The following is a 57,671-nucleotide window of genomic DNA, read 5'->3' on the forward strand; positions in this document are numbered from 1 at the left end:
GAAAAAAAAATGGAGAATTAGCTCAGCTGGTTCAGAGCATCTGCCTTACAAGCAGAGGGTCACTGGTTCGAACCCAGTATTCTCCACGCAAACAGGAGTGTTTCAAAATACTTAACGGAGAATTAGCTCAGCTGGTTCAGAGCATCCCGATACATCGGGAGTGGTCACTGGCAAATGAGATGGTTCATTGAAAGAAAAAAGGAGAATTAGCTCAGCTGGTTCAGAGCATCTGCCTTACAAGCAGAGGGTCACTGGTTCGAACCCAGTATTCTCCACGCAAACAGAAGTGTTTCAAAATACTTAACGGAGAATTAGCTCAGCTGGTTCAGAGCATCTGCCTTACAAGCAGAGGGTCACTGGTTCGAACCCAGTATTCTCCACATCAAAGCATCGATTTATCGATGCTTTTTTTATTTACTCCTATTTTTATGTATTTCCTATATATTTTATCGAAGCTAAATTGATCTAGCTGATTGCTTTCGCAATTGAAATTTACCTCATAGTAGTGTTGTCATTTTAAAGATGTTCAAACACGATGAGTTTTCATATAAACATTTATATATTTGATTGTATTATATAAACTTATTAGAAATGAATTTAAAATCTATTTCGGTAATAGCTTTTGTGTTCTTATCACACGTAACAATTTTTGCACAGGTGAAAAAGTATGATTGGAAAGAAGCAAACGAGGGTGGGTATACGTATCGTTACGTAACCAATGATCCTACAAATTCGCGTTTTTATACATTAAAAAACGGTCTTACAGTTATTTTGAGCCCTTCTAAAAAGGTACCTCGTATTCAGGCCTATATTGCAACGAAAGCAGGGAGTAAAACTGATCCTTCAGATCACACAGGCTTAGCGCATTATTTAGAGCACATGCTTTTTAAAGGGACTGATAAGTTTGGATCAAAAGATTGGGCAAAGGAAAAACCATTACTGGATCAGATCGATGGTTTATATGAACAGTATAACTCCACTAAGGATGAAGCCAAGCGTAAAGAAATTTATAAGCAGATCGATCAGGTTTCTGGCGAGGCAGCAAAATATGCTATTGCCAATGAATACGATAAATTGATGAGTGAGATGGGGGCTGAGGGAACAAATGCCTTCACTTCTTTTGAACAGACTGTCTATACTGAGGATATTCCCAATAACGTAATCGATAAGTTCCTAGCTGTACAAGCAGAACGTTTTCGTAATCCTATATTAAGATTGTTTCATACAGAATTAGAGGCTGTTTATGAAGAGAAGAATAGAGGGTTGGATAATGATGGACGTAAATCAGTAGAGGCCATGTTTGAAGCTATGTTTCCAAATAATAATTATGGAAAACAGACAACTATCGGTACCGTTGAACATTTGAAGAACCCTTCTTTGAAAGCGATTCGTGAATATTTTAATACGTATTATGTCCCTAATAATATGGGGGTAATTATGTCTGGTGACTTTGACCCAAATGAAGTAGTAAAGAAAATCGATCAGGCATTCAGTTATATGAAACCGAAAGAAATTCCAGCATATACTTTTGATGCTGAAAAAGACATCAAACAACCAATTGTTAGAGAGGTTAAAGGGCCAGAATCGGAATTTCTATTTTTAGGTTTCCGTTTCCCCGGTGCATCTACAAAAGATGCTCAAATGTTGAATTTGCTTGGAAACATGCTTACAAATGGTTCAGCAGGATTAATTGATTTAGATTTAGTGAAATCTCAAAAGTTATTGGGAGCAGGGGCTTTTCCATATGTATTGAAAGATTATTCGATGTTGATCATGCAGGCTAATCCAAGTCAAGGTCAATCTTTAGATGATGTGAAATCTTTGATTTTAGGAGAATTGGATAAGTTGCGTAAAGGTGATTTTTCTGATGACCTAATTACTTCCATTGTTAATAATGAAAAGAAATCAGAAATTTCACGAAATGAAAGCTATAGTAATCGTGCTGAGGAGTTAATGGATGCCTTTACTTCTGGGGTTGATTGGTCGACAGAATTGAGTTATTCAGATAACTTAACTAAAATCACGAAGAAAGATATAATGGATTTTGCTACAAAATATCTGAATGATAATAATTATGTAGTGGTCTATAAACGTAAGGGCATTGACGATAGCATTGTAAAAGTAGAGAAACCTCCTATTACGCCTGTAGTTGTAAATCGTGACGATCAATCATTATTTCTAAAGACTATTGCTGCAATGCCTGAAAGCAAAATTGCACCTGTCTGGTTAGATTACACTAAAGATGTACAAAAGGCTACCTTAAAAGGTCTTGATGTGATCGCGGTGCAAAATAAAGATAACGCATTATTTAGTTTAACTTATCGTTACGAGATGGGAAAATGGAATAATAAGTTATTAAGTATTGCCGCAGATTATTTAGAATTCTTAGGTACTAAAGAAAAAACCAGTGAAGATTTCAGCAAAGCATTTTATAAGTTGGCCTCAGATTTTTCAGTGTCTTCAGGTAATGAAGAAACACGTATTAATATTTCAGGTTTAAATGAAAATTTTGAACAAACAGTTGCGCTTATTCAAGATTTATTAAAAAATAGTGTTGGTGATCAAGAAGCATTGGAAGCTTATATCGGTCGTTTGAAAAAATCAAGAACAAATGCTAAAGAAAATAAGAACTTGATCATGGAAGGATTGAGATCATATGCAAAATATGGAGCTAAAAATCCTTTTAATAATGTTTTGACAGATCAAGAGCTGGATGCGATCAAAGCATCGGACTTAGTTACTATTTTACACGAGCTGGCAAATACAAAACATCAAATTTTATATTACGGGCCTAAGACTACTAGTCAATTGGTTGCTACTCTTAAACCTTTAAATTCGAATACCAATTTTGCTACAGTTCAGAAAGCAAATACTTTTGAAGAATTGCCTACCCCTAAAAATCAAGTGTTGTTTACTAATTTTGATATGAAGCAGGCGGAAGTTTTCTGGTTTAGAAATTCTGAAGTGTATAATTCAAAATATAGTCCTACTGTCGCATTATTTAATATGTATTTTGGTGGAGGTATGGGAAGCATCGTATTTCAAACGATTCGAGAATCTAAAGCTTTAGCTTATTCTACTTATGCTAATTTTGCTTCTCCTGTTAAAAAGGAAAATCATTATTCGGTAGGCGCATATGTCGGTACACAGGCCGATAAATTTAATGAAGCTGTTGTCGGTATGAATGAACTATTAAATGATTTACCTGATGCTCCAAAAGCTTTGGATATCGCTAAAGTTAGTTTAGTAAAATCATTGGCTAGTGACCGCATTACGAACGCAAATATTTTATCAAATTATCTAAGTGCACAGCGCTTGGGACTTACGGCAGATATTCGTAAAGATATCTATGAGCAAGCGCCAAAATTAAGTTTTACAGATCTGAAAACTTTTCATAATAAAGAAATGAGTCGTAAACCTTATGTTTATTGTATTGTTGCAAAAGATGAAAATATAAAAATGGAGGATCTGCAAAAACTTGGAGAAGTTAAGAAATTAACATTGCAAGAGTTATTCGGGTATTAAACTATTATAAAAAAGAAGAGCAGGATTTCCTGCTCTTCTTTTTTATAATAGTTTAATTTTGATGTTACGAAAAGAAACTTCATCAGTATGGTTTTGTAAGGCAATTTTTCCTTTTTGGAATTTACCGAAATCTGGATAGTTCTTCATATTGGTGCCAGCGACAAGATCTTTCCATTCCTGGGTGTTGGTTTCGTTTTCGAATGTTAACTTCCCATTTAACCAAAAGCTTACTTTTCCCTTGTTCTGTACAATTCTAGATTGATTCCATTCGTTGTAGGGATTAGGTTTTGAATTGGATCCTATGCCCTTTATTGCGTATAACGATCCAGCCCAATGTGTTGAATCTGTTTGATGCCGCGGTTCCGCATTGGCATTATCTAAAAGTTGCATTTCAAGTCCTGTAACAAATGTAGCGTCATATTTAGGATCCTCTTGAACATCTATAAATACGCCGCTATTGCCACCTTTGGCAACTTTCCAATCAAATTTTAAGTCAAAGTCTTGAAAAGTTTCATTCGAAACTAAATCTCCAAATACACCAGTTTTAACAGTTGGGTCGCAAAGAATAGCATCATCTTTTACCACCCATTTAGAGGATTGATTCCCTTTGTTGTAAATATGCCAATTGTTAATATCTTTTCCGTTAAAGAGGAGTTGCCAACCCTCTTCTTTTTCGATTGCACTTAGCGTATTATGTTTTGTAGTTTGTTTGCAAGACCATAGAAAGCCAATGGATAATAGGAGGTATGTAATTTTTAATTTCATATGATTTAGTTTTGGGAAAAATACAAATATTTGCGCTTTTATTGAATTAAAGCACAAGAGCCAATGCGTGTAAGCATTGGCTCTTGTGTTCTGTAAATTTTTAAAAATGAATAAGTTCATCTATTTGTTCATGAATGGCATTCCTTGTTTCAATATGTACAAATGTATTTTCTTCGCTTATTTCATTTTGAATATGAGGTAAAAAAATTTTTAATGGTAAAACATGCATACGTAGGTAATTACATATTCCGGTTAGATGATCTATCCCTCTTAAATTACCATAGCGTCCCGATGATATACCAACAAGAGCCGCTTTTTTATGGCAGAAGCTAATTGGGAAAGTACAGGCGTCAATGAAGACCTTGAGTACGCCTGGTATACTGCCATTATACTCTGGTGTGATAAAAATAAATTTATCGGCTTCAGATACCAGCTGTTGTATTTTTTTAAACTGGTCACTTCGTTGACCATATAAATCTGAGACGATAATATCTGCAGGAAGTTCTGTTAAAGGTAGTATTTGACAGCTTTCACCGCTTTTTTGTATGTAATCTTGATAGTATTGTGCAACTTTTAGCGTCTTACTTTTGGGGCGATTCGTTCCCGAAATTATTAAAATCATTGTCTAGTTGTAACTTATAAAAACCCAAGGAACAAAGTGGATGTATATCCTGATTTTTTGTATCTTAGCATCTTGAGGATCTATTCCTTTAGATACTTTCAAAAGTAAGAAATATGCATGATTTAAGTGTTTTTTTGCAGGGAAGAATTTATGAATGAACAGAATAATCCTTTTTTGTGACTTTAGGGGAACAAAATGACATTTTATAAAGAAAGAATTTCATTCGAAATGGGTAAAATTATATCAATTGCAAATCAAAAGGGTGGTGTTGGTAAGACAACAACATCAATCAATCTGGCAGCTAGTTTAGCTGTTTTAGAATATAAAACCTTATTGGTTGACGCTGATCCACAAGCAAACTCTACTTCTGGAATTGGATTTGATCCAAGAACCATTAAAGAAAGTATATATGAGTGTCTGGTAAATGATCTAGATCCACGTGATGCTATTCAAGCTACTGAAACTCCTAACTTGGACTTACTACCAGCTCATATTGATCTGGTAGGTGCTGAGATCGAAATGATTAATATGCACGAGCGCGAATATAAGATGAAAAAAATCTTAGATCAAGTAAAGGATGATTACGACTTTATCATTATTGACTGCTCTCCATCATTAGGTTTGATTACGATCAATGCTTTATCAGCTTCAAACTCAGTCGTAATTCCCGTTCAATGTGAATATTTTGCATTAGAAGGGTTAGGCAAGTTGCTGAATACAATTAAAATTGTTCAGACACGTTTAAATACTAGTTTGGAAATAGAAGGTATTTTATTGACCATGTACGATGTGCGATTACGTTTGTCTAATCAAGTCGTAGAGGAAGTTAAGACACATTTTACTGATTTGGTATTTGAAACGATTATCCAGCGAAATACACGATTAAGTGAAGCGCCAAGTTTTGGTATTTCTGTGATTATGCACGATGCATCCTGTAAAGGTGCAATCAACTATTTAAATTTGGCCAGAGAAATTTTACATAAGAACGGACATCTAAAAGAATTAGATTCAACAGTTACAATATAATATGGCAGCACAACAGCGAAAAACAGGTCTAGGAAGAGGATTAGGTGCCTTATTAAACGATAGTGCCGATATCCCTGAAAGAAATTCGGAGGTAGAAACATCCCGGGTAGAATCTGCTACAAAATCAAAAGAATCTGGCAATATTAGTACGGTTAATGTGGATACGATAGAAATGAATCCATTTCAACCCCGTACTGATTTTGATCCACAAGCGCTACAGGAACTGTCTGAATCGATCTTATTGCAAGGTTTAATTCAACCTATTACTGTTAGAAAAATTGGTGAGAATGCCTACCAGTTGATTTCTGGAGAACGCAGATACCGTGCATCAAAATTAGCTGGTATTACCGAAATTCCGGCATATATTCGGACAGCGAATGACCAACAGATGTTGGAAATGGCACTGATTGAAAACATTCAACGTGAAAATCTAAATGCGATTGAAGTAGCATTAAGTTTTCAACGGATGATTGAAGAGTGTAATCTGAAGCAAGAAGAATTGGGAGAACGTGTAAGTAAAAACCGTTCTACCGTAACCAATTATTTACGCTTATTGAAATTGCCACCTGTTATTCAAGCAGCGATCCGTGATGGAGAGTTAACGATGGGACATGCACGTGCGCTAATTAATGTAGGAGAGGTAGATAAACAATTATATATCTTTAAATTGATCGTTGACTTAGGATTGTCTGTTCGCAAGGCAGAAGAATTGGTGCGGGAGATTCAAAATGGCAATAAAAAGAAAGCACAAAAAGATAAGAATGTACCTAAATCATTTCAGTTTCAAAAGATTGAAGATGATCTGGCATCTAAATTTTCATCTCAGGTTAAGTTAAATTTAAAAAGTGCAAAAGGAAAAGGTGCGATCGAAATTCCTTTTGAGTCTGAAGATGATCTGAGCCGTATTCTGGAATTATTAGACTGGTAAGATGTATAAAATAATCAGTTTATTCTGTTCTATATTTATCTTTTTTGCTGCGCAGGCACAGAAAGTTGATACAAAAGATAAAGTTGCTTTAAAAACAGTTACTGCAACAGATTCAACGAAAAAAGTATCGGCAGTGCAGGATACAACAAAAAAAGAGAGCCGTAGGGAACGAAAAAAAAGAGAGAAGGCTGAAGAAGAAGCAAAAACACCCAAAATCTTTAAAGATTCAACACGTCTTGCTATTGAAGCCAAAACCGTTACCGCATGGAAGCGATCTTTAGTTTTGCCAGGATGGGGTCAATATACCAATAAGGGGTTGTGGTGGATCAAGGTTCCTGTAATTTATGGGGGATTTGCAACCACGGTACTTGTGTTTGACTTTAATAACCGTTACTACAAAGAACTTCTTAAAGAGCTAGATTTTCGCTATGATAACAATGGTAAAATAGATAATCCAGCGTATGCTAATGCTTCAGAGCAAGGGCTTATTAGTGCAAAGGACTATGCACGCCGTAATCGCGATCTTATGGTACTTTTAACTGTGGGGTTATACGGATTGAATGTGGTCGAAGCTTATGTGGACTCAATGCTAAAGAATCGATGGAGTGTAAGTTCTGAAAAGGTCGCATTTACCATTAGGCCAACTGTACTTCAGGGCCCATCAAATAGTTTTGCATTTAATGCCGTTCCAACTATGGGACTGAAATTATCCATGAAAATAAAATAAAAATTATATAACTTAAAGCTGTATTTGTGCGTTGTCGCATAGATTTATTTGGTCTTCTTTATTTAAATATGATCTAAAATAGATATGAAAATAGTATTATTCGGCTACGGAAAAATGGGCCAAATCATAGAAAAATTTGCTCAAAAGAGGGGGCATGAAATTCATTTGATCGTCAACAGCGAAAATCGTAATCTCATTACAGTGGATGAATTGGTTGATGCAGATGTTGCAATTGACTTTGGTGTTCCACAGGCAGCGATAGCTAATATGGAACTTTGCTTAGAAGCAAATCTTCCGATTGTAATGGGTACAACAGGCTGGTACGAGCATCTTGATACAATCAAGGAGAAATGTCTCTCTGTGGATGGATCTATCTTATATGGTTCTAATTTTTCGATCGGTGTAAATATCTTTTTTCATATCAATAAGATGTTGGCGAAAGCAATTCAGCCTTATAAAGCTTACGATGTACAGGTTGAGGAAATTCATCATATCCACAAATTGGACGCACCAAGTGGAACTGCTATTACAATAGCGGAGGGTATCCTGAACAATAGCGACACTAAAACTTCCTGGGTTAATTCTGTCGTTGGCGATGGAGAAGAGGAGGTTATTCCGAAAGCAGATCAATTGCTAATAGAGAGTCATCGTATTGAAGAAGTTCCAGGAACTCATACTGTTGTATATAGTTCTGAAGTAGATCAAATTGAATTTAAGCATACAGCACACAGTCGTGATGGTTTTGCTTTAGGTTCAGTAATTGCTGCTGAATGGTTATTTGGAAAGCAAGGATTTTATCAGGTGACAGAAATGTTTGATTTTAATCGGTAACTAAGTTGCCGATTTTGCGTTAAAAAATTAGGATTCTGTAACGAATCCATAGTCTATTATACTAATTGAAATATTAGATTATTAAACAATAAAATTTTAAGAAGCTTATGTGGTATATTATTTTTGCGGTCTTAACAGTAGTTGCTCATTACGGGCTTTGGAAATTATTTGTTAAGGCAGGAAGACCGGGATGGGAAGCATTAGTTCCTTTTTATCGGGAATATGTGATGGCTCAATTGACAGGTCGTGCAAAATGGATTGTTGTTCTTTTGCTAGTCCCAATCGTAAATATTTTTATTTTCTATGGATTGTATTTGGACCTTATAAAGGCATTTGGGAAAAGAAGGTTCTGGGAAAATACGGCAGCAGTTTTAGCTCCTTTTATTGTATTGCCTCTTTGGGGAAACGATCCTCTAGTAAAGTATTTAGGAAACCCAAATTCAGAGGAATTTAAAAAGAAATATTTTTATAAAAAATCAATGGCCCGCGAATGGGCAGATGCGATTGTTTTTGCAACAGTTGCAGCATCTTTAATTCGTGGTTTTTTGATTGAAGCGTATATGATTCCAACTGGATCCATGGAGCGAACATTGTTAGTCGGTGATTTCTTGTTCGTGAGTAAGTTGAATTATGGGCCTCGTATTCCAATGACACCTTTGGCATTTCCTTTTGCGCATCATACGATGCCGCTAACAGGCGGAAAAGCTTATTCCGAACTGATCGAACTTCCTTATAAACGTTTACCTGGTTTTCAGGATATCAAAAGAAATGATGTCGTAGTATTCAATTATCCTATGGAAGCCGATGCTCCTTACAACAGACCGGTTGATAAACGTGAGAACTACATCAAGCGTTGTGTAGGGATGCCTGGAGATGAAGTTTCAATGGCAAATGCAGTATTTTTTGTAAATGGTAAGCCTGGTTTTAATCCGCCAGAAGGACAATTAGATTATATTGTAGTAACGGATCAATCTGGTTTGGATCTGCGTGTGATGAAAGAAAAACGATTAGAAATGTCTGATACCGGACAACCTAACATTTATCAAGTTTTTATGACAGCAGATGAGGCTGCAATGGTCAAAGGTTGGATAAATGTAAAGGAAGTTGTTCCCAATATTCGTAAAGCAGGAGAAAATGAAGATGGAACTTTTCCTCATGTTGCATCTCTGAACTGGAATTTTGACAATTTTGGTCCTATTAAAGTTCCGAGTAAAGGATGGACAGTTCAATTAGATAGTGCAACAATGCCACTATATGAACGTGCAATCACTGTTTATGAAGGTAATAAATTAGAAAATAAGTCTGATGGTATTTATATTAATGGTGTAAAAGCTAATTCTTATACTTTCAAAATGAATTATTACTGGATGATGGGTGATAATAGACACAATTCATTAGATTCTAGAGGATGGGGTTTCGTGCCGGAAGATCATATAGTGGGTAAAGCATTATTTACCTGGTTAAGTCTTGATGAATTGGGATCGGGACTATCGAAAATAAGATGGAATAGAATATTCAAAGGAATAGAATAAACATAACAGCAAAAGAGGCTTTACATTTGTAAAGCCTCTTTTGTTTTATTTAAGTGCGTTTAAGTATCTTTTTATCGTTTCTTCTAAGCCTAAGTACAGGGCATCAGCAATTAGAGCATGTCCTATGCTTACTTCTAACAATCCCGGAATATGTTCGTTAAAGTAAGTTAGGTTATTTAAATCTAAATCATGACCAGCATTAATGCCTAATCCTACCTCTCTCGCTTTTAATGCGGCATGAAAATAAGGTTTGATCGCTTCATCTCTTTCATCTAAGAATGCTTGTGCATATGACTCTGTATAAAGCTCAATTCGGTCAGTACCCGTTTCTGCTGCTGCCTCAACCATATCTTCATCTGGATCCACAAAAATAGAAACTCGAATACCTTGATCTTTAAATAGTTTGCACATATCAGTCAGATATGCCTTATTTTTAATAGTATCCCAACCATGATTCGAAGTAATCTGTCCCTCTGCATCAGGAACTAATGTTACCTGAGCAGGTTTGTTCGCCAATACAAGATCTATAAATTTTTGTTCTTGACAATTACCTTCAATATTTAATTCTGTTTGAATATTGGCTTTTAAGTCAAAAACATCTGCATAACGGATGTGGCGTTCGTCAGGTCTTGGATGTACAGTAATTCCATTTGCACCAAAACGTTCACAGGCTAGAGCAGCTGCTAGTACATTTGGATTATTTCCGCCACGAGAATTACGTAGGGTAGCAATTTTATTGATGTTTACAGATAATGCAGTCATGTTGATTTCAATCTTTTAAGTAAAAATACAAAACAATTTGCATGCTTACTCATATTAGCAACAATTTGCTTGATAAAGAACAGATTCTTAAATTGATTTTTTTTAACTTGCATCTATATGGAAGGATTTGATTACAGCCTTTTTAGAGGTTTCCGGTTGCTCGATGTTATCGATATTATTTTAGTAGCGATTATTATTTACTATGTGTATAGTTTGATACGCGGGACCATTGCTGTTAATATATTAATTGGTGTCGCATTATTTTACGGAATATATATAATTGTTAAGCAGATGCATATGCGCTTGCTGACGGAAATATTTGGGGGCTTTATCTCTGTTGGTTCTATTGCCTTGATTGTTGTATTTCAACAGGAGATCCGGCGTTTCCTGTTACATATAGGGAAAAACATTTCGATGAAGCGAAAGAAGATCTTATGGTCTTTCCTAGTTAGTAAGCGGACAGTTGCAAAAGATAATTCTGAACACATGAGACCCATTATAGAAGCATGTCGCAGCATGTCAAAATCCCGTACGGGTGCGCTATTGGTTTTTTCTAAATATTTTGATGAAGAATATTATCAAAGCAGCGGCGAGTACATTGATGCACATATTTCAAAGCGCCTCATTGAAAGTATTTTTAATAAAAATAGCCCCCTACATGATGGAGCTGTAGTTGTTGTTGATTTTAAAATTATGTCAGCTTCTTGTATTTTACCTTTATCAGATAGCGAAGATCTGCCTTTGCAATTTGGCTTACGACATCGTGCCGCGATTGGGGTGACAGAGGTATCTGATGCTGTCGCTGTTATTGTATCAGAGGAAACGGGTGAAATATCTTTTGCAAAAGATGGCAATGTCAATATGAATATTACACATGAGGAACTCGCAGAATTGCTGAAAGAAGAATTATAAAAAAACGCCACTTTTTTCGAAGTGGCGTTTTTTATAGCATAATATTATTATTTACCAGCTTCTTGGATCACCTGGTTATTTAATTTAACGTACTCAGCATTATTCCCTTTTTGTGCAATTTCTACTCCTTTTTGAGCTGTTGCAATTGCACCTTTTTTATCGCCAGATTTTAATTGAATTTTAGCTTTCCAATAACGAACATATGGTGCATCAGGATTTTCTTTTTCAGCCTCATTTGCCCATGTTAATGCTTTATTAAGATCTAAATTATTACTTAGATAAAATTGTGCAGCCTGTAGATAAGGTTTTTTATCACCTTTCATTGCTTGATCAATATTAGCTAAAATCTCCTTCGTTTGATCGGTTTTAATTGTAAATTTCGTGTATGTGTTTTCCCAAGCTAATGATAGTGTAGCCGAATTAGTTGTTACATTTTCAAATTGCATGGTAAAAGTTTCTACCTTATTAGAAAGTTTTGTGGATTTTACATTAAAACGAACTAAATCATCTTTCTTATCGTAGGTATAGGCTCCCCACTGATTACTGTTTTTTGTTAATATGATTGTCCAGTCACCTTTAGTTGGGATAGTTAAAATACCATATGTTCCTGCAGGAACCCTATTTCCTTCTATTGTAACTTCTTCTTCAAATTTAATAATAGGAAGGTTATTAGCACCTGTTCTCCAAACTTCATTGTAAGGAACTAAATTACCAAAGATAACACGACCGTTTATGTTCGGTCTTTGGTATGTAAGCGCTATGTTTTTAATCCCTAAACCTTGAGTAATCGAAGTCGTACTACTTGCTTGCGGCAATTTTACTTGAGCAAAAGAAGTTGTAGAGATACTAAATGTGAGTACCGTCGCGGCGCACAGTGTTAAAATAGATTTTTTCATTTTGGAAACGTTTAATTTTTCCTAATTTACTCGTAAAAAATCAGAATAAAGAATTTTGATTATTAATAATAAGAGCCGGTAAATCATCTTTATCGGCTCTTATATTCTATATTTTTATAAACTGTTTAATAATTTTTGTGCTTCTTTCACTTGGTTTGGTATTGCTTTTTGATTGATGTTTTTATTTGAGAATCCAGCAATGGCATTATTTAATTTCTGTAATTGAGATGCTTTTAACTCTTTTTTCAAGATTCTTATTTTTTCAGCATCCTGAATCCCTTCGATTAATTTTTCGAAACGAATAGAAGTCATATTATCAGGATAAACAAAATAGGTATCGCCACCTAACCACGTTCCATAACGTGTATCTTGATTAGGATTTGAATTCCAGCAGTCAAATGCCCATCTTAAATAACCATCAAAACCTCTTTGAACACTGTGCCACGCTAACCAGGTTGCTTCTTGATATCCAGAATTAGTAAAAGTGTTCGGGAATATTTCTGAACAGCAAGTGTAAACAGTGGTTTTGTAACCTTTTTCCTGACGGGCTTTTAATACATCTGGAGCCATATCTTCTCCTAGAGTAATACTATAATCTGCAAATTCATTCGAAATTTGTGGATGATATCCACCGGCAAGAGATGATTTGAATTGGGGATCAGCTTCTTTGATAATAGCAATAGCACGTTTCATATCTTCCTGGGGTCTTTCATCCATGGCAATGGTTGTCCATTCGAAGTATCCTTTTTGTTTAAGGTGTTTTGCGAAATCTTTTAAAAGAGGTAACCAATGTGCTCTATATTTTGGATCATCAGTTTTTATTTTTAAAATTTCATATTTTCCGGTGTTTTCATCAAAATATTGGAAATTCATATTCCATGGAATCATGCTATAACAATTGATATATTCTGAAATTCCAATTTCACGCATGAAACTTACCCATTTATCAAAAATACTGTAATCATATGACCAAGAACCGTCCTTCTTTTTAGTCCATTTGATCATAGCTTGGTATTTATCATACGTTTGACCATTCCAAGGATCGTTGATGATACTTGCAGTGATATTTTTCTGACCAGCATCGCGTAACCTTTCATAATATGGTTTCATGACACTGAAGTGTGCAGGAGACCATAGCTCGACGTTATGATGCCGAGCAATAGAGTAAGGGTTTTGCCATAGATCTAAATGATAAGCCCAATCTTTTGCTTTAGGAAGTATATGTGATAATACCTCTACTGTATAAGGAATAGTGGTGTTATAATTTGTACCTTTTAGTGTAAGTGATCCTTTATAGATTCCAGGAGCTGCATCACGAGGAACTTGAATACTTAACCAGAGGGGTCTCGTGGTATTTTTATCATATTCAAAACTTGATTGATTGGTGATACGGTCTGCAACTAAAGCGGAATCTAGTATTTTACTGATACCGCAACCATTTTTTAAATCTCCAGGAAGGTCTGTCATTACATAAGAAATATACCCAGTAGTAATATCTTTTGTTCCGATTTCCTGCCCTTTGCTATTTTTTAACGGTGAAGAACTCACTTCAATTTTATCGTGATTTTGGTTACTCCAAAAGACTAATTGTGTATGTACTTTCTCACCTCTCCAAGCTTTTGTAATCCATGATTTACTTAGTGTTTCTAGGGTGGGTGGGTTTGTTTTGGAATAACTATAATCAGCTGTGCTAAAAGACAAGTTATTATTCTCTTTTAGACTGTTCCATTTTTCAGTTGTTTGAGGGGCTTTTGGATCTTTCAGTTCATTTATTCTCTGGGAATAGCCCTGTTGTGCATAAACGAATAGACCAAATAGTAAACAATAAAACGATTTTTTCATATTTAGGTGGATAAGAAAATAGCGATTATTTTTAAGAAATAATCGCTATTTGATTGTAATTAGTATTTTTTATTTCTGTCCGACTCTGTGGCCCTTTGTTGCGAAGTATAAGATATACAGATAAGCAGGAACCATAGCATAAAGAAATGCATGTTGAAAGTCAACATGTAAATTATCTTTTAAGTAACCATAAATTAGAGGCCAAATAGCTCCTCCGGCAATACCCATAATCATGATGGCTGATCCTGTTTTAGTAAAACGGCCTAGACCTTTAATACCTAGTGGGAAAATAGCAGGCCACATTAAAGAATTGGCAATACCTAAAAGGGCAACGAAAATGAATGAAGTGATTCCAGTTGTAAATACAGAAATAACAGTGAATAAAATACCAACAATAGTACAAACTCGTAATGCTAATTGTTGAGAAACAAATTTTGGTATTGCAATAATACCAACAATGTAACCTAAAAGCATACATCCTAATGTGAATGTTGTCGCATAGGTAACTAATGCACCATGGATATTTAATTCTCTTGCATAAACACCAATAATATCTCCAGCCATTACTTCTACAGCAACACAGAAAAAGATAGCTAAAGAGCCTAAGAATAGGTGTGGGAATTGGAATACACTTGTTTTTTTCTCTTTAAGAATAACTGCCCCATTCTCATCAGTATGTTCTTCTTCTGCATTTACATCCACCTCAGGTAAATGTGTTATTTTAATAACGATCGCAAATAAAACGAAGATAACAGCTAACGTAATGTATGGTGTATGTACGCGTTGTAATAAAGAATCTAGAATGGCATTTTTAGCTTCCATATCTACCGCGGCATCCAATTTAGCTGTTATAGCAGAAGAATCTTTTAAGAATAATGTACCAAATATTAATGGAACAATAATACCTGCAGATTTATTGAAAAAGCCAGCAATAGATATTCTTTGTGCAGCACTGTCAATAGGGCCAATGATACTTAAATATGGGTTAACAGCAGTTTGTAGCAATGCCATTGCAGAACCTTGAACAAAAATTCCTGTTAAGAAAAGAATATAGCTTCTACCATCTGCAGCAGGAATGAAAATTAAAGAACCAACTCCAAGTAAAATTAAGCTGAGAACTAATCCATTTTTAAAACCAATTTTTTTCAAAATCCAAGAACTTGGGATTGCTAAAAAGAAGTAAGCGATGTAAGAAGCAAATGTTACAAAAAAGGCTTGTAAATCTGTTTCTAAATTACAGGCAATCTTTAAGAATGGGATAAGTGTTCCATTTGCCCAAGTGACAAATCCTAAAATGAAGAATAAGGCACAACACATAGCCATGGGGCGAAATGCTGTTTTTCCTGAATTTGGTTGAGAATTCATTTTTTTAGTATCAATTAATTGTTTTTTAGATTATAAAATTAGAAAATAATGATTTTTATAGTGTCTCTATTCAAGATGTGCTTACACAATCGATTGATATTGGTTTATAATAAAAAATCATGCTTTCCATTACAAGACTAATTAAATAAATTCAATATAGGAAATAAAAAGAAGTGGTTTTTGAGATTATTTAGTAATATTTTCATTAGAAAAAAGGAGCATTATACCTAGTATAATACTCCTTTCTTGTAAAAACCGTATTTGTAAACCAATCCAGTTGGCTTCATTTATATTTAAGACAAGTAATAAGAATAAATGTTTTAAAATAATTTTATTTAGGTATAATAGCGACTGTCAATCTGGAAATACAATTTAAGTTACCCGATTCATCTGCAATTCGTACATCCCAAATATGAGTTTGTTTGCCAATGTGTACGGCTGTACAAACTGCGGTTACTAATCCTGTAGCAACCGGTCTCAAATGATTAGCATTAATCTCCAATCCCACGCCTTTATAAATATCTGGATCAATAATCAGATTGGATGCGATACTTCCTATTGATTCGGCTAGTACAACAGATGCTCCGCCATGCAGGATTCCAAATGGCTGTCTTGTTTTGTCATTCACGGGCATCGTTGCAGTAATGGAATGACTATCGATTGCCGTCGCTTTAATTTCGAGCAGACCGGTCATATATTGAGAGAGGATACCGTTTATCTGCTCAATGCTGTAATTCTGAAACCAAATCATGGACATTGTTTGAGTTGAAATAACGCTCTTGAATAATTATGCGGTGATGATTTAGGTGTCCGGCAATCACATATAATAAAGCTTTTACACTTGTAAGTCTTTCTGACGCCATTCCTTTTCTCTCCAATTCTGCCTCATTGAAGTTTTCGAAAAGAAACATATTTGCTTTTCTAAGATGTACAAATTCTTTACTTAGAGAGGCTAATGTGCGTTCGCTATATCTTGAGTTTTGGATAAAGTATTCTTGATCATACCCCAAAAGTTCTTTCATATCATTTCGAGAGAAGCGCAGGGCACGGTAAGCCATAATACGTTCATTATCCAAAATATGCCCTATAACCTCTTTAATAGACCATTTATCTTCAGCATAACGGTAATCGCCTTTTTCTTCAGGTATGGTATCTAGGAACGCTGGAAAGGATAAAATTTGTTCTTCCAGTACTTCCATGACATCGCCGACAACGGTCTCAATGTACGTGGAATACACCGCTGGGTATTCATCAGATTTCAGTGGGTTCATATGTTAGATTACTTTTTAATATTATTCTAAATGTTGTTCCTTTTCCTATTTCCGAGTCTTTGACAAAAATGTGGCCTTGATGATAATGTACCATTCTTTTGGTTAAACTCAGTCCCAATCCCCACCCTCGTTTGCGCGTGGTGAAACCTGGTTGAAATACCGTTTCAAAATTTGATCTGGGAATTCCTTTACCTGTATCACTAATGTCTATAAAAATTTCCTCTTTCGCAATATTTTCAGATATTTTAACAGTTATCTTTCCTTCTGATGCAATTGCGTTAACGGCGTTTTTCAGAAGATTCTCAATAATCCAATCAAATAAGGGAATGTTTAGTTTCGCTTCAACAAGTTTGTCACCCGTGAGCTCGAAGAGAATCTTGTCACTTGTTCTTACTTTGAAGTAACGAATGTAAGCGGCTATCACCTCATAAACATTCGCATTGTGAAGAACAGGTGTTGAACCAATTTTGGAAAAGCGATCGGCGACGATTTCTAAACGTTTAATGTCATTTTCCATCTCATTTAAAGTTTCGTCATCTTCTGCATCGAACTTTAATTTAATAAGCTCAACCCAGCCCATTAATGAAGAAATCGGTGTACCGAGCTGATGAGCAGCTTCCTTAGTCAAACCTACCCAGACTAAATTCTGTTCTGATTTTCGAATAGAATTAAAGACGGTATATCCAATAATTAGAAAGATAGCGATTAATGATAACTGAATATAAGGAAACACACGAAGTTGTTGTAGAAACCAGGAGTCTTTGTAATATACCATCCATTTTGCTCCATTGTCTAAATTTAAAATAATAGGAGCATGGCTTTTCTTCATGAAATTGAGTTGCTTCTCAAAGTAATGTGGATCGTAATCCAAATGATGGTTCGAGCTATCTTTTGCTGTTGTTTTAATGTTGGTTTTGGTCGAATCTAAATCCCTCCAGAATACAATATTATCCTTTTCATCGGTAATGATTGCAGGAACTGCTAGACTATCTCTTACCGAGTAGACGAACGTTATAAATTCATCGTCAACATCTGGCATGGTCATAATACTTTTTGTACTCATTGCCCATACTTCTGCTTTTGTTCGCTCTACCTTTGATAAATTTCGAACAAGGTAATTTGTGTACAAAAGCGAAGCCGCCGCGATGATGGCCGCGAAAATAAGCAAGAAAAATTTCCAACGTTGTTGGTTGTATTGATACGGATTCATATAAGTGATCAGGAATCTTGTTGCCGCAAATTAAGTAATTAAATGAAATTTACCTTTATCGGCAACATTTATCTATTCATAAACTCCCTGTTTTATTATTTTATTGTGGTTATCAGTGCTATAGTTTCATTGAAATGAAAATTTTGTGGTAATTTTGTGTCATGAGTTCTGAAAGAAAAGTAAGAGTGCGTTTTGCACCAAGTCCTACAGGTGGATTGCACCTTGGAGGAGTTCGTACAGCTTTATTTAATTATTTGTACGCGCGTAAACATCAAGGAGATTTTATTTTGCGTGTTGAAGATACTGATCAGACACGATTTGTTGCTGGTGCAGAAGAATATATTAATGAATGTTTAGCTTGGTGTGGCTTAACACCAGATGAAAGTCCTCTTAAAGGTGGCGATTTTGGCCCCTATCGTCAAAGTGAACGAAAACCTTCTTATCGCCAATTTGCGGAACAATTGATAGAAAAGGGATATGCTTATTATGCATTTGATACTTCGGCTGAATTGGATGAACAACGAAAAGAACAACCGAATTTCCGTTACAGCCATGAAAATAGATTGAAACTTAGAAATTCATTAAGTTTATCACAAGAAGAAACAGCAGAACTATTAGCCGCAGGTACACCCCATACGGTTCGTATCAAAGTACCAACAGATGAAACCGTTTCTTTTAATGATATGATTCGTGGACAAGTAAGTTTTGATACTAATCTTATTGATGATAAGGTTTTGTTAAAAGCTGATGGAATGCCTACTTATCACTTAGCTGTTGTCGTCGATGACAAAGCAATGGAGATTTCTCACGTTTTCCGAGGGGAAGAATGGTTACCTTCTGCTCCTGTACATGTTTTATTATGGGAATATTTAGGATGGAATGATGAAATGCCAAAATGGGCACATTTACCATTAATATTGAAGCCCGATGGTAATGGTAAATTGAGTAAGCGTGATGGTGACCGATTAGGTTTTCCTGTGTATGCTATGAATTGGAAAGATGCGCAATCAGAGACTGTAACGCAGGGATTCCGTGAAATGGGATTTTTGCCGGAAGCATTTGTCAATATGTTAGGTGTACTGGGATGGAATGATGGTACAGAACAAGAATTGTTTTCTTTAGATGAATTGATCGCAAAATTCTCAGTAGAGCGTATTAGTAAAGCTGGAGCAAAATTTGATTTTGAAAAGGCGAAATGGTTCAACCATGAGTGGATCAAAAAATCGTCTAACGAGGATTTATTGCCACAGATTAAAGCCCTGTTAACATTGCATAACGTGCAAAAGGTAGCCGATCATTTTGTTACTGAAGTTTTAAGTGCAGTGAAAGAGCGTTTGACTTTTGTTTCGGATTTTTGGGAACAAGCATCATTCTTCTTTGTACAACCAGAAAATTATGACCTAGCTGCTGTTAAACCTAAATGGTCTGCTGAGAAAACGGATTTCTTTCAGAAAGTTAATAGCGAATTTGGTGAATTTGAGTCTTGGGATGCTTCAGCATTGGAAGCGTACTTTAAAGGTGCTATTCAGGAGTCAGGCATGAAAATGGGTGAATTGATGATGCCTTTCCGTATTATGTTAGTGGGAGGTAAATTTGGTCCAGATGTGTTCCAAATCGTTTCATTATTAGGACAAGAAGAAGTAATAGCTCGTGTTAATAAAGCTTTAGTAGCTTTTACAGCTGAATAAGAGCACTGATATATATGATAAGCCCCCCATGCGTTGTATGGGGGGCTTTTTTTGAGCAACTAACCCAGTAGCTCTTGAATATCTTCTGAAGAGAGTGATTTGATAAAACTTTCTTCAGTGGTAATTAAACTTTGAGCAATGGAACGCTTCCTGTTTTGCATTGCAAGTATTTTCTCTTCGACAGTATCTTTTGAGATGAATTTGTATATAAAAACATTTTTTGTTTGTCCAATACGGTGAGATCTATCAACAGCTTGTTGCTCCACAGCAGGATTCCACCATGGATCTAAAATAAATACATAGTCCGCTTCAATAAGGTTTAGGCCTACACCGCCGGCTTTGATGGATATTAAAAACAGCTTGGTGTCTTTATCTTCTCTAAATTGACTAACAGCTTCGTCCCTATTTTTTGTGCTTCCATCCAAGTAGGCATAATTAATACTTTTTTTGTCAAAATAGCTTCTGAAAATATTCAACTGCTTGACGAATTGAGAGAAAATCAATACTTTATTACCATTTTGAAGTACTTTTTCAAGTGTTTCAATGACAGTATCGAATTTACCCGAATTGCCTGTGTATTCCTGATCAACCATTTTCGGGTGGTTGGCAAGTTGTCTCAATTTAATCAATCCTTGTAATAATGCGATCTGATTTGATTTTGCTTTTCCTGCGAGCTGATTGTCTAAAATGGCATTACGATATTCCGATTTAACCTTTTCATACAGTTCATGCTGTTTCTCTGACATTTCGCAGTAAAGGACCTGTTCTGTTTTTGGAGGTAATTCCGTTGCTACTTGATCTTTAGTTCTGCGTAAAATGAACGGTTTAACTATAGTTTGAAGTCTTTTTGCTTTTTCTTCATCCTTTTTCTTTTCGATTGGTTGAACAAATTCTTTTTGAAAATAAGTATAACTACCCAAGAGGCCTGGATTTGTAAAATGCATCTGTGTCCATAAATCAGAAACAGAATTTTCTACGGGTGTTCCGCTTAATGCTAATTTATGTTGACTTTTTAGACTTTTGATCGCTTTAAATGATTTTGATGTTGGATTTTTAATGTTTTGACTTTCATCAAGAATGATATAGTTGAAGTAAAACTGATTTAAAAATTCCTCATCAATACGAGTGATACCATATGTAGTAATGACCAGATCATACGGAGAAAGCAAATGTGGGTCTTTTAATCTATTATTTCCCGTATGCAGATAAATCTTAAGATCAGGAGCAAATTTAGTAGCCTCATTTTGCCAATTGTAAATTAATGAGGTTGGCAATATTAGTAAAGATGTTCTGACAGCATGGTCTGCTATTAATATTTCTTTTTGATGTTGCAGTAGGGCTAATGTTTGAATAGTTTTACCAAGACCCATATCATCTGCCAAGCATCCTCCAAATTTATATTGCTGTAAGAAATTGAACCAATTGTAGCCAGCCCTTTGATAAGGTCGGAGTTGACCATGAAAATTTTTAGGTAATGGTGCATCAGCGATTTCTTCGAAATCAGCTAATTTTTTTAATTTTCGACTAAAGGTAAGTTCTGTATGTTCACTGATTTCATACAGCAAGCCCAGATGAATTTTATTTAATTTTAATTCATTCTTATCCCTAGAGAATTGAAATAAGTGATTGTATTGTGCAAACCACTCTTCAGGTATCATCGCGATCTCTCCATTGGGTAAAGTAAATTCTTTAATGTTATGAAGGATATGATGACGCAATTGAATAAAAGGAATTTCAAAAGGACCAAATTTTGCGATCGCTTTGATATCAAACCAGTCGTTATCCTCATTGATGGATATATCAATGGAAGTTTGGCCGATGAAGAATTTCTTTTCGGCTACATCCTGAATGATTTCAAACCCTTTTTCCCGCAATACCAAATCATTTTGACTTATCCAATCAAAAATAGAAGGCCGTTTTCCAAGTATTTCTTTTGGCAGTAAATCATTAGAGTGGGGATATAGTTTTTCTAACCCAAGCTCAGTAATGATCTTTGCCTGATTTTCTTCCCAAATAATCGATCTTTTTATACGATGGAAAGTATACAGATCATTTTCCTCATCATATTCCATACGAACATTGACCTTATTGTCTTTTCCAGACGAAAAGATATATGGCCCATATTGAAACTGCAATTCAACATGCGAATCACCTTCCTCATGATAGATTAATTTTAATATTGGGTTGGCATTATGTTGATGGGTTTTGATCTCAAAGCCTTCAGCATATACATTATATTTCTCTATTAAGCTACAAACAAAAGTTTCAAAATATTTTTTCTCGGTACTTCTGGATACAGATATGAATCTTTTATTTAAAAAAGGGCTGAGTTTTTTCCCCTCTAATTGTTGGTCGAAGTGGAATAGGGTATTGTTTAAAAGTAGCCAAGCTTGTTCATTGACAATGACTTGTGCGTTCTTAAACATGAATTCCATACGATGGTCTTCATATTTAATCGTTGGAAAATAGCGGGTTTCCTCTTCATTTCTTCTAAAATGGAAAAGTACGGAAGCGGGTTGAGGAGCAATCAATAGTTTTTGATCTGCAGGATAACCATCTTTGCTCATGAGGAATATAGGCTTCTCTCCAACAAGGGCAAAGAATTGTAACAATACCTGATCAATTTTTGTTCTTAATAATTCATACAGATTTTTATCAAATACTTTTGAAAAAAAGTCTACGGGTCTTATTGCTTTTTTATGGAACTTTTTAATAAGGCTTGTTTGCTCAATTTCATCTAATAATCGGATTAATTTATAATCCAATTCATCGACCGCTTGCGCATATTCATTGACTGTATTGCTAAATACGCGTTGATATCGAAGTGAATATGTCCCATTTGGATTTAACTTAACCACATGTGGTTCTATTAAATAGCCCAAGTAAGGATGTTCGCAGATTGAATAAACAATTCGGTGTGATGAAGATAACTTTGTTTGTTGCATTAATATATTCGTACCTCTAAAAAGGTTTCTAATATACAGATTAATCTATATGATGTGGCTAAAATTTGTTAATAAATTTATGCTCAATGAACATAAACGTGGATTTTGTTTATGTTCATCAAGTAATATTTGACTTTTTAATAAATTTTTTGGTCAGTCAAAGATGGGGAATTAAATCATTCCTTCGAAAACAAATGTGGCAGGGCCCTTCAGGTAAACTTCTGTAAAGGAAGTTCCGTCTTTAAGAAAGGAAATATACAATTGACCTCCTAATACACGGATAGGTATTGTTATTTGTCCATTTAGATTTTCGTGAAGAGCTATAGTCATTGCTGCTGCAGTTGCTCCGGTGCCACAAGCAAATGTTTCATCTTCAACACCTCGTTCAAATGTACGTAAGAAATATCCGGAGTCGCCTTCTTTTTCGATAAAATTGACGTTGATACCCTTTGTTTTGTAGATTTCATTGTTTCGAATCTCATAACCTGCCTTGAAAACATCTAAATCAACCAGATTATGCATAAACTTAATATAGTGAGGGGAGCCTGTATTGATGACGTATGCCTCTCCATCACGGCTTATTTCTTGTACATCAATCATCTGCAGATCAATCAAATTATTTTCTAAATTGGCATGATGACTTCCGTCTACTGCCAAAAAGTCAGTTTTGTCAGATATTAATTTGAGATCTCTAGCAAATGCAACAATACACCGGCCCCCATTGCCACACATAGTTCCTTCTCGTCCATCCGAATTGTAATAAATCATCTCAAAATCAAAGTTTTCTTTTTCTTGCAATAACATCAGGCCATCTGCACCGATACCAAATCTTCGGTCACAAAGCTTTTGTATCAAACCCTCATTCTTACTGTCGAAATGAAGCTTTCTATTATCAATTAGAATAAAGTCATTGCCGGCGCCTTGGTATTTTGAAAATTTAATTTTTGATTCCATTTGAGTGATTGTATCTAGCAAAATTAACTTTTCTGTTACAGATAACATAGGGAAAGTTAAGTTTTGTTAAAATAGTCTTTCATAGTCTTTAATTAACATTTTTTAACGTGTCTAATTTGCAGAGAATATTGAAATGGTACTAGATTTGAAAAGTATCTGTTATATTTATGTAGAATAAATTTTCGGGATAAATATCAATTTGAAGTATATCATATTTAATAAAAAATTTAGAAGCTATAGTTTATGAACAAAGTAAGTTTAACTTTATTAACAGCAGTCTTCGGTGGAGCCGTAGCCCTTGGGGGTTATAAGCTTTTTGAAAATAAAAAGTTTGAAGGAATGTCTATCGAAGACAAACAGAAAGTATATTTTGCGAACAATCCAACTGGAGTGATGTCCTCAACAGGAAATCCTGATTTTACACAAGCTGCTGCTATTGTGTCTCCGGGGGTAGTTCATATTAAAACAACATATACGAGACAAGCGCCTCAAGGTGGTGGATCGGGTTCTCCTTTCGACATGTTTGAAGAGTTTTTTGGAACACCGCAGGGCCGTGGTCGTCAACAGAGACAGGCACAACCTGTCCAAGCGTCAGGTTCTGGAGTAATAATAACAGAGGATGGTTATATTGTAACAAATAATCACGTTGTGGAGGACGCCGATAAGATTGAGGTTGTCTTGACAGATAAACGTTCCTTTGAAGCAAAAGTAATAGGTCGCGATCCAAATACGGATTTGGCCCTTCTTAAAGTGACGGGTAAAGGTTTGCCTGTCGTGAAGCTAGGGAATTCGGATAATGTCAATATCGGAGAATGGGTTTTAGCGGTAGGATATCCACTGGGATTACAGTCTACAGTAACTGCAGGTATAGTGAGTGCTAAAGGTCGTCAGATTGGGATCTTAGGTGAAAGTCAACAACAACCAAGAGGATATGGAAATCAGGACCAACCTCCTGTGAATTCTTCAATTGAGTCTTTTATCCAGACAGATGCCGTTATTAATAGAGGTAATAGCGGGGGAGCATTGGTTAATGCACAGGGTGAGTTAATCGGTATTAATTCAGCAATAGCATCACCAACAGGGGTTTATGCTGGATATGGTTTTGCAATACCAGTTAATTTAGTTAAAAAAATTGTTGACGATTTTATTGAGTTTGGAAATGTTAAGCGTGGATACATTGGTATTACCTTTACTGAAATTACACCAGAGTTAGCGAAAGAAAAAGGATTTACAGATGTGAATGGTCTGTATGTTCAAGATATCGTTAAAGGTGGAGCTGCTGAAGCTGCAGGAATTCAGAAAGCAGATTTGATTACGAAAATTAATGGTAAAGTGATTACTTCTTCGCCAGTTCTACAAGAAACAATCGGTAGATTACGTCCTGGAGATAAAGTTAAATTAACGTTTAAGCGCGATGGAAAAGAGAAAGAGGTGACGGTAACTTTAAAAGGCGAAGAAATTAATAAAGCTGCAGCTGGTGATAAATCAAGTAAAAGTGCTACCGAAATTTATAATAAGTTAGGTGCTAGCTTCATGCCTGCTTCTAGTGAGAAGAAAAAAGAATTAGGAATTAACTCAGGTGTTGTAGTGACGCAAATAAATAAAGGTGGTGTATTTGAATACTTTGGAGTAGAAAGAGGATTAGTGATAACAGAGGTGAATGGGGTTCCAGTTAATAATGTTGATGAAATTGAAGCGGCATTAGGTAAAACAAAACGTAATATTGTAAGCTTAAAAGGAGTTCCTGAGCGTGGAAGTACTGTTATTATTAATGTTCCTATTGAATATTAATTAGATTTTAGGTTGGTTATGGAAAGGTGGTTTCGGAATCGAAATCACCTTTTTTTAGTTTATATATACCACTTATAATAGCAATATTATCATTATTTTTAAGGCATGAAAATTTTAATGGTTTGTTTAGGAAATATTTGTCGCTCACCATTGGCACATGGTATTCTGAGCCATATGGCAAAGGAAGAAGGTTTAGATTGGACAATTGAATCTGCTGGAACAGGAGACTGGCATATTGGTCAAAGCCCAGACCGTAGATCTATCGCTGTGGCTAAAAAATATGCAGTAGATATTTCACAACAAAAGGCAATGCATTTTAATCCTAGTTTATTTGAAATCTATGATCATATTTTGGTAATGGATCACCAAAATTATAAGGATGTCGTTGCACAGGCATCAACAAAAGAAGAAAAAGATAAAGTTGCTTTATTTTTAGTTAATGATATTGTTCCCGATCCCTATTTTGATGAAAGCTTATTTGAACCTGTTTATAAGATGATCGAAGCTCGTTGTAAAGAATTAATCAAAGCGTGGAAGTAATAATATGAAATGTCTAGAACCCCATATTTTCAGGAGATAGGTACATCTTGCTAATCTCGCGCTGAGATCTACTTGAGGTAAAATTGATAATCTGAATGTACTATGTTTCATATTCACATTTATATATTAGTATATAAATTACAATTTATCTAAGTTTGTCTTTATATCTAAGATTGTCTTTATATGAATGCATCAGAAGTAAATAAGAAATGGGTGATTTTGCAACATGAGATTGCACAGTCATTTGATATGGATCTACCAGATTTAAAAGTGTTTTTATTTCTGATAGGTGTCCAGGAATTAGGGAAAGGACCGCAGACTTTTTCAAAAAGAGAAAAAGAAGAGTTGATGCATATAGCTAATTGCCGCCTTTTTAGTGCAATGGGCTTTTATGAGCTTAAGGGGTTGGACGAACAAGGATGGCCACATTGGGAATTGATTAAGCCTATTCCTAATTATACATTGCTTGAACAAGAGTTGATCATAAAATCATTGATCATTGATTATTTTCAAGAGCTAAATGTAATTTAATAAAACGTAATGAAAAGAATTGTTTTAAGTTTATTTTTTTGTGCTTTATCGATCGTAGTATTTGCTGCAAAGCCTGCGTTTAAATATGTACGTATTCAAACAGATAAAGGAGTAGTTGTTTTAAAACTGTATAATGAAACACCTAAGCATCGGGATAATTTTATAAAATTGGTGAAAGAAAACTATTTCGACAGTTTATTGTTTCATCGTGTTATACAGAATTTTATGATTCAAGGTGGAGATCCTGATTCAAAAAATGCCAAATCAGGACAACTGTTAGGTGATGGTGGTCCAAGTTATACAATTCCTTCAGAAATACAATCGGGATTATTTCATAAAAAAGGTGCTCTTGGTGCCGCACGTGACGATAATCTGGCAAAAGCTTCCTCTGCGTCACAGTTTTACATCGTACAGGGCAAGAAATTTACGAATGCAGGTCTGGATAGTTTAGAAACTTTACGAATGAAAGGCGTAAAATTTACTGAAGCACAACGCACAACTTATACAACCGTGGGTGGTACTCCGCATTTGGATGGAAATTATACGGTATTCGGAGAGCTGGTCAATGGAACGGAAGTTATCGACGCGATTGCCGCTGTAAAAACGGATAAAAATGATCGTCCTTTAACAGATGAGCGTATGTATGTTAAATTATTAACGAAAAGAGAAGCAATTAATTTGGAACGTGAATTAAAGGGTTTAAAACCTCAGAACGGTTTCTTTACAAAGATTGCAGATTTATTTTCTTCTCAAAATTATTAAGCTTCAAAAAAGATTACTGTGAAAATAGTTACTTATAACGTCAATGGTTTACGAGCGGCCATAAAAAAAGATTGGTTAGGTTGGGTAAAGGAAGTAAATGCAGATGTTATATGTTTGCAGGAGATAAAAGCGACTCCCGATCAAATTCCTGAAATAGCATTGCTGGAACAGCTCGGTTATGAACATTATTGGTATCCTGCTCAGAAAAAAGGATATAGTGGTACAGCTATATTTACTAGAATAACACCAAAACATGTTGAGTATGGATGTGGACATGAGGATTATGACTTTGAGGGACGAATTATTCGTGCAGATTTTGATGATTTGTCCATCATGAGTACTTATTTTCCTTCAGGCACCACGGGAGATATCCGACAAGATTTTAAGTATCGGTTTCTTGCAGATTTTCAGGATTATTCGAATCAGTTACTACAGGAAAAGCCTAATTTAATTGTATGTGGTGATTATAATATCTGTCACCGTCCGATTGATATTCACAATCCGAAATCAAATGCTAACTCTTCAGGTTTTTTACCAGAGGAAAGGGAATGGATGGAAAATTTTATAAACTCAGGGTATATTGACTCTTTCCGTCACTTAAATCCAGATCCGCATCACTACAGCTGGTGGAGTTATCGTGCAGGAGCACGTGCTAGAAATTTAGGTTGGCGTATTGACTACAATATGGTATCAAATGCTTTAGCAGATCGAATCGAATCGGCTACAATATTAAATCAGGCGGTACATTCTGATCACTGTCCAGTTGTCCTTAACTTAAAATAATACTATGTCGAAGCAGTAGCTTCCATATTTAATGATGGAATAAGTTTATCGTCATTTACAACACAAAAGAAAAGGCCCTAATTTTTTATTAGGGCCTTTCCTTTTTATACAATATACGTTGCTATCTAACAGCTTGTATAATAGACAACTGTTGTGCTACTTTTTCAGCGATTGCTATAAATGCTTTGGTTGTTGGATCTTCTTCATCAATAGCGATTGGAAAACCGTTATCTCCGGCATCAGAAATCCCCTTTAATAAAGGAATCTCCCCTAAGAAAGGTATTTTGTATTCTTCTGCTAGCCTTGTTCCTCCACCTTTACCAAATATGTAATATTTGTTTTCAGGTAATTCTGCTGGTGTGAAGTACGCCATGTTCTCCACGATACCCAGCAATGGGATATTGATAGAGTCCATTAGAAACATTCCCATACCTTTAATAGCATCAGCTAGTGCTACATGCTGTGGTGTGGTTACAATGACTGCACCTGCAATAGGATAGTTTTGGGCAACAGTGATATGGATATCTCCGGTTCCTGGTGGCATATCGATCACTAAATAATCTAAATCACCCCAATCAGTGTCATTCAATAATTGTTTGATAGCCGATGTTGCCATTGGACCTCTCCATGGAATAGGCTGATTTGGATCGGTGAAAAATCCGATCGATAACAATTTGATACCAAACTTTTCTATAGGCTGTATTTTAACAGTACCATCTTCATGTTGTACAGATTGAGGTTTTTCACCTTCTAAGCCAAACATAATTGGAAGGGAAGGGCCATAGATATCGGCATCTAAAAGTCCTGTTTTTGCACCTTTAGCATGTAATGATAAGGCTAGGTTTGCAGCAACAGTCGATTTACCCACACCACCTTTTCCCGAAGAAACAAGGATGATGTTTTTAATTCCTAAAAGTTGATTTCCTTCTTTACCTAATACACGTGAGGTCATGTGAACATCTACTGCAATATTTTTGTCAATAAAATGTGCAATAGCATTGCGACAAGCATGTTCTATATGATCCTTAAGTGGGCATGCTGGAGTTGTTAAAACAACTTCGAAAGATACTTTTTGATCTTCAATCACAATATTCTGAATCATATTGAGCGTAACCAAATCTTTTTTCAAATCTGGCTCTTCGACATATGATAATGCTTCTAGTACTTGTTCTTTGGTTATCATCTGATATATGGATGCATGTATATTAAACTACAAATTTACTGAATGATAAATTAAAACTTGTCATAAAGATGTTTTTAATGATATTAAGATTTAATTTTTACATTTGAGTATTCAAAATCGAGTGTGATACGTTGTTATAATATGTCCAATAATCTTAAGACCCTTCTTCGCTCCAAGAAAATGCGAATCTTGTACATTGTATTAGGAGTTATTTCTATATTTATAGTAGCAGGAGGTGTATTCGCATATCAAAAAAGAGACGGTATCTTGTTGTCTGCAATCAACAAGGCAAAAGAAAAACTTGCGACCAAGTATGACTTGGACCTTAAAATCCAATATTATTCTTTTAAAGGCCTATCAGCTGTTCAGTTTCAGAATATTATTTTGCAACCTAAAGGTAAAGAGCAATTGGCCCATATTCAGGATCTGACTGTATCTATTCGAATATTTCCATTACTATTCGGTGATGTCAAATTAGGTCAAATCTTAATGAACAATAGTGCGGTCACTTTGATTAAGAAAGATTCGACAAGTAATTACGATTTCCTATTCAAGAAAAAAAATAGAGATAGCACAGCTAATGATAAAGCTGAAACTAATTTTGCAGAACTGGCCGATCGTATGCTAAAGAGCGTATTCTTTAAAATTCCAAAGGATATGGATTTACAGAATTTCGAAATATCCTATCAGGATGATAGCACTTCACAGCGTATCTCAATTCCTGAGGCAGAAATCTCAGGTGGAGATCTTAAAACAAAATTCCTGTTGAATGATCATGAAGCTGTTTGGAATCTAGAGGGCACAGTCAATCCTGATGGGAAGGAAATGTATCTCCGGTTGTTTTCTGATGCAAAAGATGTAGAGCTACCATTGTTACGACGAAAATTTGGTTTAAGAGCAAGTTTTGATGCGTTGACATTTCGTTTAAATAAGGTCGATCGTAAAAATAAAGAGTTATTGTCGCTATCTGGTGAATGGGGGTTTGAGAATTTGAAATTGAATCATTGGCGTATTTCAGATAAAGATGTTCTTTTTCCTGAAGGTTTAATGAGTGGTATTCTTAATATTGGAAAAACATCTGTTGAAATTGATAAGGAAAGTAAGGTTAAGGTTAAAGAGTTTGAATTTAGTCCTTATGTAAAATATGTACATAAGCCTGATAAACAATTAGAACTGGCCATTCATACCGATCGAATTGAGGCTCAAAAGTTTTTTGATGCCATACCTCAAGGGTTATTTCATTCTTTAGAAGGTATACGTGTTTCCGGACATATGCAATATGATTTAAATTTTGCATTGAACTTTAAGAAACCGAATGAAGTGATCTTTACATCTAAAATGGATGATAAAGATTTAAAAATAGAAAAATGGGGTAATGCTAATATTCAAGAATTAAATACAGCATTTACCTACATTGCCTATGAGAAAGGAGAACCCATGAGAACGATAGTACTTGGCCCTCAGAATAAAGATTTTACACCTTTAGATCAGATTTCAAGGTATATGCAGATATCCTTAATCAATACGGAAGATCCATTCTTTTTTTCTCATAACGGTTTTCAAGAAGAGGCTTTTCGTTTATCAATTGCTACAAATTTAAAGGAGAAAAAATTTAAACGTGGAGCAAGCACAATTTCGATGCAACTTGTGAAAAACGTGTTTTTGAACCGTAATAAAACGGTAGTAAGAAAGGTAGAAGAGATTATTTTAGTCTGGTTGATGGAGTCTTCTAAACAAGTCAGTAAGAAACGACTTTATGAAGTGTATTTGAATGTCATAGAGTGGGGGAATAATGTTTATGGGATTACAGAAGCATCTCGTTATTACTTTGGTAAAAAACCTGCAGATTTAAATTTAGGTGAAAGTATCTTTTTGTCTAGTATTGTACCTCGACCTAAGACGGGTTTATATTCTTTTGACTGGACAGGCCATCTGAAGTCAAATATGATCCGCTATTTTAATACCTATGGCAACATCATGGTTAAGACAAAGCAGATTGGAGTAGACTCTACGGTGTCTAATTATGGTTTTTATCAAGTCGAGTTGGTGCCACATCTTCGATCGGCAAGACCTGCATTTGTTGATTCAGTACAAACAGATACATTAGATCTAGAAGAGGGAGAAGATAATTTTCTAAACTTAGATGAGACAACGGAAGCCCACAAGCGATCTCTTTTTGATAAATTATTAGGACGAAATAAAGAAGAAAAATAAATGAAACAGATACAGATAGATGAATTGCACTTTGAATTGATGATTGATGAAAATCAGATTCAAAAACGGATACGTTTGATTGGCGTTGATATTAATCATCGTTATGAAGATAAAAATCCAGTATTTATTGGTGTCTTAAATGGCTGTTTCATGTTTATGAGCGACCTTTTGAAGCAGGTTGTAATTCCTTGTGAAATGTCTTTTGTAAAACTATCTTCTTATCAGGGTACCAGCCAGGGGGAAATGAGTGAGCTTATAGGTTTGGGTATAGATCTTAAAGGAAGGGATGTTATTATTGTAGAGGATATAGTAGAGTCAGGTAATTCATTAAAGCATACCATAGCCTCCATTGAAAAGCAGTCACCATCCAGTGTAGTGGTATGTACACTATTGTTAAAGCCTGAATGTTTACAAAATGATTTTGAAAACATTCAGTATGTAGGCTTTGAGATTGAAAAAGAGTTTGTTGTTGGCTACGGTATGGATTACAATGGTTTGGGACGAAATATCCCACATATTTATAAAAATATTGTTATTTAATTTCTGAAAGTACAAGAATTAAGGTGATCGTTGACCATCCCTACAGCCTGCATATAGGCATAGCAAATGGTAGATCCAAAAAACTTAACACCTCTTTTTTTTAGATCTTTAGAAATTAAATCAGATTCTAAGGACGTAACTGCGGTGTCCTTTTGTGTTAGGATGTTGTTTTCAATCCGCTCCCGATTGGGCATAAATTGATAGAGATATTCATAGAAGCTACCAAACTCTTCTTGAATTTTGATAAAAATTTGGGCGTTTGTTATTGATGTTTCAATTTTCCGACGATGGCGGACAACTCCCGTATTTGTTAAAATGTGCTCTACATCTTCAGGAGTGAACTTTGCCACAGCTTGTACATCAAAATCTGCGAATGCCTCCTTGTATTGCGGTCTTCTTTTCAATATGGTAATCCAGCTTAATCCAGCTTGCGCAGATTCCAAAATCATAAATTCAAAAAGGGTTTTGTCATCCTTAACCTGTTTACCCCATTCCAAATCATGATACTCCATATACAGCGGGTCGTTCCCGCACCATAAACATCTTGTTGTTGACATCTGTTCATTTTTAATTTTGGTTGAAGTTAAGAAAAGCGTTTGTAATGTTTTTTTTCTAAGCCAATTTTTATCATAACTTTACAACTCTAAAGAGTTTCAAAGCGATGCAGGTGAAGTTAAGCTACATTATTCAGTTTATTTTTTTCATTTTTTTATCTTTTGCCCATAATGCAAAAGGACAGGAGACTGTTGATTCGATAAGCAAGATTTCCATTGATTCTGTAGCGATCTCAGATACTTTGGCTGTGAAACAAGTTCCAAAAGGACAGGAATTGCTCCATCCATCTTTAATACGGCCCTATCATATCGTAGAAATTGTTGGCGATGAAATTATTCTTCATAATTTGAACTCATATGCTGTTACACAATATTTTAAAACAAGTGATCTAAAAGGTAAAGATAAAGTACATGTTGGCATATTAAAATATGAACGGAAAAGGTGGGTATTATTTACAAGTCTATTTCTTTTTTTAGCATTTGCAATAGTTCGGTTTTTCTTCTCTTCAGATGTAAAATTAATTGTATCTGCATATTTTAATGAACGAATTATTGTACAAGTAAGTAAAGAAGATACCATATTAACCTCTTGGCCGTTTATCTTTTTGTACCTACTGTTTTCTTTAGCACTAAGCTTATTTGTCTGTATATTTTATGCATACATCCTACAACGATTTGACTTCTTATCTTTTACCAATTATTTAAAAATATCAGCGATCATAGCAATAATATTTGCTTTAAAAATAGGATTTATAAGGTTTATAGCGTTTGTTTTTGAAATACAGCGATTAGTGAAAGAATATGTTACAATCTTATATTTAATTTACTTTAATTCATTGTTATTTTTACTGCCAGTAGTGCTTGTAGTAAGTCTTGTACCTTTAGAATATCTGTCTTATATCTTCAGTTTCACGGTAATCATCGGTATACTGCTGTTTTCTTATCGTTTTTTACGGACAGCGCTAAATGTTGTCTCTCAACAGCAGTTTTCAGTTTTTTATTTAATTTTGTATCTTTGTTGCCTAGAAATAGCACCTATTTTAATATTGGTGCGACTACTAAGCTAATTAAATGATAATATGCAAACTTCCGACGTAGAAAGAGCGAAAAAGGTAAAAAGTATATTGGTAACCTTGCCAAAGCCTGAAAATGATAAGTCACCATATGCTGCATTAGCACTGAAGTATAATTTAAAACTTGATTTTAGAGGTTTCATCCACGTAGAGGGTGTTCCAGCACGTGATGTAAGAAAAGATAAAGTTAATCTTGCTGATTTCACGGCTGTTATTTTTACAAGCAGAAATGCTGTAGATCATTTCTTTAGAGTCTGTGAAGAAATGCGTTTTGAAGTGTCTTCTGAGTTGAAATATTTCTGTATTTCTGAAACGATAGCTTTGTACCTTCAAAAGTATATTCAGTATCGTAAGCGTAAAATTTTCTTTGGAAAGCAAACAGCTAAAGATTTAGAAGACGTTCTTAAGAAGCATAAAGACGAGAATTTCTTATTTCCTTGTTCAGATGTCGCAAATGAAGAGACAAGTAAGTGGTTGAAAGAAAATGGCTATAAATTTACACCTGCTGTTCTTTTTAAAACAGTGGTAAGTGATTTATCTGATCTGAAGGATGTTTTTTATGATGTCATCGTATTCTTTAGTCCTTCTAGTGTGCAATCTCTGTATGAGAATTTTCCAGATTTTAAACAAAATCAAACCAGAATTGCTGCATTTGGTGGAAGCACACAACAAGCATTACTTGAACATGGCTTAGTTTTAGATATTCCTGCACCAACACCTAAGGCACCTAGTATGACAATGGCGGTTGAGGAATATATAAAAATGGTAAATAAATAAAAATATCATTATCTCAATTTGAGATGATGATCGAAATAAGGCTTAAGACGAAGTTTGATTGAATACTGAAAAGTTATTTGTACTTCTCTATATGTTTTTATTCAGTAATATTAAGATGATAATATAAAATTAAATGACAAGTGTCATTTAGTTATTTAGAATATTTCTACTAACTTGTGAGCTAAATTAGTACTTTAGCAGGAGTGATTGTTTTTAATCATGGCATAAGTTTAAGTAGAAATATTTTTTTTAAATTTGTAGTAGTTGTAAAAACAGATAGCTTGTGAAATTAAAACCAGTTGATAGTATCTCAGGAATAACTCCAAAAGAATTTGTAAAAGATTACTTAAAAAAAGGTCAGCCTGTAATTATTAAAGACTTTATAAGTAAGGATAGTGCATGTTGGGATAAATGGAGTTACGATTATTTCAAGGAAATTGCAGGTCAAGAGCAAGTAGATGTGTATGGGCGTGAAGAAAATTCTCAAAATCATGCTGCAAGTCCTCCTGTTGGGAAAATGACTTTGGCAGAATACTTAGATAAAATAAGTGCAGAACCTACCGAGCTACGGTTGTTCCTTTTTAATCTGCTGAAGATTAGACCAGAACTAAAAAAGGATGTTATTTATAACGATGTGACCGGTGGTAAAGTGATTCAATGGTTACCTTACTTATTTTTTGGTGGAGAAGGGTCGTCAACAAGAAATCACTTTGATATTGATATGTCACATGTGTTTATTTCCCAGTTTCAAGGATCTAAGCGGATCTGGTTATTTCCAAATGATCAATCTGATTTATTGTACAAATTACCCTATAATTTTCATAGTATAGCCAATCCTAAATACAGTACTGAAGCTGAATATCCTGGATTACAATTTATAAAAGGCTATGAAGCGGTTATAAATCCTGGAGATACGTTATATATGCCGGCAGGGTGGTGGCATTATATCCAATATGATACGGAAGGTTATTCCATCTCAGTTCGGGCTTTAGCAAATACATTCTCTGAAAAATTAATTGGTGCACGCAATTTGTTCATCACCCGTTATTTTGATGATGCTATGCGTAGGATCTTTAAAAAGAAATGGTTGGATTATAAGATAGAAATGGCAATAAAACGAGCGCAAAAAGCGATTAAAAAATTAAAATAGTATATTTTAATTGATAAAAAGAGCTCCATCCGACACAAAAGGGTGGAGCTCTTTTTATGATATTGCATTTATTCTTCGTCTTCTTCGTCGATTGCGTTTTTGTAAAATAAAATATAAGGATCCGAATCGTATATTTTTGCTTTTGGATCATGTCTAAAAGGAATTTCTGGATTGAAGATCTCTTCCAAAGTAGCTTTTAGAAAGGAAATAAATTCTTTTTTCACTTCTGCAAGATATACTGTTTCTAACACTTCTGATTTGGCGTAAAATAAAGTTCCTTCTTCCCTCATTTTTCGAGCAACATACAGATTAGGTTCTATTCCGATACGTCCTGTTACCTGCTCATAGACATACGTATAAAATAAAGTTTGCACCAATGCTTTATTCTCCGTGTTTTTGATAAACACTTTATCCAATGACTTAAAATTGACTTCGTCCGCGCCTGTTTTATAATCAACAATACGTATTTTGACTGTTTTATCTTTTAATAACACTTCGTCCACGCGGTCAATAATACCGTATATACGTACATTTTCCTCTTTCCCTTCAACCTCGATAGGAAAATCCATGATATAGTCTTCATCATTTTCCAATTCAATGATTTTGATGCCAATAAAGTGATCGATGTCATGTTGAACCAGTAATCTGACATATTCAGAAGAAATCTTATGCATGATCCGCTGAAGACTATTTAGCGAATTTAGTCCCGTGCCTTCCAATTGATATAATTCAATTATTTCGGCAATAATTAAAGCATCTACTGTCTGTAATGATTGCTCTAATTTTCCTATAGGTACAAATTGTGTTGCACCTTTGAATGGTAGATAGACTTTTTCCATCACATTGTGAATAACAGTACCCAAATTGTTCATTTCAAATTCTTGCGAGATACTGGGAGGTTCTTTAATCTCAGCTACATATTTCAAGAAAAATTGCAGGGGAGATTGTAAATAAGTCGTGAGCGCTGTTGCAGAAATTTTTTTCTTATTAGTAATGAAATCCGAGCGCAATTTATCCCAAACTTTTCCTTTTTTGTCAATGATAACTTCATCTTGATCAGGTAAAAAGGTAATATTTTGCTGTTGATTATGTTTTAAAAAATTGAACTTGCTTTCAAACTCCAGCTGTTTGATAAAGCGGCTTTCTTCTCCAGATGAACTGTCGCTAACAATACCATTATAGAGCAGGTGGATCTCGGTACTGTATTGAAAATGACGATAGAACAAATATGCGGAAAGGGCGTCCTGGTTCTCTAGAATCGGTAATCCATAAGCCTGTCTTAGTGAATTGGGGATGAATGTTGGAGAGCTAGATGTTTTAGGCAATATACCCTCATTTGCACCTAATACATAAACGTGGTCAAAATTGAGACAACGACTTTCTAAAAGCCCCATGATCTGCAGTCCTTCAAGTGGATTACCCTCGATTGCCGAATTGATATTTGCAATTGCTTTACTGATTAGTCCAAATTGAAATGGTAGGCTTAGCGGTTGAAGCGATTCTAGGCCTAAATTAAGCTGGTTTAACGTCTTTCTTACTTCAATCAATAAGTTGCTGTCAATCTGTTTTATTCGATCTTCCTGCGCTAGATTTTGTAGTAGATTATCAATGATATGAATCAATATAGCAATTGCTTCCTCTATCCTTACAATGGGGTGGAAGAAGTGTGCTAAACTTGAACTTTTGAAGGAAAGCTCTTTGATTTCTACTTCGAAAAGCTGTTTATCTGATATAAGCTTTTGAATGTCCAACTTTTCCTCTTTAGACACATTGGTCAATGGGTGATTGATAAATGTCTCAATCAGTGTGTATGGAATTTTATTTTTTTTCTGATGTGTGATGAGGTGTTGTACCTCCATCCACAATTCTATAATGCCGTAGATGGGAGATTGAGTCAAAGGAAAACCGGTGGTAATATTAGGTTTCACATCTGGAAGACTTTGTAATAGCGATACTAGTAAAGATTCATCTGCCAATAAGATAGCAGAAGATTTGCCTTCCTTTTCATTATTTACTAAAATATCATGCAATAATTTGGTTTGCGATACATTTCCGGTTGCGGAATAAAGGTTTACATCTGAATAGCGATTGCCAATAACATTTGAACTTTCACCTAATGCATTTTTCAATCCGCTTTCAAATATGTTACGACGAATAAATAATCCTGCCTCTTGTTGTTTGTCATCTAAATAGTAAGCATCTGCATCAAAATAGAATAATGCCAAACCTGCATCTTGCCACTTTTTGAATAAAGTAGCTTCTGCTTTGCTCAAAGCATTGAAGCCGACAAAAATGATTTGTTTATACTGTTGGTGGAATGTTTGGTTTTTTGCTTTTCCATCCACAATATCACGGTAGATGGTCGGCATATTTGTCATTTTTTTAACTTTTAATTCTTCTTTAAACGACCGATATAGCACCGGAAGACGTCGCCATAACTTTAAAAATCGTTCTTGTACAGCAGTATGACCTGCTATGGAAAATGATTGCCAAAATTGACGGATAAAATCCTGCTGTTCTGCAGTGAAATGTTGAAACTGTAAATCAATTTGGGTATTGTCAAACAATTCCATAAAGATTTCGTCTATGTCAACAAGATCATAATCCAGCTGTGAAAAATCACTCAATATGGTTTCTGCTATTGGGTAAAACTCTTCTAAGGTCTCCGCTTCATGACCTTCCTTGGCGAGGAGTTCATTGTGTAAATGATAGAGAATAAAAAATTGTGCAATAGGTGTAGCCTCAGACAAGTTAGTGGACAGACGAAAAAATTCTTGAATGGTAAAAAATTGTGGTGACCAAATTGCTTGACCATATACCTCAGCTAGATGTTGTTTGAGGTACGTAATCGGTCTCTTATTATTGAATATTATAGCAGTTTCGTGTAGATCTTCTCCAAAACGATTTTTCAAATCGATAGCGACGTCTTTTAAAAATGGATTCATTTCTTAGTTTTTTGCTTGTATGATAACCTCTACTAAATCATTTGACTTGGCGTAAAATAAAAATCCTTTCACATTTTTATACCCCAATTCTTCCAAAGTTTTGACATATTGTTTGACTTGCTTCTGATGTGACAGCGCTTCGCTCTGTGTAAATTTAAAGTCTAATACGATTGTCTCTTCTTCACTTGTGAAAACTTTATCAGGACGTAATGTTTCTCCTTTAGCAGTAATAATAGCCGATTCATTCCAAATTTTGAAATTCCCAGTTAACCATTTATTGATCTGTTGGTGTTGCCAAATTTGGTTGACTTCATGTAAAATCGCTGACTTTTCTGAAGGTGTGAATATTCCTTCAGAAATATATTGATTTATAATACCATCAATTTCGTCTTCAGAAGTTATGATGGACATAATTTCGTGAGCCATTACACCATATTGGGACGCTTTATCCAATAGCAGGATACTGGTGATAGTGCGTTGTGATGATTTATCAAAGGCTTTATCCAATTCTTTTGAAATCGGGTATTGCTGTAAGGCAATTTTGCCAACTTCAATCTTAGTGCTTTTTTCTCTACGAATAACATGGTCGATGTGCAATTCGTTGTCCGTAAGTGTAAAGGCTCCATTATTGCTGTCAAGCACTTGATAAACAATATCACTGATTAAATCATTTTTTACATCCATTCCCATTATCTCTCCCGTTTTTTTGTCAACGATTTGCTTAAAAGCAGGAGCCGATATATAAAGATGTTCTATTGCTCGGGTTGTCGCCACATAAAATGTATTCAGGGCATCCATATAATTGAAAACCATCTCTTCATAATATTTTTGATAGAGTGTTGATTGCCCTAAAGAAGAGGTATATTTTATGGGCGCCTTTCCAATAATTTCAAGAGCTGTACCTTCCGTATCGATCCAGAAGTTTCCGTTGGTCATACCATCTAGTGTCCAACTGCAGAAAGGAATCATAACGACATCGTAAGCTAAACCTTTAGATTTATGCACAGTGGTTACCTCAATGGCATCCACTTTGCCCGAAGAAGGAAGTACCGCCTTCACCCCATCTTCATCCCAAAAGGTTAAGAACTGGTTAATTCCGCGTTCCCCATTTGCAGAAAAATTAGCGATCATATCTTTGAATGCAAGAATATAAGGCAAATGTGGGTTGTGTAATGAGGTTAAACCATAAACTTCTATAAGTTTTTCAACGAGGTGAACTAAGGGTAATTTTTGCCAATTTTCCCAATTTTCAATCAGATCCTTAGGGAGGTCCTCATTTAAATTAAGAACATCATTTTCCTTAAATTTCAACCAGACTTCGGCATTGAAATTTTGCTCTTTTTGAATAATATGATAAAGATGTGTGATTTTAGCTTTATATAAAATGTGTTTATCCGTATTAAAAACAAATGCTTTTAATGTTTCAATCAACAGCTGAATACCTTCGTTAGCCTCTAATGCCAGTGCGTCTCCAGAGATAACTTCAAAATGTAACTGTTTTTCATTTCTATAATTCATTAATTCGTGGATAATCAATCGCGCCTGTTTATTCGATCGTACAAGGATTCCGATTTGATTAGCTTGGTATCTGCCCGAAGTAATCCATTCTTCAATCTGTTCACATAAGGAAGATACAGTAAGACTTTCAACTTGTGAGTTTCTTCTCACGTTATTTTCTACATCAAAATATTTGATGGTAATAGAACCCTTTTGTGATTCATCTAAGACCTTTGCTTCTGGAACCTTTTGAGACGCACCATCGTAGGCTTTATTAATCATGTGGTCATATCCCATTTCCTGCCACCATGTTTGTCCTTCCGTAGTAAGATTAGTAGCAATATGTTCATTAAGTAACTGTTGGATATGATCAGGTACTGTCTCAAATAGGTAATTATTGAAATGAATAATATTTGGAAGACTTCTATAGTTTACATCCAGCGAGCCATTCTCAACAAGTTCCTGTAATTCCTGCTCGTTTGAAATATGAAAGGCATCTGCTACTTGTTTTTCAGCCTGTTCCAATAGTATTCGCCAATCTCCATTTCTCCAACGGTAGATACTTTGTTTAACATCACCAACGATTAAATGCTCGGATAATTCTCCCGATGCATTCCCAAGGGCATTAATCAATAAAGGACTGTAATTTTTCCACTGAATGCGGGAAGTGTCCTGAAACTCATCAAATAAGAAATATTGATAGCGATTCCCAATCTTTTCCCAAATAAAAGTAGGATCTCCATGTTGATCTAGCCCAAGCTTATTCAATTGGATCTGCGCATCGGAAATTAATTGTGCATTATTTTCCTTTCGCCATTGCGCTAACAAATCACTCATTTCTTTTAAAAGACGGAGGTAGTAGAAATTCTTTTGGAATGCCTCATATGTGATATAAGTACTTAATTTATCCTGTAATATTTTGAAATTTTTTAAGATAGGTAAAAGTGCCTGCTGTAGTCCGTAATTAACTTCTTTTTTGCCATCTAAAAATGCATCTTCCTTATCTAGGAGCTCTACATATTTACCAATGATCTCCTGTAGTTTAGAAGTACTTTGTTTGAATACGTTGTTCTTTGAATTAGAAAGCGAGTAAATCGGATTTCTACTTTTTCCTTTTAAGTCAGCAGAATCCATATTTAATGCCTTAAAAGTATTTGCAAAACTTTTTATTTCCTCATGAACTGCTTCTAGGAATATTTTTGTAAAGTTTTCAATTTCTTTATTTAAGGTATTGAACACTTTATCCGAATCTTGCGATAGGAGGTGTTTGTCAAACTCTTTAAAGTTTTCAGAAAATATCTCATTCGCTAGATTGGTTAATTCACGACGATAGTTCCAGTTTTCATTATTTAAAATTTTCTTTTCCGCATATTCAATAATCCATTCCAATAAATCAGGGCGTTGATCCAGAAGTTGATTTAACATGACAGTAAGGTCCTGCCGCACCTTACTTGTATTCATTTCAATCTTGTAAGCAGCATCTAAATTGAGTTCGTAAGTAAAGCTTCGAATCACTTTTTGCGAAAAACCATCAATGGTACTGATGGTAAAATGGCTATAATCATGTAAGATTTTACGATAAACACGATGTGCTTTTTCTTGAATTGAAGTCGTACTCCAATATGGAAATTGGGTCAACAATAAACGTCTATAATCATCGATTTTTCGGCTTTGGTCACCTTGTGCTAATCCTTTTAGAACAGATAAGATCCTTTCCTTCATCTCAGCGGTCGCCTTATTAGTAAAAGTGACGGCCAATATTTCACGATAACTGTTTTCTTTTGAAAGTAATAAAGTCAGGTAATGGACAGTTAAGCTGAATGTTTTGCCTGAACCAGCTGAGGCTTTTAATATTTTTAATGGCGCTATCGATGACATGAATTCAATTTGATTTGGAAGGATGAAAATACGCTTATTAATTTGAATAGACAAAATTGCTAATGCGTACGGAGCCTTTAGAAATAAGGCAAAATTACAAATTAATTCCCTATATAAATTTGTATCATCCAGATGGCATCTATGATTTGTTTCGTTGTAAGACTAAGACGGTGTGCATGAAATAATTTGGCCATAATGGTATATAATGACGCTTATTTGTCATCTTTCTTATTCTGTGGAAGTTGACTTCTATTTTTAGTTTTTAACTTCCAATAATCCTTTGTATCTTTGCGTCCCCTCTTGCATGTAGCACGGGGGATATGTTGAATACATAAATAACACAAAAACATGGCAACTAAAATCAGATTGCAAAGACATGGTAAAAAAGGACGTCCTTTTTACCACCTAGTAGTAGCAGATGCACGTGCTCCACGTGATGGTAAATTCATCGAACGTATTGGTTCTTACAACCCAAACACAAATCCAGCGACTATCGTTTTGGATTTTGACAAAGCTTTGGATTGGATGAATAATGGTGCACAACCTACTGACACAGCTCGTACTATCCTTTCGGATAAAGGTGTTTTATACAAAAAACACTTATTAGGCGGTGTTAAAAAAGGTGCATTTGATGAAGCTGCTGCTGAAGCTAAATTTGTAGCTTGGACTGAAGCTAATGATGCAAGAACTGCTGGTAAAAAAGACGGTTTAGCAACTACTAAAGCTGAAGCTAAGAAAATTGCATTAGCTGCTGAAGCTAAGAAAAAAGAAGAAAAAGCTGCTGCTATTGCCGCTAAAAATGCGCCAGTTGTAGAAGAAACTCCTGCTGAAGAAACTGAAGCTCCTGCTGCAGAAGAAACTGAAGGTTAATTTTTCTTTCATACAGTATCAAGAAAGCCGGTTCAATTTTGATCCGGCTTTTTTTTAAGAATGTAGTTGCTATACCTACGAAGTACTGTATTTATATATTTATATTTTTAAATTTGCACTTTCAAATTAGAACATGACCATAGAAGAAAGTTTTTACATCGGTTATATTAGCAAAACACGTGGATTAAAAGGTGAGCTTCAGCTTTTTTTTGAATTTGAAGATTATCAAGATTTAGACTTTGATGTTTTATTTGCTGAAGTGAATAAAAAATTAGTGCCTTACTTTGTCGACAATATCAAATACCAATCAAATAGTACAGCCTATTTAAATTTAGAAGACGTCGATCATATTGATAAAGCACAACCTTTAGTGCGTAAGAAAATATACCTTCCAAATGATAAAATGCCAGAGCGTGATCCTGATGATTTTAGATATACGGATTTAATTGGATACTTGGTGATTGATGAAGTTCATGGAGAATTAGGAGAGATTAAACATGTACAGGAAATGCCTCAGCAATTTATAGCAACAGTAGACTTTAATGGAAAAGAATTGATGTTCCCATTAAATGACGATCTTATGCTAGGAATTGATTCAGAGGATAAAGTTTTAGAGGTTGATTTACCAGATGGATTGGTTGAGCTATATAAGGAGATTTAAAGTCTTCACGATATACAGATTAATAAAAAGGAGTTACTGTAGTTATATGCAGTAACTCTTTTTTATTTAAAGAAATCCATTTTAATAAACGTTGTATTGGGGCATTTTTTTAGGCATGACCTTAATATTATTTTGATTATAAATTTCTATTGCCGATATTAGCCGATGCTTATAGAGAAAGGCCGAGGGAATAGACCCAATGAAGCCTTAGCAACCTGTTATTTTATAAGGTGCTACATTCTACCCCAACTCAGAGCTGGGAAAGATAAGTTGAAACAAGTCCACTTGTGCATTTCGATGTAAGCCAACCAAAATCACTTTAAAAAATATTAATGAAAATCGTTGATCATATCAGTAATGCCAAAGGAAAAACTTTGTTTTCTTTTGAACTGTTGCCACCAGCTAAGGGGCAAGGTATCCAAAGTATTTTTAAAACAATGGATGCACTTATGGAATTCAAGCCTCCCTTTATCGATGTGACTTATCATAGAGAAGACTACATGTATAAGAAGCACGAGAGCGGTTTATTAGAACGTGTGGCTTATCGTAAACGTCCAGGGACTGTTGCAATTTGTGCCGCTATTATGAATAAGTATAAAGTGGATGCTGTACCACATCTTATCTGTGGTGGTTTCACAAAAGAGGAAACTGAAAATGCTTTGATAGATTTGAACTTCTTGGGTATTGACAATGTGCTCGTATTGAGAGGTGATGCAAGAAAAGGCGATCCTGATTTCATACCAACAGAAGGTGGTCATGCATTTGCAACAGATCTTTTACAGCAGGTTGCCGATATGAACCAAGGACAGTACTTACATGAGGATATTGCGATTTCAGAAAAGACCAACTTTTGTATTGGCGTTGCAGGATATCCTGAAAAACACTTCGAAGCGCCAAATTTTAATACCGATTTTAAATGGTTAAAAAAGAAGGTTGAGATGGGGGCTGAGTTTATTGTTACACAAATGTTCTTTAATGTTGAAAAATATAAAGAGTTTGTCAATAAGTGCAGGGAAAATGATATTCATATTCCAATTATACCAGGTTTAAAGCCATTGACTACAAAAAAACAACTGATTACGCTTCCGAAAATTTTTCATTTGGATATTCCAGAGGAATTGAGTGAAGCAGTATCCGGATGTAAAAATAATGCAGACGTGAGACAAGTCGGAGAAGAGTGGTTGGTACAACAATGTAAAGAATTAATTGACTTTGGTGCGCCAGTTTTACATTTTTATACCATGAGTAATCCTGGACCGACTAAAAGTATTGTAGAAAAGTTATTCTAAGACTTATATCGTATAAAAAAGCCTGCTATCACATTATAGCAGGCTTTTTTATGCGTTTCGATTTTTGTTAAAAAAAGTTAATCACCCTCAAATGAAATCTCTTTTTATTATATTTAATTGAAAATTAATTTGATTTATCAAATAATCAATTAAACCTGAATCATTCATGGATTATAAGAAAGTAAACAACGTGTTAGGTTGGCTATGTGCCATCATAGCAACATCCGTTTTCATTATCACAGCAGAGCGAACAACAAGCTGGTGGGATACTGGTGAATTTATTGCATCAGCATATAAACTTCAGATTGTTCATCAGCCTGGAGCACCTTTGTTTCTAATGTTGCAGAATATATTTTCAAATTTTGCTTTAGGAAATTTAGCTCAGATTGCATTTTGGATGAATGTGGGTTCTGCTATATGCAGTGGTTTGACAGTTATGTTTTTGTTTTGGACCATAACAGCATTAGCAAGAAAAATTATCCAATCTGATCATCAATCCAATGATAAAAATCATCTGATTAAAATAATGGGAGCAGGCATGGTTGGAGCTTTAGCTTACAGTTTCTCCGATACATTCTGGTATTCAGCAGTTGAATCTGAAGTTTATGCGATGTCATCCTTATGTACAGCAGTCGTATTCTGGGCAATTCTAAAATGGGAAGCCCGTGCAAATAAACCGCATGCAGATCGTTGGCTTATTGTCATCGCTTATATTATTGGACTTTCAATAGGAGTTCATTTATTGAATCTATTAGTTATTCCAGCGATAGCACTTATTATTTATTTTAAGAAAACTGATCGTACAACGTTTTGGGGAATTAGTAAAGCATTGTTTATTGGACTAGGAATATTGGCCATTATTCTGTGGGGAATAATCCAGTACCTTATTAAATTTGCTGCCAAGTTTGATTTGTTTTTTGTCAATACACTTGGATTAGGATTTGGATCGGGCATATTCGTTTTTGTCATAATGATCTTATCGGCATTAATTTATGGCATATATTACTCCATAAGAAAAGGAAAAGTTATTTTGAATACAGCGATTTTGGCAACTTGTTTTATTTTATTAGGATATAGCTCTTTCACTATGGTATTGCTAAGGGCTAATGCTAACCCTTCCTTAAATAATAATGATCCTGAAAACGTATTTTCTTTCTTGGGTTATTTAAGTAGAGAACAGTATGAATCAGAGCCACTCATAAAAGGGCAATATTTTGATGCAAATCCGATTGGTATCAATGAACGTATTGATTATAGAAAAGACAACCACCAGTATACTTCAATAAAAAGAGCAGCAAGTTATCAATTTGATAGAGAAACCATTTTCCCAAGGATTTACAGTCAAAAACCCTATCATCAATATTTTTATAAAGGTTATTTAGGTATTGAAGAAGGAAGAAAAGCAAATTTTGCTGACAACTTGAAATTCTTCTTTAACTATCAAGTGGGGCATATGTATGCACGTTATTTCCTGTGGAACTTTGTTGGAAGGCAAAATGATCAGCAGGGACACGGTTCTTTAACAGAAGGAAATTGGTTATCGGGGATTAAGGCTATCGACAATTTACATGTAGGTGGACAATCTAAATTATCGGATGAAATGATCCATAATCCATCTCGGAATACCTATTTTTTCCTTCCGCTAATAATTGGATTCGCAGGTGCACTATGGCATTTTAAACGTAACAAGAAAGATGCAACTGTTGTTAGTCTCTTATTTATGTTTACAGGATTGGCCATCGTTATCTATTTAAATCAATCTCCTTTGCAACCACGTGAACGTGATTATGCTTATGCAGGATCATTTTATGCTTTCGCAATCTGGATTGGATTAGGTGTATTTGCTATTTCTGAATTTTTTAAAAAATATATTAATGAAAGAAATGCAAATCTGCTTGCTACATCATTATGTCTCATAGCTGGCCCATTGATTCTTATTAGTCAAAATTGGGATGATCATAATCGATCGGAGAAATCGTTAGCTCGGGATATGGCGAAAAATTATTTAGAAACCTGTGCTCCCAATGCGATCCTGTTTACTTACGGTGATCATGATACTTTTCCGCTATGGTATTTACAAGAAGTAGAAGGTGTTCGGCGGGATGTTAGAATAGTGGTGATCAGTTATTTGACTTCTGACTGGTATTTCCGCCAGGTGAAAAATGGTACCTATCAGGCCGCAGGTTTGCCGATCACGATACCGAATGAAAAGGTGGCAAAAGGCCTTCGAGAATCTTTGCCTTACCATGATTTGAATTTAGCAGGATCTACAGATATAAACTTGTTGTTGGATTTTTTATTATCAGATAGTAATGATAACAAACTTCAAATGAGAGACGGACAATATGAAAACTTTCTGCCAACAAAAAGCTTGAAGCTTGCCGTGAATAAGGAAGATGTCATTAGAAATAAAGTCGTACCTCAAGAATGGGAAAGTGAGATCCCAAAACAAATGGAGTGGACTTTTGGTAATGATTACGTCACCCGAGCAGATCTAGGCTTGATGTCTGTTCTTGTGAATAATAATTGGAAAAGACCAATTTATTTTTCAGGAATGGTACCCGCTGAAAGTTTGATGGGATTGGATAAATACATGGTTAATGAAGGGTTTGCCAAACGGTTGATGCCTATAGAAGCAAAGCTTGAAAAAGGGGAGTCTCTAATTAATGTCGATAAATTATATAAAAATATTGTTGATAAATACGCTTGGGGAAACATACATCAAGCAACCTATCTTGATACGGATTCCTTCCGTTTTGCAGGTATGTATGCAAAGGAGATTTTTGGGAAAGCAGCGCGAACCCTGTTGGCAAAAGGGGAGACCGAAAAAGCAAGACAAGTGGCAGTAAAAGCATTTAATGAATTACCCCAAAGACTATATAGCATGTCTGATGTGACGAGTTATGGGGATGTTATTGATACGCTTTATAAAACTGGAGAAATAAAATTTGCAAACCAGCTGGTTGATCGTAATATGAAATTTTTAACAGAGAATATGGATTATTATCAACAACTAGCTATTGACAAACCTGAAAACGGGTTGGAAGTTCAAAATATAAGGATGGCTCTTGACTCGGTCGATCTATATGAACGTATACTTTCTAATACAAAAGAAAAGGACCGATATGCATATATTGCTGAGCTGAGCAATAAATATAAAAAGATGTATCTATCAGAATGATATATTAAAAAAAGGGAAGCAGCTGCTTCCCTTTTTTGTTAATATTATCCTTTTTTAACTTCCTTGGCCCAAGAGTCTTTTAGTCCGACCGTACGGTTGAAAACCAAGTGATCTGGTTTAGAAGATGTATCTAAAGTGAAATACCCTAAACGGATAAACTGATAACCTTTTCCAGGGATTGCATTTAACAAATCAGGTTCAATAAATGCTTTGCTGATTTTTAAACTATCTGGATTAATCGATTCTTTGAAGTTTTCTGAAGCAGCAGGATTCTCGTCGTTAAATAAACGATCGTACAATCTGATTTCTGTTTCTTTAGCATGTGGCACAGAAACCCAGTGAATAGTTCCTTTAACTTTCATTCCTGAAGTATCTTCGCCAGATTTTGAATTGGGCACATAAGTACAGTGTACTTCTGTTACTTGACCATTTGCATCTTTAACGAAGTCATGACAGGTTACTATATATGCATTTTTTAGACGCACAGAAAGGCCAGGACCTAAACGGAAAAATTTCTTTGGAGCATCTTCCATAAAGTCATCACGTTCAATCCATAATTCATTTGAAAAAGGAATCATACGAGAACCTTCACCACCCTCAACTTCTGGGTTGTTTTCACCATGTAGTTCTTCAATGTGGTCAGAAGGAAGGTTTGTGATCACTAATTTAATAGGGTCTAGCACAGCCATTCTTCTCCATGCTGTTTTATTCAGATCCTCACGAATACAGAATTCCAACAGACTCACATCAATCATATTTTCGCGTTTAGCGACGCCGATCTTATCACAGAAAGTACGGATACTTGCTGGAGTATAACCTCTTCTGCGTAAACCTGAAATAGTAGGCATACGTGGATCATCCCAACTTTCTACAAATTTATCATTTACCAATTGTAAAAGCTTACGCTTACTCATAACGGTGTAGGTCATGTTTAAACGCGCAAATTCATATTGCTTTGAAGGATAGATTTCTAGTTTTTCAATACACCAGTCGTACAATGCACGATGTGGAATAAATTCTAACGTACAGATAGAATGTGTGATTTTTTCGATAGAATCGGATTGTCCATGTGCAAAATCGTACATGGGATAAATACACCATTTATTTCCAGTTCGGTGGTGATGAGCGTGTTTGATGCGGTATAACAACGGATCACGTAAGTGCATATTTGGATTTGCAAGATCTATCTTAGCACGTAACACTTTTTCACCATCTTGATATTTACCATCTTTCATTTCTTGAAAAAGAACCAAATTCTCTTCAATGCTACGACTGCGATTAGGAGTTGGAACTCCAGGTTCAGTTGGCGTACCTTTGGCTGCTGCAATTTCTTCGGCAGTACTATCATCTACATAAGCCAAATCTTTTTTGATGAGGTCTACAGCATATTGATAAAGGGTGTCAAAATAATCAGAAGTATATAATTCCTGTGCCCAGTTGAAGCCAAGCCATTGAATGTCGTTTTTAATACTTTCAACGTACTCCGTATCTTCTGTCACGGGGTTAGTATCGTCAAAACGTAAATTGGTCTGGCCATTGTATTTTTGCCCTAAACCGAAGTTTAGGCAAATAGATTTTGCATGACCGATGTGAAGATAGCCGTTAGGCTCGGGAGGGAAACGTGTCAATACACGCCCATCATGGATCCCATTACGAAGATCTGCTTCGATAATTTCTTCAATAAAATTTAATGATTTCTCCTCGTTTATCATAATACAAAGTTAAGTATTACTTCGAATTATCCGTAGTAGTTCTTACATTTTAAAGTAAGTTGTTTCGAAAGAAAAATGAGTGAGTTGTAACGGAGAGAAGAGAGGGGGTAAAGAACTGTTTTTAATAGTAAAAGGATCGGTTGCCCGATCCTTTTATATGCTATCTATAAGAGAATACATCTCCAAGATCTTCGTTACTCGTGAACGTACAATCAAGATCTGTTAATTCACCTGTTCCAATGTTGATGACCATTCCATGAACAGCTAGATCGTTTCTATCTTTCCAAGCATTTTGGATAATAGAAGTTGTACATAAGTTAAATACCTGTTCTTGCACATTTAACTCAATTAAACGATCAACTTTTTTATCATGTTCATCAATTGCATCTATTTCTGCTGCATGTAAACGATAAACATCTTTGATGTGACATAACCAGTTATCAATAATTCCAAATTGATTACGGCTTAATGATGCCGCTACACCACCACAGCCATAGTGACCAGCAATAATAATCTGCTTTACTTTTAATACATTTACAGCATAATCGAGTACTGATAACATGCTCATGTCCGAATGCACACACATGTTTGCGATATTACGGTGTACAAATACTTCTCCAGGTTTAGTACCTGTGATTTCATTTGCAGGAACACGACTATCAGCGCAACCAATCCATAAAATTTCTGGATTTTGACCTTTTGCTAATTGTTGAAAACGACCAGTCGTATCATTCTTAACAAAGTCCATCCACTCACGATTTCCTTGTAAAATTTTTTTAAATCCTATTTCTAAATCTTTTTCCATTTTATATATATATTAATACAGTTCATTCAGTCATGTGCTGTATGTTTTATCCCTTATAGGATACAAATCTCGTTAATTAATTGTTTTTATTTTATTATTTTTTCTTGTATTCAATATCTGTCAATTCAATGCGCTTTCCTTTGGTCAGGGCATTCTGTTCAAAATCTTTAATGACCTCGATAACATCTTTATCAATGAATTTACTACCTGTACCGTTAATAACAATAAGGCCAACAGATTTTGGAAGACTATAAAGCTTTTGTTGAATAGGAGCTTTGTTTAAAAAAGATACTTCTTCCGCTAAAGTGATTACAGCTTTGTCGTAATCATTTTGTTTGACGATATCAAATTTGAAAGCATTCTGCATATTAGCTTTTAAAATATAAAAAGTGGCTACCACAAGACCAATACCTACACCCATTAATAAGTCTGTAAATACAATTGCCACAATTGTTGCAAAGAAAGGAATAAACTGGTCAAGTCCTTTTTTATACATAGATGTAAATAAAGCTGGTTTCGCTAGCTTATAGCCAGTTTGCAATAAAATAGCAGCTAAACAAGATAGTGGAATAAAATTTAATACGTTAGGTATGATCAGAATCGCTAGTAATAACCACATACCATGAAGTAAGGCAGATTGTCTTGTTCTTCCTCCAGCATTTACATTCGCTGATGAACGTACAATAACTGACGTCATTGGTAAACCACCCAATAGACCACTTGTTATGTTACCAACTCCTTGTGCAATCAGTTCCCGATTGGTCGGCGTATTTCTTTTAAATGGATCAATTTTATCGACCGCTTCAATACTCAATAGTGTTTCTAAGCTGGCTATGATCGCAATGGTGAAAGCGACAATCCAAACTTCTTTATTGATGATTTGTGTGAAATCGGGAAGCGTAAACAGCCCTGTAAATTCCGCAAAGGAATTAACAATAGGTACAAGTACAAACTGTGACTCTGCTAATTGAAATGCTGTTCCATTAAAGGCAAATGATAATCCGATACCTAAAGCCACTACGATTAGTGGAGCAGGAATGCTTTTCAGTTTCGGTATGCTTGGCCAATAAATTAAAACAATCAGTGATAAGATACAGATAATCAAAGCCCCAGGGCCAATTGAAGAAACCAAAGTGTCTGTAAATGCGCCAATTCCATGGCCGTTATCAAGCTCAAAAGCATGTGTTTCCAACATACCAAGTGCCAAAGGAATTTGCTTTAATATAATGGTAATCCCAATGGCAGCAAGCATTCCAACAATAACCGAGGATGGGAAATAATTACCAATCATTCCCGCCTTTACAATACCTAGAATCAACTGAAGTATTCCAGCAATAACTACGGCTAATAAAAACGTTTCATAAGCTCCAAGACTCTGAATGGCTCCCAAAACGATAACTGTAAGACCAGCTGCAGGACCACTGACGCTTAAAGGTGATTTACTGATAGAAGAAACGACTACACCGCCAATTACTCCAGTTAACAATCCTGCAAACAATGGCGCACCAGAAGCCATTGCAATACCCAAACATAGTGGAAGTGCTACTAAAAACACCACAACACTAGCGGGTACATCATATTTTAAGTCTCTTTTCGATAGTTTCAGAAAAGCAGACATACGAGTTCCAAACATTAGTTTTTGTCTAAAATTTTACCTGTTTTTTTTATATAAGATTTTCCTTTAGTCAGATCTGACCAAAGTTGAGGTCATGCCAAAGCATGTACAGGAAGCCTAGCAGTTAGGAGGCGGCGTAGGAACAGATGGGTGGAATGCACGAATACTTTTTTCATTTTTCAAGTAGTGCTTTTGTTTTCCGTGGTTATCAGTTATGATCGCTAAAAAGTAAGATTCTTCAGTTTTGGCATTAAAAAACTTTGATCCGGACTCATTATGATCACTATGTGCTCCATTGTTGTTCTCAATTTCTAATTGAAGCACAATTTGAAGAATAGTATTTTGATCTAATAAAGATGAAAATATAGGTGTTATTGATATGCTCATCTTTGTGAAAAAGATTAAAGCACATAATAAAGCGGCTATATTTCTAATTTTTTTATTAAACATTTTTCTTCAAAACTGTATCTGTCCCCTATTTAGAGTATGTAAAAATACATTTTTCATGTTAAAAAATTGTGAACTTTTTAAAAAAAAATCCATGCTGACAAAAAAATTACAAAGACTCAATATTTCGTTCTATCTTTAATAGAGGAAATATAACATGTAAAAAGTGAAGAGATTTCTCAAGCGTTAACTGTTTGGGTTTTAAAAATTAGCAAATTAAGTAATGGAAGATCAAACACTATTTATTGAAAAAGTAAAAGCATCATACAATCCAAAGGGAGCCTATATATATTTAGGTGCAGGTATTTTGGACGGTAATATTTTATCAGAGGCTAAAGTTAACCTGGCTTTAAAAATGATGAATCGACATGGCTTAATTGCAGGAGCAACCGGAACTGGGAAAACACGTACTTTGCAATTAATTGCAGAACAGTTGTCTGATGCAGGAGTTCCCGTGTTTATGCTAGATGTTAAGGGAGATTTATCGGGCTTAGCTGTTGAAGGACAAACCAATCAAGCGCTTATAGATCGTGGAGATGCTGTGGGCGTTCCGTTTGTACCAGCGAGTTTTCCCATCGAATTATTTTCTTTGACAGGTAATAAAGGAACAACAATGCGGATAAAAGTATCTGATGTTGGTCCTATTCTTTTGTCCCGTATTTTAGAACTGAATGATACACAAACTGGAGTGTTAGCTGCAATCTTTAAATATGCACAAGATCATAATATGCCTTTGGTTGATTTTAATGATGTTAAAAAGTTACTAAGTTATCTCGCCGATGGTCCAGGAAGTGAGGAGATTAAAGATGATTATGGAAAAATAAGTACATCCAGTTCTGGAACTATTTTACGTAAGATAGTTGCTATAGAACAACAGGGTATTGCTCATATATTTGGAGAGAAGGAATTTGATATCCAAGATTTATTTCAAAAAGTAGATGGCAGAGGTGTCATTAGTTTATTGAATATTTCGGATGTTCAGGATCAACCGGTGTTATTTTCAACATTTCTATTAAGTATATTAGCCCAGTTGTTTAAAAATTTACCAGAAGTAGGCGATTTGGATAAACCAAAGTTGGTATTTTTCTTTGATGAAGCTCATCTACTATTTAAAGATGCTTCTAAAGCATTTCTGACGCAGGTAGAGCAGATCGTTAGATTGATTCGATCAAAAGGTATAGGCGTATTCTTTTGTACTCAGTCACCAACAGATATTCCCGAGTCTGTGTTGGCACAGTTGGGGAATCGCGTGCAGCATGCTTTACGTGCTTTTACTCCGAATGATGCTGAGAATTTAAGAAAAACTGTCAAAACATATCCTAAATCAGATTTTTATGCAATCGATCAAATATTAACATCCTTAGGAACAGGGCAGGCACTCATTACAGTGCTGAATGATAAAGGAATTCCTACAGAAGTTGTTGCCACACATCTGGTACCAGCAAGAGCTGTCATGGGACCTGCAGATGCAACAACTTACGATCAGCTTGTCAAGCAATCTGATTTGTATTTGAAATATCAACAACGTGAGGAAAATCGCTCTGCAGCTGAGATTGTTGATGAAAGAATGAAAGTGGCAAATGATCAGCAGATACAGCAAGATCGAGAAAAAGAAGAGGCTAAGCTTGCTAAGAACAGTTCGAGAAGACAAACACCACTAGAAGCCGCTCAGAAAACAGCGACGACCACACTTGCAAGAGAAGGGGTAAAGTTGTTGGGGAAACTGGCAAGTGGTTTGTTAACAGCATTCTTTAAGAAAAAGTAATCTAATATTTATATATTTGCACAAATTTAAACTAGAAACGACCTAGAAATTGGATATGAGTAAACCAACTTTATTAATTTTGGCAGCAGGTATGGCTAGCCGTTACGGATCATTGAAACAGATTGATGCTTTTGGGCCTCACGGCGAAACTATTATTGATTATTCTATCTATGATGCTATTAATGCTGGATTTGGCAAAGTAGTATTTATAATTCGTGAAGAATTTTTAGATAAAATGAAAGAAGTCTTTGACGAAAAGTTAAAAGGAAAAATCGAAGTAGATTACGCTTTCCAAGATTTTGATTTAAAGAAGTATGGTATTGACCGTGAAATAGAGCGTGCTAAACCTTGGGGTACTGCACACGCTGTAATGAGTGCAAAAAATCACGTTGATGGACCTTTCTGTGTGATTAATGCAGATGATTTTTACGGTACGGATTCTTACGAAAAAATGGCTAAGTTCTTAACAACTGAAGTATCAGATGACCAAATGGCTTTGATGGGATTTCAAGTTGGTAATACGTTATCTGATTATGGTTATGTATCTAGAGGGGTATGTGTAGTAAGTCCTTCAGGACATATGGAAAGTGTTACGGAACGTACTAAAATCTACTATAAAGAAATTGAAGGCGAGAAAAAAATAGTTTTCGAAGAAGGTGATGTAATAACAGAGTTGGATCCGGAAAGTCGTGTATCTATGAATTTCTGGGGCTTTACTCCAAAAGTATTTGAAGTGGCTGAAGGCATGTTTAGAGATTTTGTTGAGAAAAATTCGGAAGATCCTAAATCTGAATTCTTCATTCCTTCTGTTGCAGATTATTTCGTGCAAACAAAGCAAGCAGATTTTAAAGTTATCCCAACCTCATCAAAATGGTTCGGTGTTACCTATAAAGAAGATAAGGAAATTGTGCAGGCATCAATCCTAAAATTGATTGCAGATGGTGCATATCCAGAGAAATTATTTTAAAATATTATCGTAGTATTTTCTAAACCCGCAATATTTGTTGCGGGTTTTTTTTTATGTTTGAATATTAGAAGGTATTATCATTCTAAGATCAAGTCCATTATAAACATGAAAAAAATATTAAAAGTGCTCTTATATATTCTTATCACACTCATTCTAATTGTATTTATTTATTGGTTGTCAGAACGTGTCTTATCGCGAATAAGTGCACATAGAGAAAATTCTGTACTACCAAAAGATATAACGGTATATATTATGTCAAATGGTGTGCATACAGATTTAGTATTCCCTGTTAAAAATAATCTGATGGATTGGACGCATCTATTTCCATTAAGTAATAATAAGGGAAAAGATACCACATACAGTTACATGGGAATAGGATGGGGAGATAAGGGCTTTTATTTAAATACCCCAGAATGGAAAGATCTAAAAGCTTCGACAGCATTTGTAGCAGCAACTGGCATTGGTGAAACGGCACTACATATTACCTATCATAAATCAGTAGAGGAGAATGAGCTCTGTTACAAGTATATGATTGATACAGTACAATATCAGACCCTTATTGATTTTGTGAAATCATCGTTGGAATATGATACTGAAAATAAACCAATTGTAATTAATACCAATGCACAGTATGGTGATTCGGATGCTTTTTATGAAGCCAAAGGATCTTACAGCATGTTTTACTCATGCAATACTTGGACGAACGAAGCTCTTAAAAAGGCAAATATGCCAGCGGGTATATGGGCAACATTAGATAAAGGAATATTAAACCATTACAAAAAATAGCACTCCAGTATTCATCACAATAAAAGACATAATAGATTGACAAGTATTTTTTACATTTTGTAAAAAATACTTGTCAATATGTATGATTAGTTTTACATTTGTCGTACTAACAATATAAAACTTAAAATCATTATGAAAAAAATTCCTTTATTACCCCGGTACTTCCGGTGGATTGGATTAGGATTAGTCCTCATGTTTTTAATCCCAACGGCATTATATATGCTAAAAGAAAATAGTATTTTAATTACTAATTATCCAAGAATAAAAGGGGTAGAGATCATGCCTTTCGAATTATCTTTTTCTACTTTTGCAGTTTTAGGAGGAAATGATGGTCCTTTTGAAATTATTAATACAGAAATGTCACTAACATTACAGCTTTTATCGATCTTTTTAGGGTTGAGTTTTATTGCATTTACGAAGTATAAGTATGAGGATGAAATGATTAATTCTATTCGTCTTTATTCTTGGTCCTGGTCTATTATTTCTTTTGCTATTTTCAATGTATTATTAATTGCATTTGTTTATGGTAGTTGGTATATAAGCCTGGCATTTTTAAGTCCAAATATTATATTATTGCTTTATATTATTATTTTTCGGTTCCAGGTTTTTAAAATGAATAGGAGGTTAGCGCATGAAGAATAATATTAAAATCAATCGACTGATGAAAGATTATTCACAAGAACAGTTAGCAAATAAAGTCGGAGTAAGTAGACAGACAATCAATGCCTTGGAAGCTGCGAAATATGTTCCTTCAACTGTATTGGCACTTAAGTTATCAAGAGTATTGGATAAAAGTATAGAAGAATTATTCCAATTGGAAGATTCAGACTTGGCCTAATAATAAAAAAGCTCGAAGATGAATCTTCGAGCTTTTTATTATTTAAAAGGAGTGTAATTATTTAACTTCTTCGTATTCTACGTCAGTTACGTCATCACCACCTTGGTTACCACCATTGTTTGCTTGACCAGCATCACCCTGAGGTTGTGAACCACCTTGTGAAGCAGCATACATCTCTTCAGAAGCAGCATTCCAAGCATTGTTTACTTCTGCAGAAGCTGAATCGATATCAGCAAAACTTCTTGCTTCAAAAGCAGCTTTCAATTTTACTAAACCAGCTTCGATAGCCGCTTTTTTATCTGCTGAAATTTTATCTCCGTATTCTTTTAATTGTTTTTCAGTTGAGAAAATCAAAGCATCTGCACCATTGATTTTATCAGCTTCTTCTTTCATTTTTTGATCCGCTTCAGCATTTGCTTCAGCTTCTTCTTTCATTTTTTTGATTTCTTCGTCAGATAAACCAGATGAAGCTTCAATACGGATATTTTGCTCTTTTCCAGTTGCTTTATCTTTAGCAGAAACTTTAATGATACCATTTGCATCGATGTCGAATGTCACTTCAATTTGAGGAACACCACGAGGAGCAGAAGGAATATCATTTAAGTGGAAACGGCCAATCGTACGGTTTTGAGCAGCCATTGGACGCTCTCCTTGTAAGATGTGGATTTCAACAGATGGTTGATTATCAGAAGCAGTTGAGAACGTTTCAGACTTTT

Annotated in this window: 47 protein-coding genes, 3 tRNA genes and 1 riboswitch (1 of these 51 cut by a window edge); of the genes, 30 read left to right on the forward strand and 20 right to left on the reverse strand. The window is 35.0% G+C overall.

The window, feature by feature from the left end; all coding sequences use genetic code 11:
* The first annotated feature begins 11 nt into the window (after window positions 1-11).
* The 4 genes from EDF66_RS04570 (at window position 12) to EDF66_RS04585 (ending at window position 3,525) form a co-directional block, all read left to right on the forward strand.
* Window positions 12-86, forward strand: a tRNA-Val gene (locus tag EDF66_RS04570).
* Window positions 87-200: 114 nt separating this feature from the next.
* Window positions 201-275 (forward strand) — tRNA-Val (locus tag EDF66_RS04575).
* A 30-nt stretch (window positions 276-305) separates the two neighbouring features.
* Window positions 306-380, forward strand: a tRNA-Val gene (locus EDF66_RS04580).
* A gap of 211 nt (window positions 381-591) precedes the next feature.
* Window positions 592-3,525, forward strand: a complete 2,934-nt coding sequence (locus tag EDF66_RS04585; RefSeq protein WP_132840953.1) for a M16 family metallopeptidase — start codon at window positions 592-594, stop codon at window positions 3,523-3,525.
* Window positions 3,526-3,567: 42 nt separating this feature from the next.
* On the opposite strand, the gene EDF66_RS04590 is transcribed toward EDF66_RS04585, so the two are convergent.
* Together EDF66_RS04590 and EDF66_RS04595 are read right to left on the reverse strand one after the other, a co-directional pair.
* Window positions 3,568-4,290 carry a DUF1080 domain-containing protein gene (locus EDF66_RS04590; RefSeq protein ID WP_165902367.1) on the reverse strand — a complete coding sequence of 241 codons (723 nt, stop codon included), beginning with the start codon at window positions 4,288-4,290 and terminating at the stop codon, window positions 3,568-3,570.
* Window positions 4,291-4,390: 100 nt separating this feature from the next.
* Window positions 4,391-4,912 (reverse strand): NADPH-dependent FMN reductase, encoded by a 522-nt coding sequence (locus tag EDF66_RS04595; RefSeq protein WP_021188019.1) that lies wholly within the window; start codon window positions 4,910-4,912, stop codon window positions 4,391-4,393.
* 228 nt (window positions 4,913-5,140) lie between these two features.
* Here EDF66_RS04595 and EDF66_RS04600 point away from each other — a divergent pair, with 228 nt between their 5' ends.
* From EDF66_RS04600 to lepB, 5 genes are all read left to right on the forward strand, one after another.
* Window positions 5,141-5,938 (forward strand): ParA family protein, encoded by a 798-nt coding sequence (locus EDF66_RS04600; RefSeq protein ID WP_132769363.1) that lies wholly within the window; start codon window positions 5,141-5,143, stop codon window positions 5,936-5,938.
* A 1-nt stretch (window position 5,939) separates the two neighbouring features.
* Window positions 5,940-6,866: a ParB/RepB/Spo0J family partition protein gene (locus tag EDF66_RS04605; RefSeq protein ID WP_021188018.1), complete on the forward strand. Its 927-nt coding sequence runs from the start codon at window positions 5,940-5,942 to the stop codon at window positions 6,864-6,866.
* Between the two features lies 1 nt (window position 6,867).
* Window positions 6,868-7,593 (forward strand): DUF5683 domain-containing protein, encoded by a 726-nt coding sequence (locus EDF66_RS04610; protein WP_132840957.1) that lies wholly within the window; start codon window positions 6,868-6,870, stop codon window positions 7,591-7,593.
* Between the two features lie 84 nt (window positions 7,594-7,677).
* On the forward strand, window positions 7,678-8,424 hold the full coding sequence (dapB, locus tag EDF66_RS04615; RefSeq protein ID WP_132840958.1) for a 4-hydroxy-tetrahydrodipicolinate reductase: 747 nt from the start codon (window positions 7,678-7,680) through the stop codon (window positions 8,422-8,424).
* Window positions 8,425-8,531: 107 nt separating this feature from the next.
* Complete coding sequence (lepB, locus tag EDF66_RS04620) at window positions 8,532-9,956, forward strand: signal peptidase I (RefSeq protein WP_132769357.1); 1,425 nt, start codon at window positions 8,532-8,534, stop codon at window positions 9,954-9,956.
* A gap of 45 nt (window positions 9,957-10,001) precedes the next feature.
* On the opposite strand, the gene EDF66_RS04625 is transcribed toward lepB, so the two are convergent.
* A complete protein-coding gene (locus tag EDF66_RS04625) occupies window positions 10,002-10,718 on the reverse strand; it encodes a pyridoxine 5'-phosphate synthase (protein WP_021188016.1) in 717 nt (238 codons plus the stop codon).
* 117 nt (window positions 10,719-10,835) lie between these two features.
* On the opposite strand from EDF66_RS04625, the gene cdaA reads away from it, so the two are divergent.
* On the forward strand, window positions 10,836-11,630 hold the full coding sequence (gene cdaA / locus EDF66_RS04630; RefSeq protein ID WP_021188015.1) for a diadenylate cyclase CdaA: 795 nt from the start codon (window positions 10,836-10,838) through the stop codon (window positions 11,628-11,630).
* Window positions 11,631-11,677: 47 nt separating this feature from the next.
* Here cdaA and EDF66_RS04635 read toward each other — a convergent pair whose 3' ends face one another.
* The 6 genes from EDF66_RS04635 to EDF66_RS04660 form a co-directional block, all read right to left on the reverse strand.
* Window positions 11,678-12,526 (reverse strand): DUF2911 domain-containing protein, encoded by an 849-nt coding sequence (locus tag EDF66_RS04635; protein ID WP_132840959.1) that lies wholly within the window; start codon window positions 12,524-12,526, stop codon window positions 11,678-11,680.
* A 114-nt stretch (window positions 12,527-12,640) separates the two neighbouring features.
* Window positions 12,641-14,368 carry a DUF4091 domain-containing protein gene (locus tag EDF66_RS04640; RefSeq protein WP_132840960.1) on the reverse strand — a complete coding sequence of 576 codons (1,728 nt, stop codon included), beginning with the start codon at window positions 14,366-14,368 and terminating at the stop codon, window positions 12,641-12,643.
* Between the two features lie 69 nt (window positions 14,369-14,437).
* On the reverse strand, window positions 14,438-15,733 hold the full coding sequence (locus EDF66_RS04645; RefSeq protein ID WP_021188012.1) for a sugar MFS transporter: 1,296 nt from the start codon (window positions 15,731-15,733) through the stop codon (window positions 14,438-14,440).
* A gap of 331 nt (window positions 15,734-16,064) precedes the next feature.
* Entirely contained in the window at window positions 16,065-16,484 is a 420-nt protein-coding gene (locus EDF66_RS04650) for a hotdog fold thioesterase (protein ID WP_132840961.1), read from the reverse strand.
* Window positions 16,456-17,004 (reverse strand): DinB family protein, encoded by a 549-nt coding sequence (locus EDF66_RS04655; protein WP_132769349.1) that lies wholly within the window; start codon window positions 17,002-17,004, stop codon window positions 16,456-16,458. Before EDF66_RS04655 ends, EDF66_RS04650 begins: the two co-directional genes overlap by 29 nt.
* Complete coding sequence (locus EDF66_RS04660; RefSeq protein ID WP_132840962.1) at window positions 16,985-18,214, reverse strand: sensor histidine kinase; 1,230 nt, start codon at window positions 18,212-18,214, stop codon at window positions 16,985-16,987. The genes EDF66_RS04655 and EDF66_RS04660 overlap by 20 nt, the downstream gene beginning before the upstream one ends.
* 161 nt (window positions 18,215-18,375) lie before the next feature.
* Here EDF66_RS04660 and gltX point away from each other — a divergent pair, with 161 nt between their 5' ends.
* Window positions 18,376-19,902: a glutamate--tRNA ligase gene (gene gltX / locus EDF66_RS04665; protein WP_132840963.1), complete on the forward strand. Its 1,527-nt coding sequence runs from the start codon at window positions 18,376-18,378 to the stop codon at window positions 19,900-19,902.
* A 59-nt stretch (window positions 19,903-19,961) separates the two neighbouring features.
* Here the strand turns inward: gltX and EDF66_RS04670 are convergent, their stop codons facing one another.
* Together EDF66_RS04670 and dapF are read right to left on the reverse strand one after the other, a co-directional pair.
* Window positions 19,962-22,847: a DEAD/DEAH box helicase gene (locus tag EDF66_RS04670; protein ID WP_132840964.1), complete on the reverse strand. Its 2,886-nt coding sequence runs from the start codon at window positions 22,845-22,847 to the stop codon at window positions 19,962-19,964.
* A gap of 171 nt (window positions 22,848-23,018) precedes the next feature.
* Complete coding sequence (gene dapF, locus EDF66_RS04675; RefSeq protein ID WP_132840965.1) at window positions 23,019-23,801, reverse strand: diaminopimelate epimerase; 783 nt, start codon at window positions 23,799-23,801, stop codon at window positions 23,019-23,021.
* Between the two features lie 243 nt (window positions 23,802-24,044).
* Here dapF and EDF66_RS04680 point away from each other — a divergent pair, with 243 nt between their 5' ends.
* The 5 genes from EDF66_RS04680 to EDF66_RS04700 all read left to right on the forward strand — a co-directional run bounded on the left by EDF66_RS04680 (window position 24,045) and on the right by EDF66_RS04700 (window position 28,208).
* On the forward strand, window positions 24,045-25,592 hold the full coding sequence (locus EDF66_RS04680; RefSeq protein WP_132769341.1) for a Do family serine endopeptidase: 1,548 nt from the start codon (window positions 24,045-24,047) through the stop codon (window positions 25,590-25,592).
* A gap of 105 nt (window positions 25,593-25,697) precedes the next feature.
* Window positions 25,698-26,132, forward strand: coding sequence for a low molecular weight protein-tyrosine-phosphatase (locus tag EDF66_RS04685; RefSeq protein WP_132769339.1), 435 nt, complete (start codon window positions 25,698-25,700; stop codon window positions 26,130-26,132).
* A gap of 183 nt (window positions 26,133-26,315) precedes the next feature.
* Window positions 26,316-26,663, forward strand: a complete 348-nt coding sequence (locus tag EDF66_RS04690; protein WP_021188004.1) for a hypothetical protein — start codon at window positions 26,316-26,318, stop codon at window positions 26,661-26,663.
* A 9-nt stretch (window positions 26,664-26,672) separates the two neighbouring features.
* Window positions 26,673-27,425: a peptidylprolyl isomerase gene (locus EDF66_RS04695; RefSeq protein ID WP_132840966.1), complete on the forward strand. Its 753-nt coding sequence runs from the start codon at window positions 26,673-26,675 to the stop codon at window positions 27,423-27,425.
* Between the two features lie 18 nt (window positions 27,426-27,443).
* Window positions 27,444-28,208 (forward strand): exodeoxyribonuclease III, encoded by a 765-nt coding sequence (locus tag EDF66_RS04700; protein ID WP_132769335.1) that lies wholly within the window; start codon window positions 27,444-27,446, stop codon window positions 28,206-28,208.
* 121 nt (window positions 28,209-28,329) lie between these two features.
* Here EDF66_RS04700 and EDF66_RS04705 read toward each other — a convergent pair whose 3' ends face one another.
* Complete coding sequence (locus tag EDF66_RS04705; protein ID WP_021189414.1) at window positions 28,330-29,391, reverse strand: Mrp/NBP35 family ATP-binding protein; 1,062 nt, start codon at window positions 29,389-29,391, stop codon at window positions 28,330-28,332.
* Between the two features lie 180 nt (window positions 29,392-29,571).
* Here EDF66_RS04705 and EDF66_RS04710 point away from each other — a divergent pair, with 180 nt between their 5' ends.
* Complete coding sequence (locus tag EDF66_RS04710; RefSeq protein WP_243656001.1) at window positions 29,572-31,605, forward strand: transglycosylase domain-containing protein; 2,034 nt, start codon at window positions 29,572-29,574, stop codon at window positions 31,603-31,605.
* Complete coding sequence (gene hpt, locus EDF66_RS04715) at window positions 31,606-32,145, forward strand: hypoxanthine phosphoribosyltransferase (protein ID WP_132840969.1); 540 nt, start codon at window positions 31,606-31,608, stop codon at window positions 32,143-32,145. It abuts the gene before it with no gap.
* Here the strand turns inward: hpt and EDF66_RS04720 are convergent.
* Window positions 32,142-32,702, reverse strand: a complete 561-nt coding sequence (locus EDF66_RS04720; protein WP_132769331.1) for a DNA-3-methyladenine glycosylase I — start codon at window positions 32,700-32,702, stop codon at window positions 32,142-32,144. The genes hpt and EDF66_RS04720 overlap by 4 nt on opposite strands.
* A 104-nt stretch (window positions 32,703-32,806) precedes the next feature.
* On the opposite strand from EDF66_RS04720, the gene EDF66_RS04725 reads away from it, so the two are divergent.
* The 3 genes from EDF66_RS04725 (at window position 32,807) to EDF66_RS04735 (ending at window position 35,699) form a co-directional block, all read left to right on the forward strand.
* Window positions 32,807-33,766 carry a DUF4271 domain-containing protein gene (locus EDF66_RS04725; protein ID WP_021189410.1) on the forward strand — a complete coding sequence of 320 codons (960 nt, stop codon included), beginning with the start codon at window positions 32,807-32,809 and terminating at the stop codon, window positions 33,764-33,766.
* Between the two features lie 12 nt (window positions 33,767-33,778).
* Window positions 33,779-34,549: a uroporphyrinogen-III synthase gene (locus EDF66_RS04730; protein WP_021189409.1), complete on the forward strand. Its 771-nt coding sequence runs from the start codon at window positions 33,779-33,781 to the stop codon at window positions 34,547-34,549.
* A gap of 283 nt (window positions 34,550-34,832) precedes the next feature.
* Window positions 34,833-35,699, forward strand: coding sequence for a cupin-like domain-containing protein (locus tag EDF66_RS04735; protein ID WP_132769327.1), 867 nt, complete (start codon window positions 34,833-34,835; stop codon window positions 35,697-35,699).
* Between the two features lie 68 nt (window positions 35,700-35,767).
* Here EDF66_RS04735 and EDF66_RS04740 read toward each other — a convergent pair whose 3' ends face one another.
* Window positions 35,768-38,644, reverse strand: a complete 2,877-nt coding sequence (locus EDF66_RS04740) for a PD-(D/E)XK nuclease family protein (RefSeq protein ID WP_132840971.1) — start codon at window positions 38,642-38,644, stop codon at window positions 35,768-35,770.
* 3 nt (window positions 38,645-38,647) lie between these two features.
* The gene (locus EDF66_RS04745) at window positions 38,648-42,019 is read right to left on the reverse strand and encodes a UvrD-helicase domain-containing protein (protein ID WP_132840973.1); all 3,372 of its coding nucleotides are present in this window, start codon (window positions 42,017-42,019) and stop codon (window positions 38,648-38,650) included.
* 348 nt (window positions 42,020-42,367) lie between these two features.
* Between EDF66_RS04745 and EDF66_RS04750 the strand changes: the two genes are divergently transcribed.
* The 4 genes from EDF66_RS04750 (at window position 42,368) to EDF66_RS04765 (ending at window position 48,020) form a co-directional block, all read left to right on the forward strand.
* Entirely contained in the window at window positions 42,368-42,889 is a 522-nt protein-coding gene (locus EDF66_RS04750; protein ID WP_021189406.1) for a 30S ribosomal protein S16, read from the forward strand.
* Between the two features lie 133 nt (window positions 42,890-43,022).
* Entirely contained in the window at window positions 43,023-43,550 is a 528-nt protein-coding gene (gene rimM, locus EDF66_RS04755; protein WP_132769321.1) for a ribosome maturation factor RimM, read from the forward strand.
* A 166-nt stretch (window positions 43,551-43,716) separates the two neighbouring features.
* Window positions 43,717-43,822, forward strand: a riboswitch (SAM riboswitch).
* A gap of 60 nt (window positions 43,823-43,882) precedes the next feature.
* Complete coding sequence (metF, locus tag EDF66_RS04760; RefSeq protein ID WP_132769319.1) at window positions 43,883-44,839, forward strand: methylenetetrahydrofolate reductase [NAD(P)H]; 957 nt, start codon at window positions 43,883-43,885, stop codon at window positions 44,837-44,839.
* Window positions 44,840-45,005: 166 nt separating this feature from the next.
* Window positions 45,006-48,020, forward strand: coding sequence for a DUF2723 domain-containing protein (locus EDF66_RS04765; protein ID WP_132840975.1), 3,015 nt, complete (start codon window positions 45,006-45,008; stop codon window positions 48,018-48,020).
* Window positions 48,021-48,064: 44 nt separating this feature from the next.
* On the opposite strand, the gene EDF66_RS04770 is transcribed toward EDF66_RS04765, so the two are convergent.
* The 4 genes from EDF66_RS04770 to EDF66_RS04785 all read right to left on the reverse strand — a co-directional run bounded on the left by EDF66_RS04770 (window position 48,065) and on the right by EDF66_RS04785 (window position 52,539).
* A complete protein-coding gene (locus EDF66_RS04770; protein WP_132840977.1) occupies window positions 48,065-49,732 on the reverse strand; it encodes a glutamine--tRNA ligase/YqeY domain fusion protein in 1,668 nt (555 codons plus the stop codon).
* 160 nt (window positions 49,733-49,892) lie between these two features.
* The gene (locus EDF66_RS04775) at window positions 49,893-50,537 is read right to left on the reverse strand and encodes a carbonic anhydrase (protein WP_021190157.1); all 645 of its coding nucleotides are present in this window, start codon (window positions 50,535-50,537) and stop codon (window positions 49,893-49,895) included.
* 94 nt (window positions 50,538-50,631) lie between these two features.
* Entirely contained in the window at window positions 50,632-52,170 is a 1,539-nt protein-coding gene (locus EDF66_RS04780) for a SulP family inorganic anion transporter (RefSeq protein ID WP_031288378.1), read from the reverse strand.
* 99 nt (window positions 52,171-52,269) lie between these two features.
* On the reverse strand, window positions 52,270-52,539 hold the full coding sequence (locus EDF66_RS04785; RefSeq protein ID WP_031288376.1) for a hypothetical protein: 270 nt from the start codon (window positions 52,537-52,539) through the stop codon (window positions 52,270-52,272).
* Between the two features lie 283 nt (window positions 52,540-52,822).
* Between EDF66_RS04785 and EDF66_RS04790 the strand changes: the two genes are divergently transcribed.
* From EDF66_RS04790 to EDF66_RS04810, 5 genes are all read left to right on the forward strand, one after another.
* On the forward strand, window positions 52,823-54,364 hold the full coding sequence (locus EDF66_RS04790) for a helicase HerA-like domain-containing protein (RefSeq protein ID WP_132840979.1): 1,542 nt from the start codon (window positions 52,823-52,825) through the stop codon (window positions 54,362-54,364).
* Between the two features lie 55 nt (window positions 54,365-54,419).
* Window positions 54,420-55,331, forward strand: coding sequence for a sugar phosphate nucleotidyltransferase (locus EDF66_RS04795; protein WP_132840981.1), 912 nt, complete (start codon window positions 54,420-54,422; stop codon window positions 55,329-55,331).
* A gap of 105 nt (window positions 55,332-55,436) precedes the next feature.
* Window positions 55,437-56,117: a TIGR02117 family protein gene (locus EDF66_RS04800; RefSeq protein WP_243655991.1), complete on the forward strand. Its 681-nt coding sequence runs from the start codon at window positions 55,437-55,439 to the stop codon at window positions 56,115-56,117.
* 132 nt (window positions 56,118-56,249) lie between these two features.
* Complete coding sequence (locus EDF66_RS04805; RefSeq protein WP_132840982.1) at window positions 56,250-56,759, forward strand: hypothetical protein; 510 nt, start codon at window positions 56,250-56,252, stop codon at window positions 56,757-56,759.
* On the forward strand, window positions 56,749-56,955 hold the full coding sequence (locus EDF66_RS04810; RefSeq protein ID WP_132840984.1) for a helix-turn-helix transcriptional regulator: 207 nt from the start codon (window positions 56,749-56,751) through the stop codon (window positions 56,953-56,955). Before EDF66_RS04805 ends, EDF66_RS04810 begins: the two co-directional genes overlap by 11 nt.
* Window positions 56,956-57,012: 57 nt before the next feature.
* On the opposite strand, the gene dnaK is transcribed toward EDF66_RS04810, so the two are convergent.
* On the reverse strand, window positions 57,013-57,671 hold the final stretch of the coding sequence (gene dnaK / locus EDF66_RS04815; protein WP_132769309.1) for a molecular chaperone DnaK. Its footprint extends 1,246 nt past the window's final position; only the last 659 of its 1,905 coding nucleotides appear in the window; the start codon falls outside the window, past its right edge — the gene reads right to left on this strand; its stop codon occupies window positions 57,013-57,015.

Source organism: Sphingobacterium sp. JUb20 (genome assembly GCF_004342035.1).
In the GTDB taxonomy this organism is placed as follows: domain Bacteria; phylum Bacteroidota; class Bacteroidia; order Sphingobacteriales; family Sphingobacteriaceae; genus Sphingobacterium; species Sphingobacterium anhuiense.

Excerpts from the sequence above, each read along its gene's own strand:
- EDF66_RS04605 (WP_021188018.1), top strand. The coding sequence starts at position 5,940 with ATGGCAGCACAACAGCGAAAAACAGGTCTAGGAAGAGGATTAGGTGCC.
- EDF66_RS04685 (WP_132769339.1), top strand. The coding sequence starts at position 25,698 with ATGAAAATTTTAATGGTTTGTTTAGGAAATATTTGTCGCTCACCATTG.
- EDF66_RS04600 (WP_132769363.1), top strand. The coding sequence starts at position 5,141 with ATGGGTAAAATTATATCAATTGCAAATCAAAAGGGTGGTGTTGGTAAG.
- EDF66_RS04770 (WP_132840977.1), bottom strand. The coding sequence starts at position 49,732 with ATGATAAACGAGGAGAAATCATTAAATTTTATTGAAGAAATTATCGAA.
- EDF66_RS04745 (WP_132840973.1), bottom strand. The coding sequence starts at position 42,019 with ATGTCATCGATAGCGCCATTAAAAATATTAAAAGCCTCAGCTGGTTCA.
- EDF66_RS04705 (WP_021189414.1), bottom strand. The coding sequence starts at position 29,391 with ATGATAACCAAAGAACAAGTACTAGAAGCATTATCATATGTCGAAGAG.
- EDF66_RS04810 (WP_132840984.1), top strand. The coding sequence starts at position 56,749 with ATGAAGAATAATATTAAAATCAATCGACTGATGAAAGATTATTCACAA.
- metF (WP_132769319.1), top strand. The coding sequence starts at position 43,883 with ATGAAAATCGTTGATCATATCAGTAATGCCAAAGGAAAAACTTTGTTT.
- hpt (WP_132840969.1), top strand. The coding sequence starts at position 31,606 with ATGAAACAGATACAGATAGATGAATTGCACTTTGAATTGATGATTGAT.
- lepB (WP_132769357.1), top strand. The coding sequence starts at position 8,532 with ATGTGGTATATTATTTTTGCGGTCTTAACAGTAGTTGCTCATTACGGG.
- EDF66_RS04740 (WP_132840971.1), bottom strand. The coding sequence starts at position 38,644 with ATGAATCCATTTTTAAAAGACGTCGCTATCGATTTGAAAAATCGTTTT.
- EDF66_RS04710 (WP_243656001.1), top strand. The coding sequence starts at position 29,572 with ATGCGAATCTTGTACATTGTATTAGGAGTTATTTCTATATTTATAGTA.
- EDF66_RS04610 (WP_132840957.1), top strand. The coding sequence starts at position 6,868 with ATGTATAAAATAATCAGTTTATTCTGTTCTATATTTATCTTTTTTGCT.
- EDF66_RS04795 (WP_132840981.1), top strand. The coding sequence starts at position 54,420 with ATGAGTAAACCAACTTTATTAATTTTGGCAGCAGGTATGGCTAGCCGT.
- EDF66_RS04805 (WP_132840982.1), top strand. The coding sequence starts at position 56,250 with ATGAAAAAAATTCCTTTATTACCCCGGTACTTCCGGTGGATTGGATTA.
- EDF66_RS04695 (WP_132840966.1), top strand. The coding sequence starts at position 26,673 with ATGAAAAGAATTGTTTTAAGTTTATTTTTTTGTGCTTTATCGATCGTA.
- EDF66_RS04785 (WP_031288376.1), bottom strand. The coding sequence starts at position 52,539 with ATGAGCATATCAATAACACCTATATTTTCATCTTTATTAGATCAAAAT.
- EDF66_RS04635 (WP_132840959.1), bottom strand. The coding sequence starts at position 12,526 with ATGAAAAAATCTATTTTAACACTGTGCGCCGCGACGGTACTCACATTT.
- EDF66_RS04690 (WP_021188004.1), top strand. The coding sequence starts at position 26,316 with ATGAATGCATCAGAAGTAAATAAGAAATGGGTGATTTTGCAACATGAG.
- EDF66_RS04660 (WP_132840962.1), bottom strand. The coding sequence starts at position 18,214 with ATGAATCCGTATCAATACAACCAACAACGTTGGAAATTTTTCTTGCTT.
- cdaA (WP_021188015.1), top strand. The coding sequence starts at position 10,836 with ATGGAAGGATTTGATTACAGCCTTTTTAGAGGTTTCCGGTTGCTCGAT.
- rimM (WP_132769321.1), top strand. The coding sequence starts at position 43,023 with ATGACCATAGAAGAAAGTTTTTACATCGGTTATATTAGCAAAACACGT.
- EDF66_RS04640 (WP_132840960.1), bottom strand. The coding sequence starts at position 14,368 with ATGAAAAAATCGTTTTATTGTTTACTATTTGGTCTATTCGTTTATGCA.
- EDF66_RS04680 (WP_132769341.1), top strand. The coding sequence starts at position 24,045 with ATGAACAAAGTAAGTTTAACTTTATTAACAGCAGTCTTCGGTGGAGCC.
- EDF66_RS04765 (WP_132840975.1), top strand. The coding sequence starts at position 45,006 with ATGGATTATAAGAAAGTAAACAACGTGTTAGGTTGGCTATGTGCCATC.
- EDF66_RS04590 (WP_165902367.1), bottom strand. The coding sequence starts at position 4,290 with ATGAAATTAAAAATTACATACCTCCTATTATCCATTGGCTTTCTATGG.
- EDF66_RS04790 (WP_132840979.1), top strand. The coding sequence starts at position 52,823 with ATGGAAGATCAAACACTATTTATTGAAAAAGTAAAAGCATCATACAAT.
- EDF66_RS04775 (WP_021190157.1), bottom strand. The coding sequence starts at position 50,537 with ATGGAAAAAGATTTAGAAATAGGATTTAAAAAAATTTTACAAGGAAAT.
- dapB (WP_132840958.1), top strand. The coding sequence starts at position 7,678 with ATGAAAATAGTATTATTCGGCTACGGAAAAATGGGCCAAATCATAGAA.
- EDF66_RS04645 (WP_021188012.1), bottom strand. The coding sequence starts at position 15,733 with ATGAATTCTCAACCAAATTCAGGAAAAACAGCATTTCGCCCCATGGCT.
- EDF66_RS04655 (WP_132769349.1), bottom strand. The coding sequence starts at position 17,004 with ATGAACCCACTGAAATCTGATGAATACCCAGCGGTGTATTCCACGTAC.
- gltX (WP_132840963.1), top strand. The coding sequence starts at position 18,376 with ATGAGTTCTGAAAGAAAAGTAAGAGTGCGTTTTGCACCAAGTCCTACA.
- EDF66_RS04670 (WP_132840964.1), bottom strand. The coding sequence starts at position 22,847 with ATGCAACAAACAAAGTTATCTTCATCACACCGAATTGTTTATTCAATC.
- EDF66_RS04585 (WP_132840953.1), top strand. The coding sequence starts at position 592 with ATGAATTTAAAATCTATTTCGGTAATAGCTTTTGTGTTCTTATCACAC.
- EDF66_RS04800 (WP_243655991.1), top strand. The coding sequence starts at position 55,437 with ATGAAAAAAATATTAAAAGTGCTCTTATATATTCTTATCACACTCATT.
- EDF66_RS04750 (WP_021189406.1), top strand. The coding sequence starts at position 42,368 with ATGGCAACTAAAATCAGATTGCAAAGACATGGTAAAAAAGGACGTCCT.
- EDF66_RS04595 (WP_021188019.1), bottom strand. The coding sequence starts at position 4,912 with ATGATTTTAATAATTTCGGGAACGAATCGCCCCAAAAGTAAGACGCTA.
- EDF66_RS04625 (WP_021188016.1), bottom strand. The coding sequence starts at position 10,718 with ATGACTGCATTATCTGTAAACATCAATAAAATTGCTACCCTACGTAAT.
- EDF66_RS04720 (WP_132769331.1), bottom strand. The coding sequence starts at position 32,702 with ATGTCAACAACAAGATGTTTATGGTGCGGGAACGACCCGCTGTATATG.
- EDF66_RS04780 (WP_031288378.1), bottom strand. The coding sequence starts at position 52,170 with ATGTTTGGAACTCGTATGTCTGCTTTTCTGAAACTATCGAAAAGAGAC.
- EDF66_RS04725 (WP_021189410.1), top strand. The coding sequence starts at position 32,807 with ATGCAGGTGAAGTTAAGCTACATTATTCAGTTTATTTTTTTCATTTTT.
- EDF66_RS04730 (WP_021189409.1), top strand. The coding sequence starts at position 33,779 with ATGCAAACTTCCGACGTAGAAAGAGCGAAAAAGGTAAAAAGTATATTG.
- EDF66_RS04650 (WP_132840961.1), bottom strand. The coding sequence starts at position 16,484 with ATGATTTGGTTTCAGAATTACAGCATTGAGCAGATAAACGGTATCCTC.
- dapF (WP_132840965.1), bottom strand. The coding sequence starts at position 23,801 with ATGGAATCAAAAATTAAATTTTCAAAATACCAAGGCGCCGGCAATGAC.